This window comes from Agrobacterium sp. SORGH_AS_0440 (genome assembly GCF_031453135.1).
Taxonomy (GTDB): domain Bacteria; phylum Pseudomonadota; class Alphaproteobacteria; order Rhizobiales; family Rhizobiaceae; genus Agrobacterium; species Agrobacterium pusense.
The window spans coordinates 1,205,687-1,263,357 of sequence record NZ_JAVIYR010000001.1 but is presented as its reverse complement, the minus strand read 5'-3'; the positions used below and the strand labels follow the sequence as shown (position 1 = coordinate 1,263,357).

General features: G+C 59.6%; 47 protein-coding genes and 2 pseudogenes (2 of these 49 running past the window's edge). 32 read left to right on the top strand and 17 right to left on the bottom strand.

Annotated features, from left to right (window positions below):
* Both QE453_RS05795 and QE453_RS05790 read left to right on the top strand, forming a co-directional pair.
* Positions 1–321, top strand: partial view of a DUF3597 domain-containing protein gene (locus tag QE453_RS05795; RefSeq protein WP_004437809.1) — the 3' portion only. Its footprint begins 105 nt before the window's first position; only the last 321 of its 426 coding nucleotides appear in the window; its start codon lies off the left edge, out of view; its stop codon occupies positions 319–321.
* A gap of 20 nt (positions 322–341) precedes the next feature.
* Positions 342–530: a hypothetical protein gene (locus QE453_RS05790; RefSeq protein ID WP_004437805.1), complete on the top strand. Its 189-nt coding sequence runs from the start codon at positions 342–344 to the stop codon at positions 528–530.
* A gap of 85 nt (positions 531–615) precedes the next feature.
* On the opposite strand, the gene cydX is transcribed toward QE453_RS05790, so the two are convergent.
* From cydX to QE453_RS05755, 7 genes and pseudogenes are all read right to left on the bottom strand, one after another.
* Positions 616–738 carry a cytochrome bd-I oxidase subunit CydX gene (gene cydX / locus QE453_RS05785; protein WP_006698088.1) on the bottom strand — a complete coding sequence of 41 codons (123 nt, stop codon included), beginning with the start codon at positions 736–738 and terminating at the stop codon, positions 616–618.
* 22 nt (positions 739–760) lie between these two features.
* Complete coding sequence (gene cydB / locus QE453_RS05780) at positions 761–1,918, bottom strand: cytochrome d ubiquinol oxidase subunit II (protein ID WP_035207590.1); 1,158 nt, start codon at positions 1,916–1,918, stop codon at positions 761–763.
* A gap of 6 nt (positions 1,919–1,924) precedes the next feature.
* Complete coding sequence (locus QE453_RS05775; RefSeq protein ID WP_006698090.1) at positions 1,925–3,502, bottom strand: cytochrome ubiquinol oxidase subunit I; 1,578 nt, start codon at positions 3,500–3,502, stop codon at positions 1,925–1,927.
* A 68-nt stretch (positions 3,503–3,570) separates the two neighbouring features.
* Complete coding sequence (locus QE453_RS05770; protein WP_108081698.1) at positions 3,571–5,256, bottom strand: amino acid ABC transporter ATP-binding/permease protein; 1,686 nt, start codon at positions 5,254–5,256, stop codon at positions 3,571–3,573.
* Positions 5,253–7,040: a thiol reductant ABC exporter subunit CydD gene (gene cydD, locus QE453_RS05765; RefSeq protein WP_404977882.1), complete on the bottom strand. Its 1,788-nt coding sequence runs from the start codon at positions 7,038–7,040 to the stop codon at positions 5,253–5,255. Before cydD ends, QE453_RS05770 begins: the two co-directional genes overlap by 4 nt.
* A 13-nt stretch (positions 7,041–7,053) precedes the next feature.
* Positions 7,054–7,632: a GbsR/MarR family transcriptional regulator gene (locus QE453_RS05760; RefSeq protein WP_004437788.1), complete on the bottom strand. Its 579-nt coding sequence runs from the start codon at positions 7,630–7,632 to the stop codon at positions 7,054–7,056.
* A 459-nt stretch (positions 7,633–8,091) separates the two neighbouring features.
* Positions 8,092–9,124: pseudogene (locus tag QE453_RS05755) on the bottom strand (L-idonate 5-dehydrogenase).
* 214 nt (positions 9,125–9,338) lie between these two features.
* On the opposite strand from QE453_RS05755, the gene QE453_RS05750 reads away from it, so the two are divergent.
* The 3 genes and pseudogenes from QE453_RS05750 to QE453_RS05740 all read left to right on the top strand — a co-directional run bounded on the left by QE453_RS05750 (position 9,339) and on the right by QE453_RS05740 (position 12,206).
* Positions 9,339–10,094, top strand: a complete 756-nt coding sequence (locus QE453_RS05750; RefSeq protein WP_309776531.1) for an SDR family oxidoreductase — start codon at positions 9,339–9,341, stop codon at positions 10,092–10,094.
* Positions 10,095–10,179: 85 nt separating this feature from the next.
* Positions 10,180–11,074: pseudogene (locus tag QE453_RS05745) on the top strand (NAD(P)-dependent oxidoreductase).
* A gap of 148 nt (positions 11,075–11,222) precedes the next feature.
* On the top strand, positions 11,223–12,206 hold the full coding sequence (locus QE453_RS05740) for an aldose 1-epimerase (RefSeq protein ID WP_279873952.1): 984 nt from the start codon (positions 11,223–11,225) through the stop codon (positions 12,204–12,206).
* A gap of 17 nt (positions 12,207–12,223) precedes the next feature.
* On the opposite strand, the gene QE453_RS05735 is transcribed toward QE453_RS05740, so the two are convergent.
* On the bottom strand, positions 12,224–12,685 hold the full coding sequence (locus tag QE453_RS05735) for an Lrp/AsnC family transcriptional regulator (protein ID WP_279873951.1): 462 nt from the start codon (positions 12,683–12,685) through the stop codon (positions 12,224–12,226).
* A gap of 167 nt (positions 12,686–12,852) precedes the next feature.
* Here QE453_RS05735 and QE453_RS05730 point away from each other — a divergent pair, with 167 nt between their 5' ends.
* The 10 genes from QE453_RS05730 (at position 12,853) to QE453_RS05685 (ending at position 27,622) form a co-directional block, all read left to right on the top strand.
* On the top strand, positions 12,853–13,566 hold the full coding sequence (locus QE453_RS05730) for an aspartate/glutamate racemase family protein (protein WP_112416458.1): 714 nt from the start codon (positions 12,853–12,855) through the stop codon (positions 13,564–13,566).
* Positions 13,567–14,337, top strand: coding sequence for a class II glutamine amidotransferase (locus QE453_RS05725; RefSeq protein ID WP_004437768.1), 771 nt, complete (start codon positions 13,567–13,569; stop codon positions 14,335–14,337).
* Positions 14,338–14,826: 489 nt separating this feature from the next.
* A complete protein-coding gene (locus tag QE453_RS05720; RefSeq protein WP_022563443.1) occupies positions 14,827–17,289 on the top strand; it encodes a glycogen/starch/alpha-glucan phosphorylase in 2,463 nt (820 codons plus the stop codon).
* Positions 17,289–19,496, top strand: a complete 2,208-nt coding sequence (glgB, locus tag QE453_RS05715) for a 1,4-alpha-glucan branching protein GlgB (protein ID WP_004437762.1) — start codon at positions 17,289–17,291, stop codon at positions 19,494–19,496. Before QE453_RS05720 ends, glgB begins: the two co-directional genes overlap by 1 nt.
* Before the next feature lie 21 nt (positions 19,497–19,517).
* Complete coding sequence (gene glgC / locus QE453_RS05710) at positions 19,518–20,780, top strand: glucose-1-phosphate adenylyltransferase (protein ID WP_004437759.1); 1,263 nt, start codon at positions 19,518–19,520, stop codon at positions 20,778–20,780.
* Between the two features lie 5 nt (positions 20,781–20,785).
* Positions 20,786–22,228 carry a glycogen synthase GlgA gene (gene glgA / locus QE453_RS05705; RefSeq protein WP_044459461.1) on the top strand — a complete coding sequence of 481 codons (1,443 nt, stop codon included), beginning with the start codon at positions 20,786–20,788 and terminating at the stop codon, positions 22,226–22,228.
* A gap of 4 nt (positions 22,229–22,232) precedes the next feature.
* Positions 22,233–23,861, top strand: coding sequence for an alpha-D-glucose phosphate-specific phosphoglucomutase (locus tag QE453_RS05700; RefSeq protein ID WP_006698100.1), 1,629 nt, complete (start codon positions 22,233–22,235; stop codon positions 23,859–23,861).
* Between the two features lie 197 nt (positions 23,862–24,058).
* Positions 24,059–26,014: a glycogen debranching protein GlgX gene (glgX, locus tag QE453_RS05695; protein WP_279873949.1), complete on the top strand. Its 1,956-nt coding sequence runs from the start codon at positions 24,059–24,061 to the stop codon at positions 26,012–26,014.
* Between the two features lie 54 nt (positions 26,015–26,068).
* Positions 26,069–26,557, top strand: a complete 489-nt coding sequence (locus tag QE453_RS05690; protein ID WP_004437750.1) for a MaoC family dehydratase — start codon at positions 26,069–26,071, stop codon at positions 26,555–26,557.
* Positions 26,558–26,578: 21 nt separating this feature from the next.
* Positions 26,579–27,622 carry a DUF2332 domain-containing protein gene (locus QE453_RS05685; protein WP_279873948.1) on the top strand — a complete coding sequence of 348 codons (1,044 nt, stop codon included), beginning with the start codon at positions 26,579–26,581 and terminating at the stop codon, positions 27,620–27,622.
* Here the strand turns inward: QE453_RS05685 and QE453_RS05680 are convergent.
* Genes QE453_RS05680 through QE453_RS05660 form a run of 5 tightly spaced genes read right to left on the bottom strand, consistent with a single transcriptional unit; the run spans position 27,619 to position 33,112 of the window.
* On the bottom strand, positions 27,619–28,173 hold the full coding sequence (locus QE453_RS05680; protein ID WP_113730391.1) for a sarcosine oxidase subunit gamma: 555 nt from the start codon (positions 28,171–28,173) through the stop codon (positions 27,619–27,621). The genes QE453_RS05685 and QE453_RS05680 overlap by 4 nt on opposite strands.
* The gene (locus tag QE453_RS05675) at positions 28,166–31,126 is read right to left on the bottom strand and encodes a sarcosine oxidase subunit alpha (protein WP_279873947.1); all 2,961 of its coding nucleotides are present in this window, start codon (positions 31,124–31,126) and stop codon (positions 28,166–28,168) included. Before QE453_RS05675 ends, QE453_RS05680 begins: the two co-directional genes overlap by 8 nt.
* Positions 31,123–31,437, bottom strand: coding sequence for a sarcosine oxidase subunit delta (locus QE453_RS05670; RefSeq protein WP_004437737.1), 315 nt, complete (start codon positions 31,435–31,437; stop codon positions 31,123–31,125). Before QE453_RS05670 ends, QE453_RS05675 begins: the two co-directional genes overlap by 4 nt.
* 11 nt (positions 31,438–31,448) lie before the next feature.
* Positions 31,449–31,859, bottom strand: coding sequence for a hypothetical protein (locus tag QE453_RS05665; protein ID WP_279873946.1), 411 nt, complete (start codon positions 31,857–31,859; stop codon positions 31,449–31,451).
* Positions 31,859–33,112, bottom strand: a complete 1,254-nt coding sequence (locus tag QE453_RS05660) for a sarcosine oxidase subunit beta family protein (RefSeq protein ID WP_279873945.1) — start codon at positions 33,110–33,112, stop codon at positions 31,859–31,861. Before QE453_RS05660 ends, QE453_RS05665 begins: the two co-directional genes overlap by 1 nt.
* Before the next feature lie 316 nt (positions 33,113–33,428).
* On the opposite strand from QE453_RS05660, the gene rpsU reads away from it, so the two are divergent.
* On the top strand, positions 33,429–33,656 hold the full coding sequence (rpsU, locus tag QE453_RS05655; protein WP_003508541.1) for a 30S ribosomal protein S21: 228 nt from the start codon (positions 33,429–33,431) through the stop codon (positions 33,654–33,656).
* Between the two features lie 133 nt (positions 33,657–33,789).
* Complete coding sequence (locus tag QE453_RS05650) at positions 33,790–34,689, top strand: tetratricopeptide repeat protein (protein ID WP_279873944.1); 900 nt, start codon at positions 33,790–33,792, stop codon at positions 34,687–34,689.
* A gap of 71 nt (positions 34,690–34,760) precedes the next feature.
* Here the strand turns inward: QE453_RS05650 and QE453_RS05645 are convergent, their stop codons facing one another.
* Complete coding sequence (locus tag QE453_RS05645) at positions 34,761–35,027, bottom strand: DUF6074 family protein (RefSeq protein ID WP_184288912.1); 267 nt, start codon at positions 35,025–35,027, stop codon at positions 34,761–34,763.
* A 339-nt stretch (positions 35,028–35,366) separates the two neighbouring features.
* Here QE453_RS05645 and QE453_RS05640 point away from each other — a divergent pair, with 339 nt between their 5' ends.
* Together QE453_RS05640 and QE453_RS05635 are read left to right on the top strand one after the other, a co-directional pair.
* Entirely contained in the window at positions 35,367–35,645 is a 279-nt protein-coding gene (locus QE453_RS05640; RefSeq protein ID WP_004437712.1) for an exopolysaccharide production repressor protein, read from the top strand.
* Positions 35,646–35,754: 109 nt separating this feature from the next.
* Positions 35,755–36,744 (top strand): glycosyltransferase family 2 protein, encoded by a 990-nt coding sequence (locus QE453_RS05635; protein WP_279873943.1) that lies wholly within the window; start codon positions 35,755–35,757, stop codon positions 36,742–36,744.
* 182 nt (positions 36,745–36,926) lie between these two features.
* On the opposite strand, the gene QE453_RS05630 is transcribed toward QE453_RS05635, so the two are convergent.
* Both QE453_RS05630 and QE453_RS05625 read right to left on the bottom strand, forming a co-directional pair.
* Entirely contained in the window at positions 36,927–37,892 is a 966-nt protein-coding gene (locus QE453_RS05630; protein ID WP_004437706.1) for a polysaccharide pyruvyl transferase family protein, read from the bottom strand.
* A gap of 51 nt (positions 37,893–37,943) precedes the next feature.
* Positions 37,944–38,909, bottom strand: coding sequence for a glycosyltransferase family A protein (locus QE453_RS05625; RefSeq protein ID WP_004437703.1), 966 nt, complete (start codon positions 38,907–38,909; stop codon positions 37,944–37,946).
* Between the two features lie 117 nt (positions 38,910–39,026).
* Between QE453_RS05625 and QE453_RS05620 the strand changes: the two genes are divergently transcribed.
* From QE453_RS05620 to QE453_RS05575, 10 genes are all read left to right on the top strand, one after another.
* Complete coding sequence (locus QE453_RS05620) at positions 39,027–40,505, top strand: lipopolysaccharide biosynthesis protein (protein ID WP_309776530.1); 1,479 nt, start codon at positions 39,027–39,029, stop codon at positions 40,503–40,505.
* Between the two features lie 371 nt (positions 40,506–40,876).
* A complete protein-coding gene (locus tag QE453_RS05615) occupies positions 40,877–42,025 on the top strand; it encodes an acyltransferase (RefSeq protein ID WP_022563429.1) in 1,149 nt (382 codons plus the stop codon).
* A 4-nt stretch (positions 42,026–42,029) separates the two neighbouring features.
* The gene (locus QE453_RS05610; RefSeq protein WP_004437693.1) at positions 42,030–42,821 is read left to right on the top strand and encodes a glycoside hydrolase family 16 protein; all 792 of its coding nucleotides are present in this window, start codon (positions 42,030–42,032) and stop codon (positions 42,819–42,821) included.
* Positions 42,822–42,886: 65 nt separating this feature from the next.
* On the top strand, positions 42,887–44,068 hold the full coding sequence (locus tag QE453_RS05605) for a glycosyl transferase family 1 (protein ID WP_279873942.1): 1,182 nt from the start codon (positions 42,887–42,889) through the stop codon (positions 44,066–44,068).
* Between the two features lie 17 nt (positions 44,069–44,085).
* Entirely contained in the window at positions 44,086–45,084 is a 999-nt protein-coding gene (locus QE453_RS05600; protein WP_100911351.1) for a glycosyltransferase family 2 protein, read from the top strand.
* Positions 45,081–46,025: a glycosyltransferase family 2 protein gene (locus tag QE453_RS05595; RefSeq protein WP_279873941.1), complete on the top strand. Its 945-nt coding sequence runs from the start codon at positions 45,081–45,083 to the stop codon at positions 46,023–46,025. The genes QE453_RS05600 and QE453_RS05595 overlap by 4 nt, the downstream gene beginning before the upstream one ends.
* Positions 46,025–47,020, top strand: coding sequence for a glycosyltransferase family 2 protein (locus tag QE453_RS05590; protein ID WP_279873940.1), 996 nt, complete (start codon positions 46,025–46,027; stop codon positions 47,018–47,020). Before QE453_RS05595 ends, QE453_RS05590 begins: the two co-directional genes overlap by 1 nt.
* A 67-nt stretch (positions 47,021–47,087) precedes the next feature.
* On the top strand, positions 47,088–47,993 hold the full coding sequence (locus QE453_RS05585) for a UTP--glucose-1-phosphate uridylyltransferase (protein ID WP_112637327.1): 906 nt from the start codon (positions 47,088–47,090) through the stop codon (positions 47,991–47,993).
* Between the two features lie 108 nt (positions 47,994–48,101).
* On the top strand, positions 48,102–50,450 hold the full coding sequence (locus tag QE453_RS05580) for a polysaccharide biosynthesis tyrosine autokinase (RefSeq protein ID WP_279873939.1): 2,349 nt from the start codon (positions 48,102–48,104) through the stop codon (positions 50,448–50,450).
* Positions 50,451–50,695: 245 nt separating this feature from the next.
* Entirely contained in the window at positions 50,696–51,640 is a 945-nt protein-coding gene (locus QE453_RS05575; RefSeq protein ID WP_279873938.1) for a glyoxylate/hydroxypyruvate reductase A, read from the top strand.
* Positions 51,641–51,657: 17 nt separating this feature from the next.
* On the opposite strand, the gene QE453_RS05570 is transcribed toward QE453_RS05575, so the two are convergent.
* Positions 51,658–54,621, bottom strand: coding sequence for a PAS domain-containing protein (locus QE453_RS05570; RefSeq protein ID WP_006698117.1), 2,964 nt, complete (start codon positions 54,619–54,621; stop codon positions 51,658–51,660).
* A 364-nt stretch (positions 54,622–54,985) separates the two neighbouring features.
* Here QE453_RS05570 and QE453_RS05565 point away from each other — a divergent pair, with 364 nt between their 5' ends.
* The 3 genes from QE453_RS05565 to QE453_RS05555 form a co-directional block, all read left to right on the top strand.
* On the top strand, positions 54,986–55,984 hold the full coding sequence (locus tag QE453_RS05565) for an ABC transporter substrate-binding protein (RefSeq protein WP_022563423.1): 999 nt from the start codon (positions 54,986–54,988) through the stop codon (positions 55,982–55,984).
* A 212-nt stretch (positions 55,985–56,196) separates the two neighbouring features.
* Positions 56,197–57,084 carry a proline/glycine betaine ABC transporter permease gene (locus QE453_RS05560; RefSeq protein ID WP_004437662.1) on the top strand — a complete coding sequence of 296 codons (888 nt, stop codon included), beginning with the start codon at positions 56,197–56,199 and terminating at the stop codon, positions 57,082–57,084.
* On the top strand, positions 57,077–57,671 hold the 5' portion of the coding sequence (locus QE453_RS05555; RefSeq protein WP_004437660.1) for a glycine betaine/L-proline ABC transporter ATP-binding protein. The gene runs 467 nt beyond the window's last position; the window shows 595 of its 1,062 coding nt (coding positions 1–595); the start codon lies at positions 57,077–57,079; its stop codon lies beyond the right edge, outside the window. The genes QE453_RS05560 and QE453_RS05555 overlap by 8 nt, the downstream gene beginning before the upstream one ends.

Sequence of the window (57,671 nt, the reverse complement as noted above, 5' to 3'; positions counted from 1 at the left end):
GCAGCAGCCCCTGCCGCACCGGCGTCACCTGCACCGACAACGGCGGCACCGGCTTCTACCGGCAACGTCGATGTAGCGTCCATCCTTGATGCGGCGGTTAAGAAAAACGGCCAGAAGCTGGACTGGAAGCACTCCATCGTCGACCTTCTCAAGGCCCTCGACCTCGACAGCAGCCTGACCGCCCGAAAGGAACTCGCCAGCGAACTCGGTTACACCGGCGATACCTCGGATTCGGCCACCATGAACATCTGGCTGCACAAGGCCGTCATCAAGAAACTTTCCGAAAACGGCGGCAAGGTTCCGGCCGAACTTCTGGACTGAACCGATAAACGGAGGCCGCCATGGACGACTATTCCAGCTTGAGGGAGCAGATCGGTCGCGATCTCGACACCCTGCAGGGAACGGAGAACCCGAAGTCAATCTTCGAAATCGCCGACGATTACCTTTTGGGAGATCCGGGTCTGAAGCGAACCATCGTCGAAGACATTATCAAGGAAGAAGCGGACAAGCGCGGTATTGCTATCCACTGAAGCAGCGCCTAGCGGGCACCGGCATTAAAAAAGGGGCGGCATCCGGTTTGGATGCCGCCCCTTTCGTGTCGCGCACATCAAGCCGCTATCTATCCAGCTTGGCTTCGGCCTTTTTCGCGTTTTCTTCCATCAACTCATACCACATCGCATTCATGACGGCGAAGATGGCGGCGAGAGGCAGGCCGAGCAGCCAGGCGAAGTACCACATGTTCGATCTCCTTCTTTCTTGATCAATAAGCATGACCGCTCTCATCGCGGATCGCCTTTTCATCCACCTTGCCCCACAGCACCCGATAGACCCACGAGGTGTAAGCGACGATGATCGGGATGAAGATGAGGGCGACGACCAGCATGATGAACAGCGTCATATGGCTGGAGGACGCGTCCCATACCGTCAGGCTCGATTTCGGATCGACCGAAGACGGAAGGATGAAAGGAAACATCGTGAGCCCCACCGTCGAGATGATGCCGAAGATTGCGAGCGAACTGGCAAGCAGCGCCATCACCTCCCGGCGCAGCGTCAACAACAGCAATGCGACGAGCGGAAAAACAAGGCCGAGGGCCGGCGCCAGCATCATCCATGGATGCGCTGCATAATTGGAGAACCAGACCCCGGTTGCAATCTCCACCGTCTTTGACAAGGGATTGGACGGTCCATCGGTCACGACTTCCGAGGTGAAGCGATAACCATCGATACCAAGCCACAGAAGAACGCCGCCAAGCGCGAAGAGAACGGTGGTGGCAAGTGCGGCGACGGAGCCGAAACTGCGGGCGCGGGCCGCCACCGGACCATCCGTTTTCAGTACCAGCCATGCGGCGCCATGCATGACCAGCATGGCGACGGATACAAGCCCGCAGAGAATGGCGTAGGGGTTCAGAAGTTCAAACAGCGTCGTCCCGTCATAGAAAATCCTGAGATCGTCATTGAGGTGGAAGGGAACACCCTGCAGTACGTTGCCGATCGCCACGCCGAAGATAAGCGAAGGAACGAAGCCGCCGATGAAGAGCGCCCAGTCCCAGCCGGTGCGCCATGCGGTGCTCTCGCGCTTGGACCGATATTTGAAACCGACCGGCCGCAGGATCAGTGCAAACAGGGTGGCGAACATGGCCAGATAGAACCCCGAGAATGACACCGCATATAGCGGCGGCCAGGCCGCGAAGATCGCTCCGCCACCAAGGATGAGCCAGACCTGATTACCCTCCCAGACCGGGCCGATGGAATTGATGACGACACGCCGCTCCACATCCGTTTTCGCCACGAAGGGCAACAGCGCGCCGGTGCCGAGATCGAAACCGCCGGTCACGGCAAAACCGATCAGCACCACGCCAAGCAGCAGCCACCAGATGATGCGGAGGATTTCGTAGTCGATGAGTTGGTGCAATATCATGATCGTTTACTCCGCAGCGACGAGTTTTTCAGGAACGAGCGGCGCTTCCGGCTGATGGTCCGGATCGGGGCCCTTGCGGATCGCTTTCAACATCAGGCCCATCTCGACGATGAACAGCACCGTGTAGATGGCGATGAAGCACAGGAGCGTGATGAGGACAGTGGACGCGCTGAGACTGGAGACGGCGGCTGCGGTCGGCAACACGCCCTCGATGATCCATGGCTGGCGGCCGAACTCGGCCACGACCCAGCCCATTTCCGCCGCGATCCATGGCAGCGGAATGGCGAATACCGCCACCTTCAGCAGCAACGGGTAATGATCCAGCCGGCGGCGGGCCGAAAGATAGAAGAAGGTCGCGGTCAGAAGGATGAAGAACATGCCGAGACCAACCATGATGCGGAACGACCAGAAGAGCGTCGGCACATGCGGGATGGTATCCGCCGCCGCCTTGGCGATCTGCTCTTCGCTCGCCTGACGAGGATCGTCCACGTAGCGTTTCAGCAGCAGGGCGTAACCGAGCTCATGGCCGAGTTCCGCGAAGGTGCCGCGCACCTCTTCCGGCAATTCGGCGCCCTTGCCGGTGGCGCGAATCTGCATCAGGGCATCATAGGCCTTGATGCCGTCGCGGATGCGGGTTTTGGCCTGCTCCACGAGATCGTTGATACCGGGAATTTCCGTATCGAGCGAGCGTGTGCCGATGAGGCCCATGACCCACGGGATCTTCACGGCAAAATGTGTCTCGCGCGATTCCTGATCCGGAAAGCCGATGGCGGTGAACGGGGCCGGCGCAGGCTCCGTCTCCCACATGGCTTCGATGGAGGCGAGCTTCATCTTCTGGTGTTCGGTCGAAAGATAACCACTTTCATCACCCAGCACGACGACGGACAGCGCGGACGCCAGGCCGAATGAGGCAGCAACCGTCATCGAGCGTTTGGCAAGATCGACATGGCGGCCTTTCAGCACATACCAGGCGGAAACGCCGAGCACGAAGATGGATGCCGTGACATAACCGGCGGAAACCGTGTGAACGAACTTCGCCTGCGCCACCGGGTTGAACAGGACTTCAAAGAAGTCAGTTACTTCCATGCGCATGGTCTGGGGATTGAAGGCGGAGCCCGTGGGGTTCTGCATCCAGCCATTGGCGATCAATATCCAAAGCGCTGAGAAATTGGAGCCGAGCGCCACACACCATGTCGCGACGAGATGGCCGAGCTTCGACAGTTTATCCCAGCCGAAAAAGAACAGACCGACGAAGGTGGCTTCCAGGAAGAAGGCCATCATGCCCTCGATCGCCAACGGCGCACCGAAGATATCGCCGACATAATGGCTGTAGTAACTCCAGTTCATACCGAACTGGAATTCCATGACGATGCCCGTGGAGACGCCCAGCACGAAATTGATACCGAACAGGGTGCCCCAGAATTTCGTCATCTGCCGCCAGATTGTGCGGCCGGTCATGACATAGACCGTTTCCATGATGGCGATCACCACCGATAGTCCGATCGTCAGGGGAACGAACAGAAAGTGATAGAGAGCCGTCACCGCAAATTGCAGGCGCGACAGCGCCACTATGTCGAGTTCCATGGTCTTATCCACCTTTTCCGGAAGGCCGGCCTTCCATTTGTAAGACGACGCCGGCTCTCAAAAAAATCTCAGTCCGGGCGCAATGTGTTCAGCACTACGCCGTATTCCGGAGTGCCGCTTTGACATTCATCAAATTGACGCCCCTCTTTCAGCACGACGATGCGGTCTGCGAATTCCGCCTCGCGGCGATTATGGGTGATGACCACGACGGTCCTGCCCTCCGCCGAGGCAAACAGGCGGGCAAGCACGTCGCGGGCGGTCTCGCCGTCCAGCCCTTCCGTCACCTCGTCGAGAAGCCAGAGGGGCTTGTCGGTGAGCAGGAAGCGGGCCAGCGCAAGCCGGCGCGACTGGCCGCCGGAAAGCCCCTGTCCCGCTTCGCCAAGCCTCGCCTCAAGCTGTCCCGGTATGGCCTTGACGTGTTCGGCAAGGCCCGCCGCCGTGAGGACCTCCCACAACTGGCTCTCGGTCGCGGCAGGATTTGCCAGCCTTAGATTGTCGGCGATGCTGTCGCGGAAGAGCTGGCTTCTCTGTGTCATAGGGCTGGACGGCAGCGCGCTGACCGTGCCTGCCGACGGCTGCAATTCGCCCGCCAGCAGCTGGATGAGGCTTGTCTTGCCCGCGCCGCTTGGACCGACGATCGCAAGCCTTTCTCCGGCGCAGATCTCAAGCTCGATACCCGTCAGCACTACGTTGCCTTCACGTTCGAGGCGCACGCCCTGAAGCTTGGCCGCAATGCCGCCAGCCGGCAGGGGCGGACAGTGCAACGCAGCTGCAGGCGCGAGCCGTGGTGCAATCCGGCGTGCGGAAAAAAGCGTTCGTCCCAGTTCCATCGCCCCACGGCGCAGCGCCGTGAACGGCTCCAGCGCCGCCAGACAGACCAGCAGGCCAAGCGCCGCGGCGGGCGCACCGAGCTTTTCCTGCTCCGCCAGCCAGGCCACGCCGAGAAGCGTCGCGCTCAAAAGTACCGCCGTTGCAACGCCGAAGGAAAACCCGGCATTCGTCTCAATGCGGTTCAAAGCTTCATCACAATCGAGCAGATAATCATCGGCCCGTTTCACCGCCTCGACCTGTGAGGCAAGCCGGCCGGCCACGAGCAGTTCCGCCTGCCCGCCGACAAGATCCGCCGCGCGAGCGCGTAGCGCCTCCAGACCGACCGCCCTGCGGCGCGAGAATTTCTCCGCCCGCAAAGCTGCACGCACCGCAATACCGAGGCCGGAAGCGACAAGAAACAATGCAGCCAGAAGACCGGCAAGCGGATCGATGAAAGCAAGCCCGATGCCGGTTGCGATCGCCGCAAGGACCGCGACGGCCGCGGGAAGCAGCACACGCAGGTAGAGTGAATCCAGCGCATCGATATCCGCTGTCAGCCGGTTCAAAAGGCGCGCCGGCCTTGCCTGGAGATTTTTCGCCGCCTGCGGCGCGGCAAAACCGCGAAACAGCTTTTCCCGAAGTGCCGCGAGGATGGAAAGCGTGGCCTCGTGGGTCGTCATGCGCTCACCATACCGCGCGGCGGTGCGGGCCAGCGCAAGAAGGCGAATGGCGGCTGAAGGTGCAAAAACGTCGAAAGCATAAGCTGTCGCCGGAAGCAGGCCGGCAATGGCGGTGGCCGTGATAAACCAGCCGGATATGCCAAGCAGACCGATGCCTGCCAGCACTGTGGTCGCCGCCAGAACCGCACCGGCCAGCAACATACCGCTCCGTGCCGACCAGAAGAGGGCGATAACGGGTTTCAATATGGCGAAGCGCGACATCATGAGGGATCTCCCGATCTCACCGCCGCCATATCCACGACCCTGTCCATGCGCGCGGCCAGCACCGGATCATGGGTCGCGACGATCAACGTCCTTCCCTTTGCCAGTTGCAGCAGGTTTTCCGTAACGAGTTCGGCCGTCTCGCGGTCGAGATGCGCCGTTGGCTCATCGGCCAGAATGAGCCGTGCGGCGGGGTCGGCGAAGGCACGGGCAATGGCGAGCCGCACCGCTTCACCGCCGGAAATGCCATGGCCGCCATCTCCCACCGGCAGATGCCCGCGGGAAGACGACAATTGATCGAGGCCGGTGCTTTCAAGCGCCTTGTCAACCATGCTCCGCGTGATGCCGGCCCGGCCGAAGCGAATGTTCGCCTCCAGCGAGCCGGCTGTGAAAAACGGCTTCTGGCCAATCCACCCGATGGATTTGCGCAGTATGTCCGCCGTCTCATCGCCGAGTACGGTGCCGCCGATTTTTATCGTGCCGCCCTGTGCCTTGGCGAGCCCGGCAATAAGGGAGAGCACCGTGGATTTGCCGCAACCGGAGGGTCCGAGAAGTGCCACTGTTTCACCCGCCCGGACATTGAAATCGAAATTTCGAAGCACGGGCGATGCACCGGGATAGGCGAAGGTCAGGTCATGCAAATGCACGGTTGCCGGCGTCGCAACTGTCACGTCCGGCGCGTCCTTGCCCGTGCCTGCAATAGCCGACCCACCCTTCGCCAGATTGTCGAGCGCGCCGAGCGCAGCCTCGCCGGCCGCCCGGTCGTGCCAGACGGCGGACAATTCCCGCAGAGGCTCGAAAAATGCCGGCGCGAGAAGCAAGATGAAAAGACCTTCGGCAAGCGTCAGTTTCTGACCCCACGCGCCGAAATCGAGAAAGCCGAGCAGATGGAAACCAATGTAAACGGCCGTCATGGCGACGCCGAGCGCCGCGAAAAGCTCAAGCACTGCCGATGAGAGAAAGGCGATCCTGAGCACCGCCATCGTTCTCTTCTTGAGATTCTGCGCATCGGCGCTCAGGCGTGTGGCCGTTAGATCGACCGCTTCCAGCGCCCGAATCGTTTCCAGCCCGCGCAGCCGGTCGAGCAGGAAGGCGTTCATATTACCGGCCTCAACAAGCTGCTTTTCACTGGCGGCCTTGGCCTGCCAGCCAATCAAAGCCATGAACAGCGGAATGGTCGGCATGGCAAGCAAAAGCACCAGCGCCGCGATCCAGCTAAACGGAAGGATGACGAGGGCATACGCCACGGGAACGACCGTTGCCTTCATCCTTGCCGGCTGAAAACGGGAAAGATAGGGCACCAGTGCCTCCGACGTTTCGGCGACGACAGCTGCCACCTCACCGGAAGCCGTTCGCGAGAGGTCGAGCGGGGAGACCCTGGCCACGGCGCGGAGCGCTTCCAGCCGCCGCTGCGAAAGAGCCGCCCGCGCCATACGGAACGACATGCGCGCTGCGGTTTTTTCCAGAAGGGCCTTGAGGATACCGAGAAGAAAAATGGCGGCAGCCGGCGGCATGAGCGCCATCATTGGCGCACCATCAGCAATTTTTCCGATGGAAAAGGCAAGCAGACCCGCCTGTGGCAACCAGAACAGCGAAACGAGAACATGCAGCAGGGAAGCCGATCTTGCCGCCGCCGGTGCGTGCATTTTTTGCGGGGTGGGCGCTTTATCGGCGCGGGGCTTGCGGCCAGGAATGGAAAAGACCCGCCGCGTACCGAGCGACAGTGCAACCGGCGCGGAACAGCCGTCATCGCGGCTGTCGGCCAAGGGAGGGGTCTGGGCTGACATGGTCATTATCGCCTTAGCCGTCCTTTTTCGCGACGCGGGGCCGACCAAGGGAAACGATCTTGTCCTTGGCCTCCAGAAGCTTGGTGACTTTGGAGCCGAGCGCCAGAAGAGAAGCCAGCCGTTCCGTCTCCAGCCTTTTCACATCGTCATACCAACCCGTCAGCTGCTCGATCAGCGTCTTCATCTCATCGATACGCCTCTGCGCATGACGCTCATCTTCGTTTTCCGGCGTTTCCATCAGGATTTCCCGAAGCACGCTGAGGGTCGGATCGATTTCGCGTTTCTTGCGCTCCTCAGCAAGCGTTCGCAGGATGTGCCAGACATCCTCAGGCGTCGTGAAAAAATCACGCCTGTCTCCGGGGAAGTGCTTGAGGATTGCCAGGTTCCAGGCTTGCAGTTCCTTGAGGCTCATCGACACGTTGGACCGCGAAATGCCGAGCGCCTCCACAATATCGTCCGCGCAGAGCGGCTGCGGCGATATGTAAAGCAGAGCATAGACTTGGCCGACAGTGCGGTTGATGCCCCAGCGGCTGCCCATCTCACCGAAATGCAGCACGAAGGACTGAACGAGCGGGGAGAGATTGGAAGACATTTCTCTTCTTTCTGAATTTTCAGTAATTTCTGAAATTTCGATAACGCAAAAAACGACTGGCGGCAAATCACCTTTTTGACCTGCGTCAAAATGTGCAAGTGGGCAGAGACGACGCTGGTATAGACGGTCCTGGGTGCAGTCCGGGCAAAATATGCGGCAGTCGTGTTGGGGGGATGACAGGCTGGAGCGTTTGCTGGCGTCCGTCACTTTCCATCCGTCATTCCGGCCTCGAGCCGGAATCCAGCCAGCCCAAGTCCTTGGGCCGCAAGGACTCTCTCGTCGCGCAGAGGCGTGTCGGCTGGATTCCGGTTCAAGGGCGGAATGACGTCCCCGAAGCAGTCGATGATATCGATAACATCTACGCGAGTCGCTACGACCAAGAATCAGCCCAAAAAAATTGGCGGCGGGATGACCCGCCGCCAATCGAAACGTCGGCGTATTCGCACGTAGAAACCTTGCTTACGAAAAAGCGATCTGAACCTTCATGGCGCGGCTGCGGTCGGAAGCGAATTCGAAGGCCGAGATGGCATCGGCGAGATCAACGGTCTGGGTGATGAAAGGTTTGACATCGATCAGGCCCTTTTGCATCAATTCAACGCCGGTTGCGAATTCCTCATGGAAGCGGAAGGAACCGCGCAGATCGAGTTCCTTGGCGGTGATCGCCATCATCGGCAAGCTCATATCGCCGCCAAGGCCAAGCTGGACGATGATGCCGCGCGGGCGAAGCGCCGCGATACCGCCGGCAAGCGCCACGGCGGCGCCTGAGCATTCATAGAGAATATCGAAGGTTCCCTTGTTCGCACCGTAGGCGGCAAGCGCGTCGGGCTCGTCCTTGCTATTGATGACGCGGTCCGCACCCGCCTCACGCGCCTTGCCAAGCGTGAAATCGGAAAGATCGGTGGCGACGATCTCAGCTGCACCGGCGCGGCGCGCGGCCAGAATGGAGAGGATACCGATCGGGCCGCAGCCCGTGACCAGCACACGTTTTCCCAGCATATCACCGGCGCGGCGGGTGGCGTGCAGCGTTACCGCCAGCGGTTCCGCCATGGCGGCCTCACCGGCGCTCAGGCCATCGGCCGGCACGCATTGCAGGGCATCGGCCACCAGGACCTCGCGGAAGGCGCCCTGAATATGCGGGAAAGGCATGGCGCTGCCATAAAACCGCATGTCCAGGCACTGGTTGTGCAGGCCTTCCTGGCAGAAGGCGGCAGGTTCGGCACGGGCGGGATGGCGAAACCGCAACCAGACCACCGATCTTCAGCCCATCGACGCCTTCGCCCAGTTCCTCAATGACGGCGGAGACCTCATGGCCCAGCACCATCGGTTCACGCAACCGCACGGCGCCGAAACCGCCATGATTGTAATAGTGCAGATCACTGCCGCAGATTCCGCCCCTGGCCAGACGGAGCCGCACCTCACCCGGTCCCGGCTTTTCCTCCGGCCGGTCTTCGATGCGCACATCCTTTGCCCCGTGGGCGACAATCGCTTTCATGACAACTCCCGTTCAAGCGCGCGCCATTATGGCGCATAAAATTCTTCATCCCATTGCTGCCGCAAGATGCGCCTCGACGCACCTTGTCAGTTCGCCACCCGCCCGATACGTACCGAAAGCGGGCGCATCAGCCTTGACATCCGCCCTCAAAGGGAGGAATGTTATCGGTAACATATACTTTCAAGAACGCAATGTCGAGAGACTGGAGGAAACAGTGGGCCTTAATTTGTTCGATCTTTCCGGCCGCCGCGCCCTGATCACGGGTTCGTCCCAGGGCATCGGGTTGGCGCTGGCTCAAGGGCTGGCGGAAGCAGGGGCGGAAGTGGTACTGAACGGGCGCGATGAGGTGAAGCTGAAGGCGGCGGCAGCGGGCATCAAGGGTGCCAGAACGCTTGCCTTCGATGCTACCGATCACGGCGCGGTGCGCGAGGCGATCGACCGTTTCGAAGCGGAGGTCGCCCCCATCGATATCCTCGTCAACAATGCCGGTATGCAACACCGAACGCCGCTGGAGGATTTTCCGGCGGATGCCTTCGAGCGCCTGCTGCAAACCAACGTCGCCTCGGTGTTTCACGCCGGGCAGGCTGCCGCGCGTCACATGATCGGCCGCGGCCGTGGCAAGATCATCAACATTGCCAGCGTGCAGACCGCCCTTGCCCGCCCCGGCATCGCCCCCTACACCGCCACCAAGGGTGCCGTTGGCAACCTGACAAAAGGCATGGCGACGGACTGGGCCAAATATGGACTGCAGTGTAACGCCATTGCGCCCGGTTATTTCGACACCCCGCTCAACGCCGCCCTTGTTGCGGACGAGACCTTTTCGGCATGGCTTGAAAAGCGTACGCCGGCCGGTCGCTGGGGCAAGGTCGAAGAACTCGTCGGCGCCTGCATTTTCCTGTCGTCCGATGCCTCATCCTTCGTGAACGGCCACATTCTCTACGTCGACGGCGGCATTACCGCCTCGCTTTGACACCCCAGGCCCGGATGGCCGGCTGCACCGCCATCCGGGCTTGAACGACGACACCACGACGCTTTGGGAGGAGGCCGTGACCACCATGACCGAGAAGAACAAAGTTGCACTCATCGGCGCAGGCGCCATGGGCGGGGCGATCGGGACACGGCTCATAGAGACCGGCAATCAGCTGACGGTTTTCGATCTGGATGCGGAAAAGGTGGCGGCACTGACGAGCCTCGGCGCGCAGAGCGCGAGCACAGCGGCGGAAGCAGCGTCGATTTCCGATGTGGTCATTCTCAGCCTCAATTCGCCCAAAATCGTTCGCATCGCCGTCTTCGGCAAGGATGGCGTCGCGGCGGGGGCGAAGCCCGGCACGCTCATCATCGACATGTCTTCCATCGATCCGGAAGCCACAAAGGAACTGGCAGCCGATGCCGCCGAAAAGGACCTGCGCTGGGTGGACAGCCCGCTTTCGGGCGGCGCGCCCAAGGCGCTTGTCGGCCAACTGACGCTTATGGCCGGGGGCAGCGAAAAGGATGTGGCCGATGCGCATCGCGTGCTGCGACATGTGGCCAGCAATTACACCCATATGGGACCCTGCGGCGCAGGGCAGACCACGAAACTCATCAACCAGGTTCTGTGCGGTCTGAACTTCCTTGCTGTAGCGGAAGCGACGCAACTGGCGCTGGACGCCGGCGTCGATGCCGCAAAAATTCCGCAGGCACTGAGGGGTGGCCGCGCCGACAGCGTCATCCTGCGAGGAGTACATGCCGCGTTACGTGGCCAGGGATTACCGCCGCACCGGCCGGATCGACAATATGGTGAAGGACCTGAACGGCGCGCAGGATCTCGCCCGACGCACCAACACGGCCATGCCGCTGACGGCTGTTTGCGCCGAGGTGCACCGGATGCTCACGGCAGCAGGGCTCGGTGGAGAGGACCAGGCAGCGCTTATGGAGTTTTTCAGCGGCGCAAAGCGAAGCTTTCCGGACTGATTGACCGGCAGACAGGGGATGGCCGGAGCTTGTTGATACAGTCCCTGCGAGCCATTGCGAAATTGTCTTTCAGCGAAGATGATCAGGCGAATCGGCACGGCAGTGGGCCCGATGACAGCAGACGCATGTATGCAAAGGACATTTCCCGATGACCACCTCCGCGACAGGCACGGGAATTGCCAGTCTGACCGTTTCCGGAACCGGTTTCATTGCCGAAATCGCTTATCAAGGGGCGACGCTTCTGAGCTGGCGGCCGGTCTCTGCCGATGGCAGCGGAGGCGAAAATCTTGTCGACGGATATTCGACGCCCGCCGAAATGCAGTCCCAAAATGGCGTGAGGAACGGCATTCTCGCGCCCTTCTCCAACCGCATCCCGGATGGTCGGTTTAGTTTTGCCGGGCAGACGCACCGCATTGAGCCGGTGCTTGCCCATGAAGCCCTCGTCTTCCACGGATTTGCCAGAGCCCTGCTCTTCGTCCTCGCCCAGTCATCGGAGGAAAACGGCGCTCATACTCTCATCTTCCGTGCCGAAATATCGCCTGCGGATTTCAGCGGTTACCCTTACCGTCTCGCCATCGAAGTGGAATATCGCTTCGTCGGCCATGACGTTAACATCGACATACGCGGCATCAACCGCGACGACCGGCCCCTGCCCTTCGCGGCCGGCTGGCATCCCTATTTCCGCCTGCCTGGCACCACGTCCATCGACGACCTTCTCCTCACTCTGCCTTCGCGAACAGCAATTGAAACAAACGAGTATCTCATCCCCCTGCGAAACCCACAGGGCGGGTTACTCAAACGGAACGACACCCTTTTTCTCCATACCCCGCTGGCCGGGCATGTGGTCGATACCTGTTTCACCGATCTGATTGCTTCCGCAAACGGGCTTTACGAGACGAGGCTCGAAAACCCGCGTGACGGTTCAAGCCTGACGGTCTGGCAGGAGCGTGGGCACATGCATGTCTTTACCGGGGATACGCTCGCACGCGACAGGCGGCGCTCCATCGCGCTCGAACCCGTGGAAACGCCGACCAACGCCTTCAACCAGGCGGAACTCGCGGATGCAATTACGCTGCAACCGGGCGAGACGCGAAGCTTCCGCTTTGGCGTCCGTTTCAAGGCAGCACGCTGATCACGGTTCGATAGCCCTCAGATATGCGTCGTCGGCAGCGAAGACGACAGTTTCACCGTCTCCATGGAGATATAGGCGGACATGTCGTAAAGTTGCACGCGGCGTAGAATCTGTTTGTAGACCGTGTCGTAATATTCGACATTCGGCAGGACGAGCTTCAGAATATAATCAAAATTGCCGGTGAGCCGGTGAACCTCGACGATTTCAGGGATGGTGCTGACTGCGGCATGGAACCGGTCCAGCCAGTCCTCCGCATGAAGGCCCGTTCTTACCAGCAGGAAAACCGTGGTCGGAAGATTGACCTTCCGCCGGTCGAGCAGCGCCATGGTGCCTGTCACATAACCTTCCGTTCGTAGCCGCGTGATGCGGCGCGAACAGGCCGATAGCGACAGGGAAACTTCCTCTGCGATATCGGCGAGCGGGGCTTCGGCATTTTCCTGGAGAATCGCAAGGATTCGGCGGTCGCGGTCATCAATCATCAGCGAACAATGCACAGGTTAATGCAAGTACGCAAGAAATTTGCGAGATCAGGACAGAAAGCGCGCAAAGTTTGCATCTAGGCCCCGAAAACTGCGCAAAAACGCATGCCGTTTTCGTTGCGACGATGGCATTCTTACTTTCAATCAAAGTTGAAAAGGGAACTCTTATGAAACGGATCGGCCTGATCGGCGGCATGAGCTGGGAATCCACCGCAACCTATTACCGCATGATCAACGAGGCGGTTCGCGACAGCCGGGGCGGTCTGGTCTCGGCCGATATCGTCATGCATTCGCTCGATTTTTCCGAGGTCGTCGCCCTTCAGAAGGCAGACCGCTGGGATGAGGCCGGCGCGCTTCTGGGTGCAGCAGGCGCGCGCCTTGCCAATGCCGGCGCCGATTGTGTACTGATCTGCACCAATACCATGCATCTCGTTGCGGACACCGTTGCGAAAATGTCCGGCGTGGCGCTGATTGACATCATCGACGAGACCGCAGCCGCCCTGAAAACGGATGGACGCAGCAAGCCGCTGCTGCTCGCCACCCGCTACACGATGGAACACGGTTTCTACACCGACCGGATGCGCCGCCACGGCGTCGACGTGGTCGTGCCGGATGCGGAAGACAGGGCCGCCATCCACGACATCATCTTCGGTGAATTGTGCCAGGGCGAGATCAAGTCCTGCTCGCGTGACCGCTATCTTGCGGTCATCGAGAAGGCCCGCGCACTCGGCGTTGATTCCGTCATTCTCGGTTGCACCGAAATTTCCCTGCTGATCGATCCCGACGCCCTGCCGCTGCCGGGTTACGATTCGACCGCCATTCACGCGAAGGCCGCCGTCGGTTTTGCGCTCGGAGACAAGGCTTTCGACAGAGCCGCATGAATGTGCCGCCTCTTTGCCTATTCCGGTAAACCGGTCTGGCTCGACAGCCTGCTGATCGAGCCGGAAGCCTCGCTGGTCAGCCAGTCCATGGCAGCAAGGGAAGCCAAGACCGTCGTTAATGGTGATGGTTGCGGCCTTGGCTGGTATGGCGAACGCGGAACGCCCGGCGTCTTTCGCGACACGCGGCCGGCCTGGTCAGACGCCAATCTCGCGGCGCTTTGCCACCAGCTTCGGTCGGGCATGTTCATGGCGCATGTGCGATCCGCCACGTCGGGCGAAGTCTCGCGCGCCAATTGCCACCCCTTTGCGCATGGGAAATACCTTTTCATGCATAACGGCCAGATCGGTGGCTATGAGCAGATCAGGCGCGATATCGATTCCCTTATCCCCGATGACATCTATGCATCCCGACGCGGCACGGGCGACAGCGAAGCGATCTTCTTGATTGCCGCCGGCCATGGCCTTGAGGTGGACCCGGTCAATGCCATCTCTACCGCGCTGCGGCTTTGCCAGGAAAAGATGATGGCGGCGGGTGTCTCTTCCGCATTGAGATTCAGCGCCGTTCTGATGGATGGTGACTGCGTTCACGCCTTCCGCTGGTCAAGCGATGACAAGCCGCCGACACTTTACTGGCGCGGTCTGGACGAAGGCATTGCGTTGAGTTCGGAACCCTTTTCCTTCGATTGTGCTCCCTGGTGCGCCGTTCCACCAAATACCAGCGTGACGATCCGCGCCGGAAAAATGACGACACAGGCTTTTTTCCTTCCGTAATCCCGGCTTTGCTGGCCGCATTTTCCCGGTTTCGCCGCGTCGCTTCCGTCGACCGGTGCGGCTGCCGCGATGCCTCGTTTATTTTCATTGAATTTTTGCGGCCGCGAAGGCTAGTGTGGTCCATGGCGTCGGATCGGAATAAGCACGATTTTCGGCTCGACGCGCAAAACGGAATATTAGAGCGAAACAGATTTCAGGACCGGTGAACCATTTAGAAGTGTTGCAGCCTCTCCCTTTCTTGCACGTTGCCCGCCATCGCGAAGACCATGCAAACCCGTTCAGGAACGACCCATAATGGGCCGGCAATCCCTTCGGCGATCCTCGGAACGCAGAGTAAAAAGTCTTATTTTTCATCACCCTAGGCCGTTCAACTTTCCGAAAAAATTGCTGTTGCCACACCTCCATATCGATGCATAAACTGGCATCAGCAAAGGCAACACGGATCGACCTCATCAGACCCTCTCCTCCCACCAAGGTGCTGACCGACCAATGATCAATAATCTCAACGCCGCCGATCTCCCCCGTCCCGCGCCGCGCAGTTCCAACCCGGAAATCATGGCGTCGGAAATCATCGAACGCCTCACCTACCGTATCGGCAAGGACGTCAAGGTTGCCAAGCCGCATGACTGGCTGACCGCAACCATTCTCGTCGTACGCGACCGCATCATCGACAAGTGGATGGAATCCACCCGCAAGGCCTATGCCAACAATTCCAAGCGCGTTTATTACCTGTCGCTCGAATTCCTGATCGGCCGCCTGATGCGCGACGCCATCTCCAATATCGGCCTGATGCATGAAATCCGCGACGCGCTGTCATCGCTCGGCGTCGATCTTGACGTCATCGCCGGGCTGGAGCCGGATGCCGCGCTCGGCAATGGCGGCCTTGGTCGTCTCGCCGCCTGTTTCATGGAATCCATGGCGACCGTTGATATCCCCGCCTATGGCTATGGCATCCGTTACGTGCACGGCCTCTTCCGCCAGCAGATGGCTGACGGATGGCAGGTGGAACTGCCGGAAACATGGCTTGCCCACGGTAACCCCTGGGAATTCGAACGCCGCGAAAGCTCCTATGAAATCGGCTTCGGCGGATCTGTAGAGACGATCGGCGGTTATGAAGATCCGCAGCGTTTCGTCTGGAAACCGGCCGAACGCGTCATCGCCATGGCCTATGACACGCCGGTGGTCGGCTGGCGCGGCACTCGCGTCAACACGCTCCGCCTTTGGTCGGCACAGCCGATCGATCCCATTCTGCTGGCTGCCTTCAACGCTGGCGACCACATCGGCGCGCTGCGTGAAAGCAACAAGGCGGAGAGCCTGACGCGGGTTCTTTATCCTGCTGACGCGACGCCTGCCGGTCAGGAACTGCGCCTGCGGCAGGAATTCTTCTTCTCCTCCGCCTCCTTGCAGGACATTCTGCGCCGCCATCTGCAGCAATATCCGGATTTTACTTCGCTGCCGGAAAAGGTCTCGATCCAGCTAAACGATACACATCCGGCCATATCCATTGCGGAGATGATGCGCCTTCTATGCGATGTGCACGGGCTGGAATTTGATGAGGCTTGGAAGATCACCCAGGGTACCTTCTCCTACACCAATCACACGCTGCTGCCGGAAGCGCTGGAAAGCTGGCCCGTGCCGCTGCTCGAACGTCTTCTGCCCCGGCACATGCAGATCGTCTACGCCATCAACGCAAATACGCTGCTCTTTGCCCGCAAGGAAAAGAAGATGGCGGATCAGCAGATCCGCTCCATCTCGCTCATCGATGAAGGCGGCGAGCGCCGCGTGCGCATGGGCAATCTCGCTTTCATCGGCTCTCATTCGATCAACGGCGTTTCCGCCCTCCATACCGAGCTGATGAAGGAGACGGTCTTTGCCGATCTCCACGGCCTCTATCCTGACCGTATCAACAACAAGACCAACGGCATCACACCGCGCCGCTGGCTGATGCAGTGCAATCCCGGCCTCACCAGCCTGCTTCGCGAAACGATCGGCGACGATTTCCTCGATGATGCGGAAAAGCTGACAGCGCTCGACCGTTTCGCCGACGATGCCGCGTTCCGCGAGAAATTCGCCGAGGTGAAGCGTCTGAACAAGGTGCGCCTTGCCAATACGGTGGCGCAGCGCATGGGCATTCGCGTCGATCCGTCGGCCATGTTCGACATCCAGATCAAACGTATCCATGAATATAAGCGCCAGCTTCTGAACCTCGTGGAAACCGTCGCGCTTTACGACCAGATTCGTTCTCACCCGGAACTGGATTGGGTTCCGCGCGTTAAGTTCTTTGCAGGCAAAGCGGCGCCGAGTTACCACAACGCGAAGCTGATCATTAAGCTTGCCAACGATATTGCCCGGGTCATCAACAACGATCCGGCCGTGCGCGGGCTTCTGAAAGTGGTATTTGTTCCGAACTATAACGTCTCGCTCGCGGAAATCATGGTACCCGCCGCCGATCTCTCCGAACAGATCTCGACGGCCGGCATGGAAGCCTCCGGCACCGGCAACATGAAATTCGCCCTCAACGGCGCACTGACCATCGGCACGCTCGATGGCGCCAACGTTGAAATGCGCGATCATGTCGGTGAAGACAACATCGTTATTTTTGGCATGACGGCCGATGAGGTGGCCAGAGCCCGTGCAGAGGGTCACAATCCCCGCGCGATCATCGAAGGATCGTCGGAACTGTCGCAGGCCCTTTCGTCCATCGCATCAGGCGTCTTCTCGCCGGATGACCGCTCACGATTCGCCGGCCTGATCGACGGTATTTACAACAGCGACTGGTTCATGGTTGCCGCCGATTTCGACGCCTATGCCGGTGCGCAGCGAGAAGTAGATGCGATCTGGAGTAATCCGGATAGCTGGTACGCCAAAACAGTGCGCAATACGGCGCGCATGGGCTGGTTCTCGTCCGACAGGACGATCCGCCAATATGCCACCGAGATCTGGAGAGCCTGATGAAAAAACCGCTCAATTCGGCCGACGAGAAAAAGACTGGCGACATCACGAAGGCTGAAATCGAGGCGATCAAGAGCGGTTTGCATTCCAATCCCTTTGCCCTTCTCGGCGTTCACGAAACGCCGGAAGGGTTTTCTGCCCGCTGTTTCATTCCGGGTGCCGAGGAGGTTTCCGTCCTGACGCTGGACGGAAATTTCGTGGGCGAATTGAAGCAGCTGGACCCGGACGGCTTTTTTGAAGGCCCGATCGATATTTCCAAACGCCAGCCGGTGCGTTACCGCGCCTGCCGCGATGATGCCGAGTGGGCTGTGACAGACCCCTACAGCTTCGGCCCGGTTCTCGGCCCCATGGATGATTATTTCGTCCGGGAAGGATCGCATCTGCGGCTGTTCGACAAGATGGGCGCGCACCCGCTGAAGCTCGAAGGCGTTGAAGGTTTTCACTTCGCCGTCTGGGCGCCGAATGCGCGGCGCGTTTCCGTCGTTGGCGATTTCAACAATTGGGACGGCCGCCGGCATGTGATGCGTTTCCGAAAGGATACGGGCATCTGGGAAATCTTCGCGCCCGACGTCTATGCCGGCTGCGCCTACAAATTCGAGATTCTCGGTGCAAACGGCGAGCTGCTGCCGCTGAAAGCCGACCCCTATGCCCGCCGCGCCGAGTTGCGGCCGAAGAACGCTTCCGTCACTACGTCCGAACTGACGCAAAAATGGGAAGATCAGGCCCATAGGGAGCATTGGGCGCAGGTGGACCAGCGCCGCCAGCCGATCAGCATCTATGAGGTTCATGCCGGCTCCTGGCAGCGTCGTGAGGACGGCACCTTCCTAAGTTGGGACGAGCTCGCCGCCCAGCTCATTCCCTATTGTACGGATATGGGCTTCACCCATATCGAGTTCCTGCCGATTACGGAACATCCCTATGACCCTTCCTGGGGTTACCAGACGACGGGTCTATACGCCCCAAGCGCACGTTTTGGCGATCCCGAAGGGTTTGCCCGCTTCGTCAATGGCGCTCACAAGGTTGGCATCGGCGTTTTGCTGGACTGGGTTCCCGCGCATTTTCCGACCGACGAACATGGACTTCGCTGGTTCGATGGCACGGCGCTCTATGAGCACGCCGATCCGCGTCAGGGTTTCCATCCCGACTGGAACACGGCGATCTATAATTTCGGCCGCGTCGAGGTCATGTCCTACCTCATCAACAACGCGCTTTACTGGGCTGAAAAATTCCATCTCGACGGCCTGCGCGTCGATGCAGTCGCCTCGATGCTCTATCTCGATTATTCCCGCAAGGAAGGTGAGTGGATCCCGAACGAATATGGCGGGCGCGAAAATCTCGAATCCGTGCGCTTCCTGCAGAAGATGAATTCCCTCGTTTATGGCACCCATCCGGGCGTCATGACGATTGCCGAGGAATCCACCTCCTGGCCGAAAGTGTCGCAGCCCGTTCATGAGGGCGGTCTCGGTTTCGGTTTCAAGTGGAATATGGGCTTCATGCACGACACGCTGAGTTATTTCTCGCGGGAGCCTGTGCATCGCAAGTTCCATCATCAGGAACTGACCTTCGGCCTGCTTTACGCCTTCACTGAAAATTTCGTGCTGCCGCTGTCCCACGACGAGGTTGTGCACGGCAAGGGGTCGCTGATCGCCAAAATGTCCGGCGATGACTGGCAGAAATTCGCCAATCTCCGCTCCTATTACGGCTTCATGTGGGGTTATCCCGGCAAGAAGCTGCTGTTCATGGGTCAGGAGTTTGCGCAGTGGAGCGAATGGAGCGAAAAGGGCGCGCTCGACTGGAACCTTCGCCAATATCCGATGCATGAAGGCATGCGCCGGCTGGTGCGCGACCTCAACCTCACCTATCGGTCCAAAGCCGCCCTGCACGCCCGCGATTGCGAACCCGACGGCTTCCGCTGGCTTGTGGTCGATGATCACGAGAATTCCGTCTTCGCCTGGCTGCGCACGGCGCCCGGCGAAAAGCCGGTCGCGGTCATCTGCAACCTCACCCCGGTCTATCGGGAAAACTATTATGTGCCGCTGCCCCAGGCGGGGCGGTGGAGGGAGATTCTCAACACCGATGCCGAAATTTATGGCGGCAGCGGCAAGGGAAATGGCGGACGCGTTCAGGCGGTCGATGCCGGCGGCGATATCGGGGCGATGCTCGTCCTGCCGCCGCTCGCCACGATCATGCTCGAGCCGGAAAACTGACAGACAGAGAGGGAGGACACCATGTCGGAAAAAAGAGTTCAGCCTTTGGCGCGTGATGCAATGGCCTATGTCCTCGCGGGCGGCAGAGGCAGCCGCCTGAAGGAACTGACGGACCGCCGGGCAAAACCCGCCGTTTATTTCGGCGGCAAGGCGCGCATCATCGATTTTGCGCTCTCCAACGCGCTTAATTCCGGCATTCGCCGCATCGGCGTCGCCACGCAATACAAGGCGCACTCCCTCATTCGGCACCTGCAGCGCGGCTGGGACTTCTTCCGCCCCGAACGTAACGAAAGCTTTGACATCCTGCCCGCCTCCCAGCGCGTTTCCGAAACGCAATGGTATGAGGGTACGGCAGACGCGGTTTACCAGAACATCGACATTATCGAGCCCTATGGGCCGGAATACATGGTCATCCTCGCCGGCGACCATATTTATAAAATGGACTATGAATACATGCTGCAGCAGCATGTCGATTCCGGTGCGGATGTGACGATCGGCTGCCTTGAAGTGCCGCGTATGGAAGCAACCGGCTTCGGCGTCATGCATGTGAATGAAAAAGACGAGATCATCGATTTCATTGAAAAGCCCGCCGATCCGCCCGGCATTCCCGGCAATGAGGGTTTTGCGCTCGCCTCCATGGGCATCTACGTCTTCCACACGAAATTCCTGATGGAAGCGCTGCGCCGCGACGCCGCAGACCCCACCTCCAGCCGCGATTTCGGCAAGGACATCATTCCCTATATCGTGAAACACGGCAAAGCCGTTGCCCACCGCTTCGCAGACTCCTGCGTGCGTTCGGATTTCGAGCATGGCCCCTACTGGCGGGACGTCGGCACAATCGACGCCTACTGGCAGGCCAATATCGACCTGACGGATGTGGTGCCTGACCTCGATATCTACGACAAATCCTGGCCGATCTGGACCTATGCGGAAATCACCCCGCCGGCAAAATTCGTCCATGACGACGAGAACCGCCGTGGTTCGGCCGTGTCTTCGGTCGTTTCCGGTGACTGCATCATTTCGGGTGCGTCGCTCAACCGCAGCCTTCTGTTCACAGGCGTGCGCGCCAATTCATACTCCCGCCTTGAGAATGCCGTAGTACTGCCGAGTGTGAAGATCGGGCGTCATGCCCAGCTCAGCAATGTCGTCATCGACCATGGCGTGGTCATTCCGGAAGGACTGATTGTAGGAGAAGACCCAGAACTGGATGCCAAACGTTTCCGCCGCACCGAAAACGGCATCTGCCTTATCACCCAATCGATGATCGACAAGCTGGACCTGTAGCGCCGATGAATGTCCTTTCGGTTTCATCCGAAATCTACCCCCTGATCAAGACCGGAGGGCTCGCCGATGTTGCCGGCGCGCTCCCCATCGCGCTCGAAGCCTATGGCGTCAAGACGCGCACGCTGATACCCGGGTATCCGGCGGTGAAAGCTGCCGTGACGAACGCGGTGAAATGTTACGAATTCACCGACCTGCTGGGCGAAAAGGCCGATCTGCTCGAAGGCCGGCACGAGGGACTGGATCTCCTCATCCTCGATTCGCCCGCTTATTACGAGCGCTCCGGCGGGCCCTATCTCGACCAGACGGGCAAGGATTATCCCGACAACTGGAAGCGCTTTGCGGCGCTTTCGCTGGCGGCGGCCCGCATTGCAGCCGGCGAATTTCCCGACTGGCGGCCGGATCTCCTGCACGCTCATGACTGGCAGGCTGCCATGGCGCCAGTCTACATGCGTTATGCCGAAACGCCTGAAATTCCGAGCCTGCTCACCATTCACAACATTGCCTTCCAGGGGCAGTTCGGCGCCAACATCTTCAGCAAGCTTGGGCTACCAGCCCATGCTTTCGGCATGGAGGGCGTGGAATATTATAACGATGTGAGTTTCCTCAAGGGCGGGCTGCAGACGGCGACGGCGCTCAGCACCGTCAGTCCCTCCTATGCCGAGGAAATCCTCACCCCGCAATTCGGCATGGGCCTGCACGGCGTTATCGGCAGCCGAGCCCATGTGCTGCACGGCATCGTCAACGGCATCGACGCGGACGTCTGGAACCCGGCAACGGATCATCTGATTCATGACAATTATTCCGCCGCCAATCTCAGAAACCGGGCCCTGAACAAGAAGTCTGTCGCCGAACATTTTCGCATCGATGACGATGACAGCCCGCTGTTTTGCGTCATCTCACGCCTCACCTGGCAGAAGGGCATCGACCTCATGGCCGAAGCCGTGGACGAGATCGTTTCCCTCGGCGGCCGTCTGGTGGTGCTGGGCGCGGGCGATGTGGCGCTGGAAGGTGCGCTCCTGGCGGCGGCGTCCCGCCACCATGGCCGCGTCGGCGTTGCCATCGGTTACAACGAACCCCTGTCACATCTCATGCAGGCGGGCTGCGACGCGATCATCATCCCCTCGCGCTTTGAACCCTGCGGCCTCACCCAGCTTTATGCGTTGCGTTACGGCTGCATTCCGGTCGTCGCCCGCACCGGCGGCCTTGCAGACACGGTGATCGACGCCAACCATGCCGCTATCGCCAACAAGTCGGCGACCGGTGTGCAATTTTCCCCCGTCACGCTTGATGGTCTCAAACAGGCGATCCGCCGGACCATCCGTTATTATCACGACCCGAAACTATGGACACAAATGCAGAAACTCGGGATGAAATCCGATGTTTCCTGGGAAAAGAGCGCCGGCCTTTACGCCGCGCTTTACAGCCAGCTTATTTCGAAAGGCCATTGAACCAATGATCAAGACTGTTCAGACGAAGCCCTATCAGGACCAGAAGCCGGGCACTTCAGGCCTGCGCAAGAAGGTGCCCGTCTTCGCCCAGGAAAATTACGCCGAGAACTTCATCCAGTCGATCTTCGACGCGCTTGAGGGCTTTGAAGGCCAGACGCTGGTGATCGGCGGCGATGGCCGTTACTACAACCGCGAAGTCATCCAGAAGGCGATCAAGATGGCCGCCGCCGCCGGCTTCGGCAAGGTTCTGGTCGGTCAGGGCGGCATTCTCTCCACGCCGGCCGCATCCAACATCATCCGCAAATACAAGGCCTTCGGCGGTATCGTGCTCTCCGCTAGCCACAATCCCGGCGGCCCCACCGAAGATTTCGGCATCAAATACAATATCGGCAATGGCGGTCCCGCCCCGGAAAAGATCACCGACGCGATCTACGCCCGTTCCAAGGTCATAGACAGCTACAAAATTTCAGACGCCGCCGATATCGACCTCGACAAGGTGGGCAGCTTCAAGGTGGACGATCTGACGGTCGAGGTGATCGACCCGGTCGCCGATTATGCCGCCCTGATGGAAGAGCTGTTCGATTTCGATGCCATCCGTGCCCTCATCGCCGGCGGCTTCAAGGTCGTGGTCGATTCCATGAGCGCCGTCACAGGCCCTTATGCCGTTGAGATCATCGAAAAGCGGCTTGGCGCTCCGAAGGGCTCGGTCCGCAATGCTACACCGCTGCCGGACTTCGGCGGCCATCACCCCGACCCTAACCTTGTCCACGCCAAGGAGCTTTATGACGATGTCATGAGCCCGGAAGGCCCCGATTTCGGCGCTGCTTCCGATGGCGACGGCGACCGCAACATGGTCGTCGGCAAGGGCATGTTCGTCACGCCATCAGACAGTCTGGCGATCATCGCCGCCAATGCCAGACTGGCGCCCGGTTACGCGGCAGGCATTTCCGGCATCGCCCGTTCCATGCCGACAAGTGCGGCAGCTGACCGTGTCGCGGAAAAGCTCGGCCTTGGCATGTACGAGACTCCAACCGGCTGGAAGTTCTTCGGCAACCTCATGGATGCCGGCAGGGTGACGATCTGCGGCGAAGAAAGCTTCGGCACAGGCTCCAATCATGTACGCGAGAAGGATGGTCTCTGGGCCGTGCTCTACTGGCTGAACATCGTCGCCGCCCGCAAGGAAAGCGTGAAGGACATCGTCACAAAGCACTGGGCCGAATATGGCCGCAATTATTACTCCCGCCACGACTATGAGGAAGTGGATTCGGACGCCGCCAACACGCTGGTGGCGACCCTGCGCGAAAAGCTCGCGACACTTCCCGGCACCAGCTACGGCAATCTGAAGGTCGCCGCAGCAGATGATTTTGCCTATCACGATCCGGTCGATCAGTCCGTCAGCAAGAACCAGGGTATCCGCATCCTGTTCGAAGGCGGTTCGCGCATCGTGCTGCGCCTTTCCGGCACCGGTACGGCGGGCGCCACACTTCGTCTCTATGTCGAGCGTTACGAGCCGGACGCGGCGCGTCACGGCATCGAAACGCAGGAAGCGCTCGCCGACCTGATTGCCGTTGCCGATACGATCGCCGGCATCAAGGCTCATACGGGACGAAGCGCGCCGAGCGTTATCACATAAGCTGGCTGCGGCGCTGCTTTCTCCTGAGAGAGCCGGGCACAATACGATGAGTTCACAAAGCAACTCGTTGGAGTGACACGTCCGCCACCCTGCTCGGCGTCATCCTCGGGCTTGCTCGAGGATGACGGAGGAGGATTTCCAACCCTCCTATTCTGCCGATACCTTTCAGAAGAGATATTATCTAGCGGAGACAGATAATGCAGACACCTTCCGTTTTCCCCAAAGGCGCGCTGCAGACGGAAAACGGAACGGAATTCACGGTCTATTCCCGGCACGCCTCCCAGATCGATCTTTGTCTCTTCGATACGGCCGGGGAAAAAGAGATGGCGCGCCTGCCAATGGTGCGCGGTGAAGGCGACATTCACGGATTGATCGTCTCCGACGCTGGCCCGGGTACGCGTTACGGCTTTCGCGCTCACGGTATTTATTCGCCCGAACATGGCCTGTGGTTCGATCCCGCAAAGTTGCTGCTCGACCCCTATGCCACCGAGATAGACCGTCCCTTCCGGCATGATCCAGCCCTTTTTGCCTTTGGTCAGGAAACGGGCCACATCGTGCCCAAGGCAATTCTTGCCAGCCATGAGCCGCTCAAGCGCCAACCCCCGCTTTTCGCCGAAAGTGGGCTGATTTACGAACTTTCCGTGAAGTCCTTTTCGCAGCTGCATCCCGAGGTGCCGGAAGACATCCGGGGCACCGTCGCCGCGCTCGCCCATCCCGCCATCCTCGCCCACCTGAAAAAAATCGGCGTCGACGCGGTGGAGCTGATGCCGATTACCGCGTGGATCGACGAGCGTCACCTGCCGCCTCTCGGCCTTTCCAATGCCTGGGGTTATAATCCCGTCGGCTTCATGGCGCTTGATCCGCGACTCTGTCCCGGTGGTGTGCGGGAACTGCGCGAGACGGTTGCAGCGCTGCATGCGCAGGGAATCGGCGTCATTCTCGATCTGGTCTTCAACCACACGGGTGAAAGCGATATCGAAGGATCGGTTCTGTCGCTGCGCGGGCTCGACAATCTCACCGCCTTTCGTCACCCGCCGGGCAAACCGGGGGTTCTGGTCAACGATACCGGCACCGGCAACACGGTCGCCTGCGACCATCCCTATATCCGGCAGCTTATTATCGATTCTCTCAGGCATTTCGTTCTGAGTGCCGGCGTGGACGGTTTCCGCTTTGATCTGGCCCCAGTGCTCGGACGAACGGCCAATGGCTTCGAAATGGCAAGCGAAACGCTCTCGGCCATGCATTCGGACCCGGCGCTTTATGACCGCCTGCTAATCGCCGAACCGTGGGATATCGGCCCCGGCGGTTACCAGCTCGGCAATTTTCCGGAAAGCTTCCTCGAATGGAACGATCGCGCCCGCGACGACATGCGCCGGTTCTGGCGCGGGGACGCCGGCACGACCGGGGCGCTGGCCGATGCGCTTTCCGGTTCCTCGCCGATCTTTTCCCGCCATGGCCGCCAGAACACCCGCAGCGTCAATTTTCTCGCTGCCCATGACGGTTTCACCCTCTACGATCTCGTCAGCCACGAACATAAGCACAATGAGAAAAACGGCGAGAGCAATCGCGACGGCCATAATGACAACCATTCCTGGAACAATGGTTTTGAGGGGCTGACAGACGATCCCGTCATTAGAGCCGCGCGTACTGCAGATGTGAAGGCGCTGCTTTCCACGCTTTTCGTCTCTCGCGGCGCCCTGATGCTCACGGCGGGCGACGAGGGCGGCCGCAGCCAGCAAGGCAACAACAACGCCTATTGCCAGGACAATGAGATAAGCTGGGTCGACTGGTCATCGCTTTCCCGCGAATTGATCGACCATACGGCCTTTCTCGCGTCATTGCGCAAACGTTTCGATGTGTTTTCGAGGACAGGCTTCTTCTCAGGCCATGGCGATGTGACATGGCTCGCCCCCGCCGGCGAGCCGATGACGACGGCAGACTGGGAAAGGCCAATTGCGCAGGCTTTTGCCATGGTGCTTTCCACCCTCGACCGGGAAACTGGTGCCGACGCTGAACTTGCCGTGCTGATAAACCGCAGCCGTGAGATCGTGCCTTTCACCCTGCCGGGCGGTGGCTGGTCCGCCATCGGCACGGATTTCGGTAACCCCGCCTTCCTTCCAGCCCGTTCGGTGGTGTTTTATCTGCGCGGTTGATCCCGTCGCGTCACGAGCCGTATAAGTCGCGGGAGACAATGCGGACGAGGTAACATGACAAAAGAAATTGCGCTGGCCGAGATGAAAAACCACGTTGGCACAGAAATGGGCGTTTCCGACTGGATCACGGTCGACCAGACAATGATCGACAGCTTCGCAAAAGCAACACTGGATGACCAGTTCATCCACACAGATCCGGAACGCGCCAAAGCGGAAAGTCCCTTTGGCGGCACCATTGCACATGGGTTCCTGACGCTGTCTCTGCTTTCGGCCCTGAATTACGACGCCCTGCCGCGCATCCGCGAGCAGACCATGGGCATCAATTACGGCTTTGACGCCATTCGTTTCGTCGCTCCGGTCAAAAGCGGTGCTCGCGTGCGCGGCCGTTTCACCCTGGCGGAGACGCGCTTTCGCGGAGCCTCCATGCTGATGACCACCTACGATGTGACGGTGGAAATCGAAAACGAGAAAAAGCCGGCGCTAACCGCGCGCTGGACCACCATCAGCCAGTTCAATCCGGAGGACAGGCCGGAGGACGCCTGAAACCCACGAGGGAGAGACCGCATGCATGACGAAGCCGTAAGGAATGCGTTTCTCGTTCAGGCAAGAGCCTGCGACAGCCTCGGCTCTCCCTTCACGGCACGGCTTTGCCGCGCCATGGCAACAAGGCTCGACCGCCAGACAGAGGTCGGCGAGCGAATTTTGTCCTGGTTCGGCGATGTCGGCCCATCCGGAGATTCCGTACCGCTACGGCTGGCCGGCGCCCTGCATGCGCTTGCCATAGAGGAAAAGATCGCGCCGCTCGCCGATATTCCGCCGGAAAACGAAGAAGCGCTCTGGCAGGCATGTCTAAACGCCCTGCGTTTTCATTCCGCCTTCATCCTCGAAAGGTTGCAATCACCGCCGCAGACCAACGAGGTTCGCCGTTCTGCCGTTCTGCTGCCTGGCTTTCTTTCGATTGCGAAAATGACGGGCAAGCCGCTGGTGCTTTCCGAAGTCGGAGCCAGCGCTGGCCTCAACCTGCAATTTGACCGTTACCGATATCGCCTCGGCGATCTCGTCTGGGGTGAACAATCCGATGTTTTCCTGTCACCGGAGTGGCGCGGCGACACCCCCGCCCATGAGCGGATCGACGTTATCGAGCGCGCCGGCTGCGATATCAACCCACTTGATCCGTCATCCGCGGAAGATCGTCTGCGGCTGATGTCCTATGTCTGGGCCGACCAGACCGACAGGCTGGAACGAACGGCCGCCGCCCTGCGCATAGCGATGGAACACGCTCTGCATGTCGAGAAGGCCGACGCTGTCGACTGGCTGCAACGCCGCCTTGCCACGCAATATCCGGGCGCTGCCCATGTCATCTATCATTCCGTCGCCTGGCAATATCTGCCCGATGACCTGAAACAGGCCGGCGAGACTGTGATTGCCGAGGCCGGCGCCCGCGCCACGCCGGACGCCCCGCTTGCCCGGCTGCAAATGGAAGCGGATGCGACGCCCGGCGGTGCTGCAATTATGCTTCAAATCTGGCCGGGCGGCGAAAAGCAGGAAATCGGCCGCGCCGATTTCCATGGGCGATGGGTGGAATGGCGGGGTTGGACAGAGAGTTAAACCGCCACGTCCTCAGCCGCCTCCTGCAGCAGCCCACCGACATAGGTCGCGAAGGAGCGCCAGCACTCCACCCGGAATGTGTCATCCGCCGTGCGCAGCAGGACCACTTCCGCCTTGCCGAAAATAGTGCGTGAGCAGCCACCTACCGGGAACCTCGCAAGAGAAAGGTCCTGCGGGCAGCCGGCATTGAGAGCTGCTTCCGCGCCAGCGCCGGAAACGATGATGGCGGTGTTGCGGTGGGAAATATCAGTTGCCGAAAACAGGCCGGAAACGCCGGCAAGCGCCACCATGAGATCGCTTTCGCCCTGATCGATCACCAGCCATTCATCCGGGCCGAGCCACAGAGCGGATCGCAGACCAGAGGTGACCGAGCTTTTCGGGCTGGTCGGCAAGGCAAGACCGAGCGCTTCGGACAGCGCCGGCACGGCGCTCTCGCGTGCCCGCAGCGACAACCGCGAGGCAGAAGCCGCAGGCTTCAGCGATACAAAGGGCGAACCGCCGTGAAAATCCTCGAGCACGGATTTGCGTTTTGCGTGCAGCATATCAGCCATTGAGACGGGCTCCTTCCTTGTCGAGGAAGACCATGTCGGTCACTTCGACGGCAATGGTTTTATCAGCAAGCGGAATATAGAGCGTTTCGCCCATGCGCGCCCTGCCATCCGCCACCAAGGCGAAAGCAATGGAATGGCCGAGATTTTCCGACCAATAGGCCGAGGTCACATGGCCGAGCATGGTCATTGGCTTTAGCTGGTTCGGATCGGCAACGATCTGACCGCCCTCGTCCGGAACGGTCAGCCGGTCCTTCGTCTTCAGGCCAACAAGCTGTTTGCGGCCGGAGCGCGTTAGATCGGGGCGTTTCAGACCGCGAATGCCGACGAAATCCGTTTTCTTTTTGGAGACAGCCCAGCCAAGCCCGGCATCATCGGGCGTTACGGTGCCATCCGTATCCTGCCCGACAATGATATAGCCCTTTTCGGCACGCAGGATATGCATTGTCTCGGTACCATAGAGGCAGCCGCCGACGGCTTCCGCCCTCTCCCGGATTGCAGACCAGACTGCTGCGCCGTAATCGGCAGGCACATTGATTTCGAAACCGAGTTCGCCGGTGAAGGAGACGCGGAAAAGCCGCGTCGGCACGCCGCAGAACTTGCCTTCCGCCACCGCCATATGCGGAAAGGCCTCCGGCGAAAGGTCGATACCCTCGACGAAAGGCGCGATAACCTCGCGCGCCTTCGGCCCCTGCACGGCAATCACGGCCCATTGTTCGGTTGCCGATGTCAGCCAGACATTGAGATCGGGGAATTCGGTCTGGAGATAGTCCTCTATGTGCTGGAGAACGCGCGGCGCGCCGCCCGTCGTCGTCGTCACGTGGAAACGGTCTTCGGCCAGGCGCCCAACAACGCCGTCATCGTAAACGAAGCCGTCTTCGCGGGTCATGATGCCATAACGGCAGCGGCCGGGTTTCAACGTATCCCAGGCATTGGTGTAGATGAGGTTCAGGAACTTCGCCGCATCCGGGCCAACCACCTCGATTTTGCCGAGGGTGGAGGCATCAAACACGCCAACGCTCTCACGAACCGTCTTGCATTCACGGTTGATCGCTTCATGCATGTCCTCGCCCGCCCGCGGGAAGAACCAGGCACGCTTCCAGTTGCCGACATCCTCGAATACCGCGCCTGCCGCCAGCTCTTCGTCGTGCATCGGCGTCTTGCGCGCGGGATCAAACAGCGCGCCGCGCGAATGATTGATAAGCGTGCCGAAGGTAACCGGCGTATAGGGCTGGCGGAAGGTGGTGAGACCGACTTTGGGCAAATCCCGGCCGAGCGCTTCCGATGCAATGGCAAGGCCATGCATGTTCGACATCTTGCCCTGGTCGGACGCCATGCCATTGGTGGTGAAGCGCTTGATATGCTCGACCGAATGCATGCCCTCGCGCACGGCAAGGCGAATATCCTTGGCGCAGACATCGTGCTGGAAATCGATGAAAGCCTTGACGCCGGTGCCCTCACCTGCACCCTCCGCCGCACCAATCATGCCGCCTGTCCAGGCCCGGGCGTTTTCGCCGGAAAACGCCACCGCGCCGCCACCCGCAGCCGCGGCCTCGGCGATCAGCGCCGAAAGATCATCCGTGCCATTGCAGGCGCCGATGGAGACGCAGTTCTGCACATGAATGTCAGGCAGGAAACGCTGGTTAGCCGCGTCAAACTTCAGCTTGCCGCGCGATTGCGAGAACAGATGCACTGAAGGCGTCCAGCCAGCGGAGACAACAAGCGCGTCGATGGCGATCTTGCGTTTGTTCGACCCGCCATTGCGGCCGACCGTCATGGAAGATACGCGCAGGCGGCCGGCGGTATTGTAAACGCTGTGACCCGCCAGCACCTCGATGCCGAGTGCCCGGGCCTCGTCCAGCAGACGCTGGTCCGGATTTTCGCGGCAATCAACGATGGTGGCGATCTTCACCCCGGCCTTCTTCAGATCAAAGGCAGTCTCATAGGCGGAATCGTGAGCGGTGTAGACACCGACGCTGTTGCCCACGGCGACGCCGTAGTGGTTCAGATAGGTGCGGGCGGCCGAAGCCAGCATGATGCCAGGCCGGTCATTGTTGGCGAAGACCATGTGGCGCTCGATCGCACCGGCCGCCAGCACGACCTTTTTGGCGCGGACCTGCCAAAGGCGCTCGCGCGGCTGATGTTTGGCCGGCGTCGCGAGATGATCGGTGACGCGTTCGGCGAGCGCGACGAAATTGTGGTTGTAATAACCAAAGGCGGTCGTACGCGTCAGAACCCGCACATTGGGCAGGGACTTCAGCTCTGCAAAAACCTTCTGCGCCCATTCATAACCGGGCAGGCCGTCGATTACAGCGCCAGTGTCGAAGCGCAACGCACCACCGACGTCCGCATTCTCATCCACCAGAATGACGCTGGCGCCAGTTTTCGCGGCAGAAAGCGCAGCTGTGAGACCGGCGACACCAGCGCCGGCCACCAGCACGTCGCAATGGGCATAACGTCCGGAATAATGATCCGCATCCGGCTCGCTCGGCGCCTTGCCGAGGCCGGCGGCGCGGCGGATCAGCGGTTCGTAAATCTTGTGCCAGGCGGCCTTCGGCCACATGAACGTCTTGTAGTAGAAACCGGCCGCGAACATCGGCGACAGAAGATCGTTGATGGCGCTCAGATCGAAGGACAGTGACGGGAAACGGTTCTGCGAGGCGATAATCGCGCCGTCGAAGACTTCCTGCACCGTGGCGCGCACGTTGGGCTGCTTGCGCAGGCTGTCGCGGGACACGTCTATCAGCGCATTCGGCTCCTCCGGCCCGGCCGACAGGAAACCACGCGGACGGTGGTATTTGAACGAGCGGCCGATCAGATGCACGCCATTGGCCAGAAGGGCTGACGCAACCGTATCGCCCTCCAGCGCCGGATAGATCTTGCCGTCAAAGGTAAAGCGCGCGGTTCTCGCCGGCGTGAGACGGCCTGCGCCCTTGATACGATAATCGCCGCTCATTGCCCGGCTCCCTTTTCTGCCGAAAGGACCGTTTCAATATCGGGTTTCGGTTCACCCGCCTTGTAGGTCATCAGGAATCTGTCGCTCACCGAATCGCGGGCGGCGTTGAAAAAGCGGCCACAGCCGTGAATGTGACGCCAGCGCTCGAAAACAAGGCCCTTGTCGTTGTCGCGGATGAAGAAATATTCCGCGAAGGCCTCGTCGGAGATATCGGCGATGTTTTCCGGCCGGGCGATATGGGCTTCGCCCGCCCAGCGGAATTCCAGTTCGGAACGGTCTTCCCCGCAATAGGGGCAATGGATCAGAAGCATCGTCGCTCCACCTAGAGAGAATTTTCCGGAAGGATCGTTCCGGCGGGTTGGTCACACAGCCGCTTCCCCATGGCTACAAAAGGGGAAAGCCGCTTTAAAAGCTGCTCAAAATTATCGAAGGGGCGCAACGCCGAGGCCCGTCCCATATTGACGATGGCGACCGCCATCATGTCGGTGTCGATCGCGAAGGGATAATCCTGCTCGCCATCCTCATTCTCTCCGACAAAATAAACCATCTTGTTTGCGAGGCTGGGAGCACACAAAAGCAGGCCTTTTTCCGCCGTGAAGGGCCAGTCTTTCTCACCCTGCATCTTCGCAATCTTCTGGCTGCGAAAATCCTCGGCCCCGGGAATGACGCTACCGGCGGGCACGGCCTCGGCCGCGCCTGATATATTGATCGCAAGCATGGCCGCCGCCAGCATCAATGCGCCACCGCGGCAGCGGCAGCCTCATCAATCAGGCGGCCGGTACGGAACCGGTCTAGCGTCAGCCCGGCCGCCAGACGATGCGGTTCACCGCGGGCGATGAGATGCGCGAAGAGATTGGCCGAACCCGGCGTCGCCTTGAAGCCGCCCGTGCCCCAGCCGCAATTGACGAAGAGGTTTGGCACGGGCGTCACGCTCTGGATGGCGGAACGATCAGGCGTGTTATCGGTGATGCCACCCCACTGACGCATCATCTTCACACGGCGGAAGATCGGAAACAGCTCGCAGATGGCGTCCAGCGTGTGGGTGATGATCTGGAGACCACCGGTCTGCGAATAGGAATTATACTGGTCCGTACCCGCACCGATGACCAGCTCACCCTTGTCGGATTGCGAAATATAGGCGTGCACCGTGTTGGACATGACGACGCAGGGGAAGATCGGCTTCAGCGGCTCCGAAACCAGCGCCTGCAGCGGGTTGGAATGCAAGGGAACGCGCACGTCTGCCATCTTCATGATGACGGAGGAATGACCGGCGGCCGATACGCCGATCTTCTTTGCGCCGATGAAGCCGCGATTTGTCTCGACACCCGTCACCGCGCCATCAGGCCCGCGGCGAATGCCGGTCACCTCGCAGTTCTGGATGATATGCACGCCGCGGTCGGAGGCCGCGCGCGCATAACCCCAGGCGACAGCGTCATGGCGTGCCGTGCCGCCGCGACGTTGAAGGGCTGCGCCATTGATCGGGTAACGCGCATTGCCGGATATGTCGAGCGGCGGACAGTACGCCTTTGCCTGCTCCGGCGTCAGCCACTCATTGTCGATGCCATAAAGACGGTTGGCATTGATATGACGGCTGAAGGACTGCCGGTCATGGATATTGTGCGACAGCATCATCACGCCGCGCGCAGAATACATGACGTTATAATTGAGATCCTGGCTCAAGCCTTCCCACAGTTTCAGGGAATGCTCGTAAATATCCATGCTCTCTTCATAGAGATAATTGGAGCGGATGATGGTGGTGTTGCGGCCGGTATTGCCACCGCCGAGCCAGCCTTTTTCCAGAACCGCGACATTGGTCATGCCATGTTCCTTGGCAAGATAATATGCCGCTCCGAGACCGTGGCCGCCCCCGCCAATGATGATGACATCATAGTCCTTGCGCGGCTCGGGTGAGGCCCATTGCGCATCCCAGCCCTTATGACCCCTGAGCGCCTCACGCGCCACGGCAAAAACGGAATATTTGCGCATTCGCAATCTGCTCCTCGAGAACCGGCCAGAGGCCTGGAACATAGCCCCGGCCCGTATCATACACATGGCAAATCGGGATGGGAGGCAATATCCATTTTGCGACGCGGCAATGGTTTTGTTTCGACATGACCGAAAGATTGCGGGACGGCGCGCATTTTGTGGCTGAATATGCGCTACCGGCTGGACTTGCTGCAAATGATCTGTTATTGCACGTCACCAATCGCCCGGCTCAACAGCCGGATGAACCACTTTTTGTTTGCGTGCGAATGCCTTTATTCACACAGCAAGATAACCAAACTAAAGGAACGGGTTTAACGTGCAGGTACTAGTCCGCGACAATAACGTTGATCAGGCGCTCCGCGCCCTGAAGAAAAAGATGCAGCGCGAAGGCATTTTCCGTGAAATGAAGATGCGTGATTATTACGAAAAGCCCTCCCAGAAGCGCGCTCGCGAAAAGGCTGAAGCCGTTCGCCGCGTTCGCAAGCTGGCACGCAAGCGTGCACAGCGCGAAGGTCTGGTTGCTGGCCCCCGCGCAGGCCGTTAATAGGCCGTCTTTTGGACGTTTTTGAATGCTTGTTGGGCGGGGGCGATCAATTCGCCGCCGCTCTTTGTGTTTGTGGCCGGAGAACGCTCTTGAAAACGACCGTGAGACCGGCCTGCGAGGGAACCCACACCGAATGATCGCTGTCGACACCTGTGTTGTGAAAAACGCCGATGCCTCCACGGGCCGGTTGCCATTAAAAAACAACAGAGGGTTCCGCGCTTCTCTGGTCGTCTGCGCCGTGCTTGCCGGTCTTTCCGGCTGCGCGACATCCAACCAGACGGAAGATGTGTTCCGGATCGACCGCGCACAGGGCTCGCAGGAAAACATCGCCTCTCTCACCTCGGTCATCAACGCCAATCCGCAGGATCCTGAAGGTTACAACGTCCGCGGCTCGGCCTACGGCCGCGCCGGCGATTCGCGCCGCGCCATCGAAGATTTCAACAAGGCGCTGCAGCTCAACCCGCGCTTTTACCAGGCCTATGCCAACCGCGCGCTGGTTTACCGCAATAGCGGCCAGCAGCAGCAGGCCCTTCAGGACTACAACGCCGCCCTGCAGATCAATCCGAGCTACGATGTGGCGCTGATCGGTCGCGGCAATCTTTACCGGCAGTCCGGACGCGTCAACGAAGCCTTCAACGATTTCTCCCGCGCCATCGAGCTGGAAACCACCGACGGTCGCGCCTGGCACAATCGCGGCCTGATCTACCAGCTGCGTAACCAGCATGCCCAGGCCATCGAGGACTTCTCCAAGGCAATCTCGTTGTCATCGACGTCACCGGAGCCCTATAACGGTCGCGGCCTTTCCTACGTCGCGCTCAATGACGACGAAAACGCCTTCGCGGATTTCAACCACGCCATTTCGCTTGACGGGAATGTGGCGGAATCCTGGGCCAATCAGGCGCTGGTCTATGAGCGACGCGGCGAAATGGCCAAGGCGGCCAAGTCCTATGCGCATGCGGCGCGACTCGATCCCAAATACAAGCCCGCACTGGATGGCGTTGCCCGCACGCGCGGCGCCGCTAGCGCCTCCTAAGGCGTCCGGAACCAATAAGAAAGCCGGCTGGTTTATAACCCGCCGGCTTTTTTAATGAAGAAAAAGAACCATCAATGGCTGTCGCGGCGTGCCTCGGGCGCGGCATCCACCGCCCACAATTCAGCCTGCACGGCGTTTTGAAATTCCATGACCTCGCGGCGCATGGCGGCGTCCTCATAGCCAAGCGCCGTCAGACGGGCGGCCAGTTCACGGCACTCCCTGCGCCAGAAATCATTCGCCTCCACACCATGCAGCCGGTCGAGAATGGTTGCACATCGTTTTACGTCGGCAATGCGGTTCTTTGCCGGAAAGGCGATTACTTCTGAACTCGTCGTCACGCGGGCACCCTGCTCTTCGAGGAATCAATACCGACTTTTTAAAGGCGAGATGGTTAACGAAGTCTGCAGAGCGGGCCAGACACTCCGCAAGGCCTGCACCGGAGGCGGTTTTAGACTTAACAGAAGCAGGCATCACTGTTGGCTGGCCGACGTCATCGATGCGAATCGGCAGTTACTGAGGAATTTACCAATCAAGATTACCGAAATTTCATGCCGCGGGAGGTAGAAGAAGTATATGTGTGTTGAAACAGCACCGGTCTCATCGTATATTTCCTGCAAAGAAGAAAAATGCCGCAGCGCAGTCAAAAATGGAGAAATCGTTCTCGGGAGGAGAGCAACATGTATGCACCTCGTGTTTTTTTCAGCATGATCGGTGCTTTGCTTGCTTTTGCGGTTGCGACATATTTCATCCACGGCTCCTTCTATACGGCGTTCATTCAGACCCTCATTTGCGCAGTCATTCTGCAAGTCGGTTACTTCGTGGCGATTTTGGTTCTGGTCGCCCGTGAAAAACGCCGGATGCGGGAGACCTTTTCCCGGGACCTCAGCGCTGAAACAATTGCAGCAGACACCGCGAAAAGCGCACCGCCGCATGGGGCAAAGCTGACGGATATGTAAGTTTTTTCGCATCCGCTTTTATTGCATCGCAAAAAATCGCTTGCATCCATATCGCTGACACTTTCTGCTGGCCAAATCCTGAAGGTTCGTCAAAGCAGAAGGACACCCCATGGTGAGCGGTTCACAGCCCATTTGCGTCATCATCGCTGCAAAGAATGCATCTGATACCATCGATATCGCCATTCGTTCCGCCCTTGCGGAGCCAGAGGTCGGCGAAGTCGTGGTGATCGACGATGGTTCCACCGATACAACGAGCGACGTGGCGCATGCGGCGGATGACGGCACGGGCCGCCTGCGGGTGGTGCGATTCGACGTCAACCGCGGGCCATCGGCTGCGCGCAATCATGCCATCTCGATTTCCTCCGCTCCCCTCATCAGCATTCTCGACGCGGACGATTTTTTCTTCCACGGCCGTTTCGCCGCCATGCTGGCCGATGACGACTGGGACCTCGTGGCCGATAATATCGCCTTCATTCAGCAATCCGTTCCAGGCGCGTCCTCCATGCAGCCTGCCCGCTTCGAGCCCCAGGCGCGGTTTTTGTCGCTGACGGAATTCGTGGAAGGCAATATTTCCAGGCCTGGTGCGGAGCGCGGGGAAACCGGCTTCCTAAAACCGGTGATACGCCGCGCCTTTCTCGACAAACATGCGCTGCGTTATGACGAGGCTCTGCGACTTGGCGAGGATTACGAACTTTACGTGCGCGCGCTGGCGGCCGGCGCGCGCTACAAGGTCATCCGTCATTGCGGTTACGGTGCGATCGTTCGCGGCAACTCGCTGAGTGGCCGCCACCGAACCGAAGATCTCCGTCTTCTCTACGAAGCAGACAGGGCGATTCTCGCCGGTTGCCGGCTCTCGGCAGAGGAAACGGCGATCCTGCGCGAGCACGAGAAACACATCCGCGCCAAATTCGAGCTTCGCCATTTTCTCGATACAAAAAAACAGAAGGGTGTGAGCGGAGCGCTGAGCCACGCCCTTGCGCGTCTGCCCGCCCTGCCCGCCATTACACGCGGTATCTGGAGCGACAAGACCGCCCGCTTCCGCAAAGCGGCGCCGGTGCGGGACGTGCGTTATCTGCTGGACGGCACGCCGGTTTCCTAAGGGAAAAGACAACTCACGACAAATCTCTGCCGTCCGCCCCGGGGCTTGTCCCGGGGATTTGCTCACGTATCCTCTAAGCGCCCAGTCGCAGATGCTCGGGACAGGCCAAAGCATGGCGATGCGGCAACGGTGTCCTCAAGCAAAAGCCGCAGAAAATTCTCTGCGGCATCCGCTTCTCACCTCTAGAGATAATCCCGCTTTACCGTTTCCAGAACGGCGGCGAAACGCTCCTTGCGTTCCTCCAGTCTGCCATCCGGGCTAAGACGCGGTTCCGCTCGGCTTGCCTGCCAGAGCGCCAGTGTGGAAGGTGCGGCCAGCACCTGCTTGGCGAGCTTCCGCAACGAGCGGGATTGCGTTTCCTGCGGACGCACCATTACATCGCCCTCATGCGCCCGGCCCTCAAGCGCAGAGACGGAATCGGCGGTGACAACGGGGGCGGGCGGTGGGGGGAAGCTCATGCCCCAGAAGCGTGAGCCCTTTTTCGCCGCTTCCGCGCGGGTTGAAACCGGCACATAGCGCGGCTGATATTCGACTCCGACGCTGCCGGCCCAATCGCTCCATTTGAAGCTGTTGATCGATGGTGAAGTGCTGACGGCGACCCACGGCACGCGGAAGGCATCGGCAAGGATTGCACCATGCATGGATTCAGCCACGATGAATTCCGATTGGGCAATGGCGCGGATGACCGCTTTTGCCTCGCCGCGCGGGTCGAGATAGGTGAGTCCTGCCGGTTCACAGACGGTTTCCCACATGCCGAATTCCGCCGATTCCCAATGGGGGACGAAAGTCTTCTTGTGGAGCTTCGGCAGCCCTTTGAAATCAGGCATCTCGGTGACCATCACGGCGGGATCGACAATGCCTTTTTCGGGAGCAAGCCCCAACTTGGCGGCGGTTTTTTCGCCGCGCACACAGCGGATATCCCAGAACTCGGTGCTGGTATCCGGCACCGCGCCATAACCATAGCCGCTGCCGATCACCAGCTTGCGCTGCTTGGCGGGCAAAAGAACGTCGTTGAGCACCGTTCCGACGCCCACGAGCATGACATCGTCATGCACATCGCGCAGGCCCGGAAGCAGAAAGTCCCACAGCCACAGGTTGAGATCGTCACCGAAATTTCCGTGATGAGATTCCCAGTGGTAAGGTTTCATGAGGTCACTCCTGGGTGAAAAACATATAAATTGTTGCGGGCGAAAATTCGCTCATCTGGATCGGACGATTTTTCCGGCGCCGAGTTCGAAAGCGGCGCGCAGCAGTGCCGGATCGCGCATTGCCCATTTTAGGAGCAAACCGAATTCGGGAGCCTTGCGCCGTTTCAGGTTGCCAGCCTGGCTCCAGAGAGCCTGTTTGCGCGCCGTGTTTTTATAGGAAGCGATGGACGCCACATCGGCCGGCCGGCGAGAAAAACGTCCCTCCAGCGTATCGAGCGCCACCCAGGTATTGAACTGCTGGCGCAGGAATTCCGGCGAGGTATTGTCGATGCTGTGGAAGATATTGACGCCCATGCCGCGCATCGCGCCGGCGTCGTCACAGAGCAGTGTCCGCTTCGATGCAAGGATGGAATCGCAGAAAAACAGCACGTCTTCCGCCGCCAGTCTGAGCGCCGGATCGAAACGGATCTTCTCGAAAAGAGGACGACCGATCACCATGCAGGAGAGATGCAGGAAGCTCCAGTTCCGCAGCATGACGCTTGCGAGATCCGGCAGTTCGATCACCAGCGGCTTCTCCGAAAGCCGTGCCGCACCCTCATTCTTTTCCAGCTCGGAAATGGCGAAATGATAATAAAATTCGTCACTTGCCTGCATGGACGCCCAGTAGCACTCGCCGCCATAGGTCGTGAGCGCAAAGGCCGCATTCCGCAGATGATCGGGCGTCCAGATATCGTCGGAATCAAGAAAGGCAACGTAGTCGGTGCCGTCAGGCACATTGTCCAGACCGGTGTTGCGGGCGCCGCCCGGGCCGGCATTGGCCTGCTTAATGACAAGAATCCGGTCTTTCTGTTCCTGCGAAAGTTCCGCAAGTTCCTGATCGATCGGGTATGGCGATTCGTCATCGACGATGACAAGATCGAAGTCTTGGTAGGTCTGCGCAAAAACCGATGCGAGTGCACGTCCCAGGACACCGTGCTGCTTTTGATAGTAGGGAATGACGACAGTAAATCTTGCCATTGTTTCGCCCCTTGCGTTGATCAAGAAGTGTCGGGCCCGATCCTAAAAGCGGCCCCGATGGTATCGGCAACTCCCAACCGGCTTCCTCCCGCCGGCCTCCAGAAACAGGATGCTTGTATGCCCCCAGCGCCAAATGTAAAGACCATCACCACGAATGTCGGCTGGAGCGTTTTATCAAAAACAGGGACATTCGGGCTTAAATTTGTCACGGTCCCTATTCTTGCAAGGCTGCTTTCCCCGGAGGAATTCGGGGTGGTAGCGGTAGGACTAACGGTTGTACAGTTCCTGACCATGATTGCCGGCGCGGGGCTCACCTCCGCTCTCATCGTTGAGAAGGAAGAGGATATGGAAACGATCCATACCGTCTTCTGGGCTAATCTGGCGATCTCCTGCACCATGGCAGCCGTCCTCTACATCTGGGCGGAATTTTTCGGCGGACTGCTGGGGGCGGTGGAAAGCGCATACCTGCTGCGCATCATGGCCTTCCTCATTCCATTGCAGCTTGCCGGCGATGTCGCCTATTCGCTGCTGGCGCGACGGATGAACTTCAGCAAGGATGCGCTATGGAGCATGGCCTCGGAGAGCATCGCAGCGATTGTCGCGGTCGCGCTCGCCTTCATGGGGTTCGGCGTTTGGGCACTTATCATCCAGCTTTTTGCCGCAGCTCTCATCCGTCTTGTCGGGCTTTATGCGGTTTCCCGCTATTGCCCGCGTTTCGTCATGAAGCCACGCCGGCTGGTGCCGCTTCTCGGCTTCAGTTCGGGGCTGATGGGCTCAGAAATCGCCAATTTTGTCACATTCCAGTCGCCGATGGTGGTCATTGCCCGTCACCTGGGTCTGGCGGATGCCGGCGCCTATTCCGCCTCCAACCGTTTCGCCAGCATTCCCAACCAGGTGGTTTTATCCGCCGTCATGGGGGTTCTGTTTCCTGCCTTCAGCCGCATGATGGACGACCCGCAGCGCCGTCGTGATGCGTTGATGTTCAGCACGCAGGTGCTGACCGTACTGCTCGCGCCCATGATGTTCGGTCTCTGTGCCGTGGCCGAGCCGGCCATGCTTGTCATCTTCGGCCAGAACTGGGCCTATGCCTGGCCTGTCCTCGGGCTGCTCGCCCTGTCCAAGGCCATTCTCACACCGTGCAGCACCTTCATCCCGTATCTGAAGGGTGCTGGTTACGGCCGCGTATTGTTCTGGTCGGCGACGATCCGCGCCATCGTCACCACGGTGGCAGTGTGGCTCGCCGCACTTTATGGCACGCTGATCGACGCCATGGTCTGGCTTTGCATCGTGAACGCGGTCACACTGGTCGCTTACTCCTGGGCCGTGTTCAAGGCCAGCGACACGCCTTTCTTCCGGGGCCTTTATGTCAGCAGTCGACCGATGATAGCCGCTTTCGTGATGGCCGTTGCGGTGCGCTATCTGCTTCACCTTCTCGCCGATCGCATTCCCAATGCCACCCTTCAGGTTCTTATCGGTGCTGCCGTGGGCGGCGCCATCTATGCAATACTGATCCTGCTGACTGAACGTGCCCTGCTGGGAAAAATCCTGGGCATGGTCAAATCACGGCGTATGCCGAATACCGCAACCCAAGGTTAGAAATATCACAGAAAAATGCGCCTCATTTCTGCCGTTAAGGGGCCTTGCCACGGTGATTTTTCTCGCCGTGGCAAGGTGGGTTCGGCGCTCTTTTTGCAGCGCAACATCACGGCAAATGACAAATTCGCACGCTTCAGAGATTTTTAATGAAGCGTGAGTTTAGATAAAATTCATTTATTTCAATCGTTTAATTTTTTCACGCGATAGAAACTGCGCTGACGCCAGACATTCACCCGCAAAATCTAATCTTGTGTTTTTCCCGCGTCGCCACATTTTATCCCAAAGTCGAAACCAGACTTCCCAGTGCGGGCTTAAGTTCGCTCTGGTTGCAACGCGGCGTGGGGAGACGCCGCCCAATAGGGGTGACTGATGTGACTGTCGATCAGAACCTATCCTCCCGTATCAACTTGATGCGCATATTGCTGATTTCAGGAATCGTGTTCGTGCATGTGCCGCACAATGCCGAAACCAGCCCCTTTCTTGGCCTTTACGGCTTTTTCGACTGGCTGCGGGTTTTCCTTGGCGACGCGCTGTTTCGCATCGGCGTGCCCTGTCTCAGCGCCATTTCCGGTTATCTGCTGTTTCGCCGCGGCATGAGCGCTTTCGATTATCCGGCGACGATCCGCTCCAAGACGAAAACCGTGCTGCTGCCATTCCTCTTGTGGAATGGCGCACTGTTTGCCGCCGTGCTGCTGATCCAGCTGTTCGAGGTTGGCGTCGGATATTTTCCCGACCTATGGAACGCCAGCCCGCGCGAAATACTCAGCCATGGTACGGCGCTGGAAGAGCTGCCGGTGAATGTGCCGCTTTATTTCCTGCGCGACCTTTTTGTCTGCATTCTGCTGTCGCCGGTGCTCGCATTTCTGATGCGCCGCTTTGCGCTGCCGACGCTCGTAATCCTGCTGATCGTCACGGCCATGCCGGACCTGAAGATCTTCATTGTCCAGAAAAAATCCATCCTCTTCAGCTTTTCGCTCGGCATCGCGCTTGCGCTGCACCGGGTCGACGTCAAGGCACTTGATCCTTATGCCCTGCCGATCATGTTGTTGACATTTGCCGCGTCGGCCATTCTCGCCACAGGTCTCTATTTTACTGGCCCTGAATTCACATTCTGGCTGAATATGTCGCGCAATCTGCTCGCGGTCTTCGGCGCGCTCGGCTTCTGGGTGTCTTCATCGATCTTGATCCGCAGCCGGCTTGGTCAGAGGCTTGCCGAGACCGGCAGTCTCAGCTTCTGGATATTCTGCGCCCATTACCCGCTGCTGGTCATCATGTGGATGGTCTGGAACAAGGGCGGGCCGGATTTCTATCCCGCTTTCTACATCAGCGCGACGCTTTGCGCCTTCGTCATTTTGGTGATCAGCAATGCCCAGACCCGCAAATACCTGCCGGCCGTCTATGCCGTATTGACCGGAAGCCGCAGCGGCAAAGGCAAGGCAAAGGCCGAATTCGCGGCCAAACGGGCTTCCACGATAGGCCCACCCACATCCGAAACACTTTATTCGCAACGACAGAGGTGAACCAATGACAACATTTGTCACCCGCGTTCAGACACGCATTCTTCTTGCCGCCGCCCTCACTGCAACGGCATTCACGGCCCCCGTCAACGCCCAAGAGGGCAATGGCACGTCCTTCATGGAGAATTTCGACCAGATGGACAGAAGCTTCTGGTACGTTTCTGACGGCTGGAACAATGGCGCGCACCAGAACTGCACCTGGTCGAAGAAGCTGGCAACGGTGGAGAACGGCCAGCTGACGCTGGGCTTCGAGGAAGCCAAGGCTGGCGACCGCAACTTCGCCTGCGGTGAAATCCAGACCAAGGGCCGTTATCGTTACGGCACCTATGAAGCGCGCATGAAGGCCGCCACCGGCCCTGGCCTGAACTCCGCCTTCTTCACCTATATCGGCCCGACCGACAAAAAACCGCACGACGAAATCGACTTTGAGGTTCTTGGCAAAAATACCGGTCAGGTGCAGCTCAACCAATATGTGTCCGCCAAGGGCGGCAATGAGAAGCTGGTGCCGGTGGAAGGCGGGGCCGATGCCGGCTTCAACGACTATGCCTTCGTCTGGGAACCGCAGCGCCTGCGTTATTACGTCAACGGCAAGCTCGTTCATGAGGTGACGGACGCGACGAAAATTCCGCAGAACGCCCAGAAGATTTTCTTCAGCCTGTGGGGCACCGATACGCTGAAGGACTGGATGGGCAAGTTTGCCTATGCCGGGCCATCGCAGATGGTCGTTGACCGCTTCGCCTTCACCGCGCTCGGCGATAAATGCCAGTTCCCGGAAAGCATCGCCTGCGCTCTGAATTGACCGATTTTTTTGAACCAAATCCTGTGCTGCGGCGTCTTTGACCCGCGAACCGACCGGAACCCTGCATGATCCATATTCTCTACCTCGCGCATGATCTGTCAGACCCCGCCATTCGTCGGCGGGTGCTGACGCTGCTTGCAGGTGGGGCGCGGGTCACGCTGGCCGGTTTCCGGCGCGGACAGAACCGGCTGGCGGAGATCGAAGGCGTCGTACCCGTCGTGCTCGGGGAAACCGCCGACGGGCAATTTCTGCAGCGCATGGCGGCAGTGGCGAAAGCCAGCCTTTCGCTCGGCAAAGTCTTGAACGGAATTCCGACACCCGACGTCGTTCTCGCCAGGAACCTCGAAATGCTGGCTCTGGCAAAGCGCGCCATGTCGATCTATTCCAGCCGCCCGGCGCTGGTTTACGAATGTCTCGATATTCACCGTCTGCTGCTCAACAAAGGCAAGCCCGGACAGATGCTGAATGCCGCGCAGCGTTATTTCGCACGCGACGCAAAGCTTCTGGTGACAAGTTCCCCGGCATTCGTGGAGCATTATTTCAAGCCCGTGTCGGGCCTCGACCTTCCTGTCCTGTTGCAGGAAAACAAGGTGCTGGCGCTCGACGACACCGTTGCCGCCACGCCAAGACCACGGGCGCCCGCGCCCGGCGAGCCATGGAAAATCGGCTGGTTCGGCGCGCTTCGCTGCCGCAAATCGCTTGAAATTCTCGCTGAGTTCGCTCGCCGCATGGAAGGCAGGGTCGAAATCATCCTGCGTGGCCGGCCGGCCTATTCGGAGTTTGCTGATTTCGATGGCTTCGTGGCGGCTGCTCCACATGTGCATTTCAACGGACCTTACAAAAACCCCGAGGACCTAGCCGCCATCTATAACGAGGTGCAATTTACCTGGGCGATCGACTTTTTCGAGGAAGGCCAGAATTCCAGCTGGCTGCTGCCCAACCGGCTGTACGAGGGCTGCCTTTACGGCACTCTGCCGATTGCACTTGCTGGCACGGAAACGGCTCGCTTCATTGAAAAACGCAATATCGGCTTTGTCCTGCAACAGGCGGGCGCTGACGATCTTGCCGCCCTCTTCAACCAGATGACCCCGCAAACCTATGCGGATGCCTTCCACGCCCTGTCGGCAACAGACAGGAAACAATGGCTGACCGACCGCGACGATTGCCGTCTGCTGGTGCAGCAATTGTCCTCACTCGCCAAATCCGCTTCCGGCCACGCCCGTGAAGCGCAGTTTTCACCCGTGTAGTGCGTAGGGGGCAAATTATGGAAGGTCCAGGTCATTCCGGCATCAGAACGCTGATCGTCATACCCTGCCTCAATGAGGCGAAGACGATCGAGGGGTTGCTTGTCAAATTCACCGGCGCAATGCAGGGGCGCCTGTTCCGCATCGTCGTCGCCGATGGCGGCAGCACGGATGGAACGCGCGATATCGTTGCCGCCTTTGCGGCAAAGGACGAACGCGTCACGCTTCTTGCCAATCCGAAGCGTATCCAGAGCGCCGGCATCAACCTTGCCGTCGCCACCTTCGGCGAGGATTTCGATTATCTCATCCGCATCGACGCCCATGGCGATTATCCCGATGATTATTGCCAGCGGCTGATCGAGGACGCTGAACGGACGGGTGCGGACTCCGTTGTCGTCGCGATGGATACGGTCGGCTACGGCCTGTTCCAGAAGGCGACTGCCATTGCCCAGAATTCCAAGCTCGGCAATGGCGGTTCCAAGCACCGCGAAGGCGCAAAAGGCCACTGGATCGATCACGGGCACCACGCGCTGATGCGGATTGCCGCTTTCGATGCGGTCGGCGGTTATGATGAGAGCTTCAGCCACAATGAGGATGCGGAGCTGGATTTCCGGCTGCGCAAATCTGGGTTCCGCATCTGGATGACCGACAAGACCCGCATGACCTATTATCCGCGCGCCAGCGTCATGCCGCTCTTCAAGCAATATCTCGCCTATGGCCGCGGCCGGGCGAAGAACCTGTTGAAACATCGCTCCATCCCGAAAATCCGCCAGATGATTCCGCTCGCCGTGCTGCCGGTCTTCATCTTCGCGCTGCTGTCGCTGGTGCATTGGGCAGCCCTTATTCCGCTCGGCCTCTGGATTGCCGCATGTGTGGGTTATGGCTTGTGGATGGCAATAGGTCAGAAAAATCCATACGGCCCGCTCGCCGCTTTTTCGGCAATGGTGATGCATCTGGCCTGGTCCACCGGCTTCTGGCTGGAACTCCTGAAATTCCGGGGAAGAAAGGCTGTCTCATGACCGACAACACCGTCACCGGCACACAATATCTCAAGACCGTCGATATCGGCATCTGCACCTACAGACGCCCGGCGCTTGTCGCCACACTTCTGTCACTCTTCGAGCTGGATGTGCCTGAAGGCGTGAAAGTTAGGCTGATTGTCGCCGATAATGACGAGGAGCCCAGCGCAAAGGCAAGCGTCGATCGCCTGCGCGAAACCGCCCCCTTCGAGATCACCTATGTGCATTGCCCGAAATCTAATATTTCGATTGCCCGCAATGCCTGCCTGTCGGAATGCAAGGCGGATTATCTCGCCTTTATCGACGACGACGAAACGGCGCCGCCACACTGGCTGGCCGCGCTTCTGGAAAAGGCCGACGAGACCGGTGCAGAAACCGTTCTTGGCCCCGTCACTGCGGTTTACCGGGACAACGCGCCGGGCTGGATGAAACGCGGAGATTTCCACTCGACCGTTCCGGTCTGGGTCAATGGCGAGATCATCACCGGTTATACCTGCAACACGCTGCTCAGGATGGAAGCGCCATCGGTAAAGGGCCGGCGCTTCGCGCTGGCGCTTGGCCAGAGCGGCGGCGAAGACACACATTTCTTCTCCCATCTCCACGCCGCCGGCGGCCGTATCGTCTTTGCGGAAGACGCTGTCTTGTCGGAGCCGGTTCCGGAAAATCGGGCAAGCTTTCTATGGCTTGCCAAGCGCCGGTTCCGTTCCGGCCAGACCCATGGACGGGTGCTGGCTGAAAAGAAACCCGGTGCGCGCCGCGTCGTTCAGGTGGTGAAAGCTGGTTCGAAAGTGCTTTATTGCGCTCTTTTTGCCGCCTTGAGCGGTTTCAATGTCGTACGCCGCAACCGTTATGCGTTGCGAGGCGCGCTGCATATGGGTTCGATGAGCGGCGCCTTCGGTGTGCGCGAAATCCGCCAATATGGTGCCGTGGAGGCGACCTGATGGAAAACCTCACCTCTCCGCCAGACATCAGCTTCGTCATCGCCGCCTATAATGCCGCCGATACGATTGAGGCCGCGGTTCAAAGCGCGCTCGATCAGCAGGGCGTGACGCTGGAAGTGATCGTCGTCGACGACCGGTCCGCCGACGATACCATTCCCTTCGTTGAAGCGATCGCCGCAATCGATCCGCGCGTGCGGCTGCTTGCGCTCGAAGAAAACCGCGGTCCGGGCGGCGCGCGCAACGCCGGCATCGAGGCCGCGACCGGCCGCTGGATCGCCGTGCTCGATTCCGACGATGTTATCCGCCCGGGACGCTCCGCCTGCATGATGTGTCGGGCAGAGGCCGCGGGTGCGGCAATCGCTGTCGATAATCTCGATGTCGTCTACACCGATGGGCGGCCGATGGAGACGATGTTTCCCGAAGAGTTTTTGGAGGAACGGCCTGTTCTCACGCTGGAGGACTTCATTTCCTCCAACATCCTGTTCCGCTCCACGTTTAACTTCGGCTACATGAAACCGATGTTCCGGCGCGATTTCCTTAATAACGAAGCACTGCGCTTCCGTGAGGATATCCGCATCGGCGAAGACTATATTCTTCTCGCCTCGGCGCTTGCCGCTGGCGGCCTCTGCGTCATCGAACCGAAGCCGGGTTACATCTACAATATCCGCGAAGGTTCGATCTCCCGCGTCCTCGAACTTCGTCACGTCGAAGCGATGATGCGAGCGGACGAAGAATTCCTGAGCCACTACACCTTGCTGCCGGCCGCCATGGACGCGCAGCAGGCGAGAGCCCGCAGCCTGCGGCTGGCGCATAATTTTTTGACATTGGTGGAGAACATCAAGCGCCGCTCGGTACTCGGCGCCTTGAAGACCACAATCCGAGATCCTGCCGTGCTGGGGCACCTGAGAATGCCGATTGCAGTGCGGCTGAGGAGGCTGCGGGACGCCGTGTTTGCGCCCGCAGCGAATACAGGGGTGAAAAGGCAGATTTTATAAAATTTGCGCGCGGACCATGTCTGCGCGGGGACCGGGGACAGATCAAACCTTGATGAAGGAGAACGCGATGGACCTGAAGAGAACTGTCAGAAAAGCCGTCATTCCGGTAGCCGGCAACGGCACGCGGTTTTTGCCCGCCACCAAGGCGATGCCAAAGGAAATGCTGACGATCGTTGACCGGCCGGTCGTTCAATATGCCGTGGATGAAGCCATGCAGGCCGGCATTGAGCACATTATTTTCGTCACGAGCCGCAACAAGACCGCCATCGAAGACTATTTCGACAGCGCACCTGAACTCATCAACACGCTGACCCGCTCCGGCAAGACCGTGCAGGTGCTGCAGCTGGAAAAGATGCTGCCGGTTGCCGGCACCGTCAGCTATACCCGCCAGCAGGTGCCGCTTGGCCTCGGCCATGCCGTCTGGTGTGCGCGTGAGCTGGTCGGCAAGGAGCCTTTTGCGCTGCTGCTGCCTGACATGGTCTCCTATGGCGCGCGCGGCTGCATTGCCGGACTGATGGAGCTTTACGATGAAGTCGGCGGCAATATTCTCGGTGTCGAGGAATGCCTGCCGGAAGAAGTTTCGTCCTATGGCGTCGTCGGCGTCGGCCAGAAGGTCAATCACGGCTTCGCCGTGACCGAAATGGTCGAAAAGCCGGAACCATCCAAGGCGCCTTCGAATTATTACCTGAATGGCCGTTATATTCTGCAGCCGGAAATCTTCGATATTCTCGCCAAGCAGGAGCGCGGCGCGGGCAACGAAATCCAGCTGACCGACGGCATGAAGCGGCTCGCCGAAAAGCAGGCCTTCCATGCGCAGAAATATAGCGGCCGCACCTTTGACTGTGGCAGCAAGCAGGGCTTCATCGCCGCCAACGTCGCCTTCTCGCTGCTGCGCGCCGACATGGAAGCGCAGGTTCTCGCTTCGGTGAAGGAACTGGTGGCAAACCACGAAAGCCGCGTGCAGGCGGCCTGACTTTCATCGCGCCGCCGGGGGAGGCGGCCGGCGCACCAATAACGGGAGGCGGGAAGGCGAGAGTTGCTCGGCTTCCCGCGTACCATTTTTAATTCACAAGGTAGGTCCATGCACCACAAGACCTTTAAATCCAATATCGGTTTTCCGGAATCCGGCAAGGATTCCGACACGTTCATCGACCTCGACCGCCTGTGGGCCGCCGTGGTGCGCCGTGCCAACGTCATTGCCGCCTCCGTCGTTGCCGCCGTAGTTTTGGCCGGACTTTACCTGGTGCTTGCGACCCCCGTTTATACGGCGATGACGCAGGTGCTGCTCGATGAAAGCCTCTCCCGTTATGCGGAAGAGGAATCGCCTGTGCCCGCTGCCCAGATCGTCGACAACCGCATTGCCAGCGCCGTGGAAATCCTCAAATCCAAGGAAATGGCGCTGACCGTGGTGGACAAGGCCAAGCTTGACGAGAACGACACCATCGTCAATCCGCCGATGTCGCCGGTCGAGCTCGTCAAATCCTCCGTGCGCGGTATCCTCGATCTCGTCCTGCCGGGCGATCCGCCGGTCTCCGAAGCCGCAATCCGCGCCGGACGCCGCGAAAAGGCCGCCGCCGTGCTGCAGCAGTCGCTGACTGTGGAGCGGGTCGGTCGCAGTTCCGTCATCGCAATCTCCACCCGTTCGACTGACCGCCAGCTGGCCGCACACATCGCCAAGACCTACGCGCAGGCCTATCTCACCGAGCAGCTGAACGCCAATTTCGACGCCAGCGAGCGGGCCTCTGTCTGGTTGCAGGAACGCCTGACCGACCTTAACCAGCGCGCCCAGGCGGCAGAGCTTGCGGTGCAGAAATTCAGGTCCGACAACAATATCGTGTCCTCGCGCGGCGAACTGATGTCGGAAGGCCAGCTTGCCGATCTCAATGGCCAGCTGATTGCGGCACAGGCGGATGCCGCGACGGCCTCCGCCCGTTACAATCAGTATAAATCCATCATCGACCGCGGTCCGGAAACGGCCGTCGACAACGCCGTCGTCTCGGCCCGTGACACCGACAATTCCGTTATTCAGGATCTGCGCAAGCGCTACATCACCATTTCCGACCGGCAGCGGGGCATTGTGCAGCAGTTCGGAGCAGACCATCCGCAGGCAGCCGCGCTTGACGCCGAGAAGAAAGAAGTGGCGCAGCAGATCTTCCAGGAACTGCAGCAGCTGACCGGCAGCTTCAAGAACGAATACGACGTCGCAAATTCGCGCGTACAGTCGTTGCGCGACAGTATCGACAAGGTGGCTGGCCGTAATTCGGAAGCCAACATCACCATGGTGCAGCTGCGCGAGCTCGAGCAGCGGGCGACGGCCCTGCGCACCCTCTACCAGTCCTATCTCGGACGCTTCGAAGAGGCTTCGCAGAAGCAGTCGCTGCCGATCGCCAAAGCCCGCATCATCTCCGAGGCCGGTCTTCCCACATCGCCTTCCAGCCCGAAAAAGACCATGACAATGGCGCTTTCGGTCGTACTGGGCCTGATGCTGGGTGGGGGCATTGCGGCACTTCTCGAATTCCGCGACCGCTTCTTCCACACCGGCAACGATGTGCGTGATAACCTGCGCATGCGCTTTCTCGGCTACCTTCCCTTCATCGGCGAAAGGGGTGTGGAAAACGCCAAGACCGGAAACAGCGCCGCAACCCCCGGCGGCGAGAATGCAACGCTTGAGGACAGCGGACAGGTTTCGTTCCAGAAAATGCTGCGCCTTGCCGTTGACAGTCCGCGCTCCAGTTTTGCGGAAACGCTGCGCAACGTGAAACTGACGGCGGATGTCGTTATTCAGGAGCGCCAGTGCCGGGTCATCGGCGTCATTTCCTGCCTGCCGAATGAGGGCAAATCGGTCGTTGCGCTCAACCTCGCGGGCCTGATCGCCTCCACCGGCAAGCGCACGCTTGTGGTGGATGCCGACATCCGCAATCCGGGTCTCAGCCGCATGCTGACCACGCGCCAATCCGCCGGTCTGGTGGAGGTCGTGCTTGACGAGGTGCCATGGACGCAGGCGGTGAAAGTGGACACGCGCACCAAGATGGGCATTCTGCCGGTTTCGACCAGCAACCAGTTCGCCCATTCAAGCGAATTGCTCTCCTCTTCCGGCATGCGCAAGTTTATCGACTCGGCTCGCGAGGCCTGCGACTACATCATCGTTGACCTTGCACCCGTTGTGCCCGTCATCGACGCCAAGGCCTTTGCGCCGCAGGTGGACGGCTTCGTCTTCGTCACCGAATGGGGCAAGACACCGATCCAGATGGTGCAGAACCTGATGGCCAACGAACCGCAGATCGCCAACAAGACGCTCGGCATCGTGCTCAACAAGACCGACATGACGGAACTGCAGCGTTATGCCGGACCTGGCGGTTCGGAGCATTACCACGAGTCGTTCTCGGCCTATTACGGCGATGCAAAGTCGCCGGTAAAAGAAGATGCGTAATGGTTGAGATTTAACAGGCCGGTTGCATCCACACTCCGTCACTCCGGCCCCCGAGCCGGGGTCCAGCCAGCCCAAGTCCTTGGGCTGAAAGAAGTCTTGGCGCCGCGCAGACGCGCGGCGGCTGGATACCGGATCTAGTCCGGCATGACGGAAGAATCGCAAATTCCCCCATTCCACCCATGGCATTACCCGCCGAAATTGCGCATTGATGCCGTCACGCAAAAATCGCAAGCAGGACCAATGCCATGTCTTCACCAATCGCCTTTGTTTCACGGATGAATGCAGAGACGGAGGCCGTTTGGAAACAGGCGTTGCGCGCCGCCATGCCGGAGGAGGAGATCCTCTCCTTTTCCGAATTGACGGACGAGCAGCGGCGGGCAGTGGAATTTGCCATTGTCGCCAATCCCGATCCGGCCGATATCGCCGCTCTTCCGGGCCTCTCATGGATCCACAGCCTGTGGGCGGGCGTGGAGCGGCTGGTGCTGGAACTGGGCAGCAAGGCTCCCCCCATCGTTCGGCTGAGGGACCCGGAACTTTCCCGCGTCATGGCCGAAGCGGTGCTGGCATGGACCTATTATCTGCAGCGTGACATGCCCGCCTATCGCGAAAATCAGCGAAAGGCGCTCTGGCAGGAACTGGATTACCGCCACCCCGGCGAGATGACCATCGGTCTCCTGGGGCTCGGAGCACTCGGCGCGGCCGCGGCGGAGCGTCTTATCCATGCCGGCTTCAACGTCGCAGGATGGAGCCGTTCGGCCAAGATAATCGAAGGCGTGGAAACGTTGACCGGCGATGCAGGGCTGCAGGCATTGCTGGAAAAAAGCGACATTCTCATCTGCCTTGTGCCGCTTACCGATGCGACGCGCGGTCTTCTCGATGCCCGCCGTCTCGCCGCAATGAAACAGGGCGCGGCAGTCATCAATTTCGCCCGCGGCGCCGTCATCGTCGCCGATGCGTTGATCGCGGCGCTCGATTCCGGCAAGCTCTCGCATGCCGTACTCGATGTCTTCGAACACGAGCCACTCCCTGCGGCTTCGCCATTTTGGCAGCACCCCAAAGTTACCGTCCTGCCGCATATTTCCGCGCCGACAAGCCGGGAGAGTTCGGCGCGGATCGTGGCCGGCAACGTCCGCACATGGCGGGAAACAGGCAAGCTGCCGGAAACCGTCGACATGGACCGCGGTTACTGAACCAGCATCAAGGCGGCCTATTCGGCCGCCACCGGCCTGGCCGTATGGGCCTTTTCAACGGCGGCAATGATCTGCTGTTCATCGTAGGGCTTGGTGAGCAGGACTGCGCTTTCCGGCGCCCCCTCCGGCAGATGGCTGTCGCCCGTCGCAAAGACGATGGCAAGACCCGGCCTGCGGCGCAGGGCCTCCACCGCCAGTTCACCGCCCTTCATGTCCGGCAGGCCGATATCTGTAACGAGAACGTCGATCTGCTCCGATTCGATAACCTTCAGCGCCTGCGCCGCGTTGCCAGCCTCAACAACGGCAAAGCCGCTCTCCGAAAGCATCTCCATGGAATTCATCCGGATCAGCTCGTCATCCTCGACCAGAAGAACCTGGATTGACCGCTCCCGGTTGTCGACCGCCATGGCGGGTTCGGGGATTTTTGAAGAACCAGGCCGCGCCCTCGACAGCGAAACCTGCTTGCGGTTGGCTATGACGTGGCGGATGCGCCGCGCCAGCGCTTCACGCGTATAGGGTTTGGATAGCAGTTCCACACCTGCATCCAGCTTGCCGCCATGCACGATGGAGTTTTCGGTGTAACCCGAGGTGAAAAGAACGGCGAGATTGGGCAACCGCTCCTGTGCGCGACGCGCCATTTCCCGGCTTTTCAAGGGGCCTGGCATCACCACGTCGGTGAAGATGACATCGATCGGAATGCCGCTTTCCACCACCGTCAAACCCGCCTGTGCGTCGCGTGCGGTCAGCACCCTGTAACCGAGATCGCTCAGAGTTTCGACGACCGTACCGCGCACTTCTTCATCGTCCTCAACCACGAGGATCGTCTCCGTCCCACCTTCGACAGGGCCGTTATGCACCACGACCTCCCTGTCCTCATCGGCTGCGGAACGCGGCAGATACATTTTCACCGTGGTGCCCTGCCCCACCTCGCTATAGATGTTCACATGCCCGCTGGACTGTTTGGCGAAACCATAGACCATGGAAAGGCCAAGGCCCGTGCCCTTGCCCTCGGGCTTGGTCGAGAAAAACGGTTCGAAGACCTTTTCGAGTATCTCCGGCGACATGCCCGAACCCGTATCGGTGACCGCGAGCATCACATATTGCCCGGCCGTGACCTCGGAATGTTTGCGGGCGTAATCGCGGTCGAGAACCGCATTGGCTACCTCGATGGTGAGCTTTCCGTGCCCTTCCATGGCATCGCGCGCGTTGATCGCGAGATTGAGAAGCGCGTTTTCCACCTGATTGGGGTCGGCATAGGTGTTCCAGAGGCCGCCTGACGTGATGACCTCCACCTCGATCGCCTCACCAAGCGAGCGGCGAAGCAGGTCATCCATGCCGGTTACGAAACGGGCAATATTGATGACCCGCGGCTCCAGCGCCTGACGGCGGCCGAAGGCCAGAAGCTGGCTCGCGAGCTTCGCGCCACGTTGGACGCCCGCGAGCGCATTCTCCAGCCGGCGCTCCGCACGTTCATTGCCGATCACATCTTTCGACAGCAATTGCAGATTGCCGGCGATCACCTGCAGTAGATTGTTGAAATCATGCGCCACGCCACCGGTCAGCTGACCGATGGATTCCATTTTCTGCGCCTGCTGAAGGGCCTTTTCGGTCTGACGGCGCTCCGCCATTTCAGCTTCGACCCGGGCTTCCAACCCCTCATTCAGTTGCCGGAGCTGCTCTTCCGCCCGAATGCGATGGCGAATTTCACGCTCAAGGTTGCTCGCATGTTCCTTGAGGGTGTCTTCGGCACACCGCTGCTCGGTGATATCGGTGTGAACGCCGACCCATTCGGCAATAGCACCTGACTTGTCGAAAATCGGCACGCCGCGGATCGCGAAAGTACGATAGACACCGTCATGTCTGCGCACGCGATGTTCCCAGATATAGGTCGATTTTTCCGCGACCGCCTTGTTCCAGCTATCGACTGAACCCTGCCTGTCTTCCGGATGAACGGCGTCCGCCCAGCCAAAGCCCTGATATTCTTCGGGCGTCTGGCCCGTCAACGCCGCCCATGCCGGCTGCTCACCCAGCATCCTGCCTTCGGCACTGTTGGTCCACAGCACACCGTGCACGGCCTCCACCGCCGCGCGGAAACGGTTGTTGCTGATGAGGATTTCCTGCTCCGAGCGCTTCCGCTCTTCGATATCGATGATCAGGACATAGATGCCGTCGACGGAGCCATCGGCAATGTAGCGCGGAACATACCGGATTTCAGCGGCGCGCTTGGTGCCATCCGGTCTGCTGATGACGGTATCCGAAACGATCTTCTCACCGGCCAGCGCCCGGTCGAGATAGGCCTTGCGCGCATCGAAAAATGCCTCGCCGACAATCTCGGGAACGCTGCGGCCGATGACGTCTTCACCACTTCGGCCGAACCATTCGAGATAACCGTCATTGGCAAATTTATAGATGTAATCGCGATCGACATATCCGACCAGAATGGGCAAGGCGTTGGTGAGCCGGCTCAATTCCTTGCGGCTCTGCTCCATAGCCTCAACGGCTTTCACCTTGTCGGTATTTTCGAGCACGGTGCACAATACGCCATCAACCGTGCCACCTTCATTATAGATCGGCGTGTAAAACAGGTCGAAGATCACCTCTTCCGGTATGCCATGTCGCATCAGCGTCATTGGCTGGTCGCGATATGCCAACACTTCACCGCGAAAACCGGCTTCGAGAATGCGGCTGTTCCAGTCCCAGATTTCCGGCCAGATGCCGGGCACCGTGCCGCCCAGCGCCTGCGGATGGTAATTACCGGCGATCTCCGCATAACCGTCATTGTATATCATCACATGATCGCGGCCCCACATCAGCACCTGCGGAATAGGTGAATTGACGACGGAATTGGCTTTTTGCCTCAGATTTTGCGGCCAGTCGCAAATCGAACCAAGCGATGTCTTCGACCAGTCGAAGCGGCGCACAAGCTCACCCGTTTCACCGCCGCCGATGGGCCATACCGGGGCAGCACGAAGATTGGTCATTCAAAATCACCACAAAAATCGAGAAGAAATCTCCCGTAATACAGAACGGGATAAAAGTCCAAGAGAACAGAAACTTCGCCTGATTGTTCCCAGACTTTTCAAAAAAATGAAAAAGTTCCCTCGCTTGTGAAATATCATTGATGTGCCGCTAAACAACTATATGTTTCAATATCTTAATTCCGAAATTTTCGCTAATATGGCCCTGCGATCGCGACTTCGTCCGGCGAATGGCATCCTCAATACGCCAGAAATTGCCGCAAACGGGATGGCGACAAAAGATTTATTAAGCCTCAATAAGGGTGCTGGCGGTCGCGGTGCCGTCAGCGCCCGGGTCATCGCCACACCGCGACCAGAGGGAACAACAATGAAAATACTTTTGGGTGCCACAATTCTTTCCGCCGGCTTCGCCTTTTCAGGCAGCGCAGCCTATGCCGCCGACTGTGGAAACGTAACAATCGCCAGCATGAACTGGCAATCCGCTGAAGTTGCCGCCAACCTGGACAAATTCATTCTCGAAAAAGGCTATGGCTGCTCCGCCGAAATCGTTACCGGCGATACGGTGCCGACACTGACCTCCATGGCCGAAAAAGGCCAGCCGGATATCGCACCTGAGGCCTGGGTCAGCCTGCAGCCGGAAATCGTCAAGCAGGGTCTGGAAGGCGGCAAAGTGGTCGCGGCCGCAAAAATCCTTTCCGATGGCGCTGTTCAGGGCTGGTGGATTCCGAAATACGTCGCTGACGCCAACCCCGATCTCAAAACAATTCCTGATCTTTTCAAGCATCCCGAGCTCTTCCCATCGCCTGAAGACAAGTCCAAGGGTGCTGTGTTCAACGGCCCGCAGGGCTGGGGCGGCACAGTCGTCACCGCGCAGCTGTTCAAGGCGTTTGGCGGCGAGAAGGCCGGCTTCACCCTCGTGGACACCGGCTCTGCCGCAGGTCTCGACGGCTCCATCGCCAAGGCCTATGAAGCCAAGCAGCCCTGGGTCGGCTATTACTGGGCGCCCACCTCCCTGCTCGGCAAATACGAAATGGTGAAACTTGGATTCGGCACTGAGTACGACGCGGCCGAATGGAAACGCTGCACATCCGTTGCCGATTGCGCCGATCCGAAGCCGAACGCCTGGCCGATCGATGACGTACAGACGCTGGTCAGCAAATCCTTTGCCGATCGTGCCGGTCCGGCAATGGATTATCTCAACAAGCGCGCCTGGACCAACGCCACCGTCAACAAGCTGATCGCCTGGATGACGGATAATCAGGCCACCGGTGAAGACGGCGCCAAGCAGTTCCTGAAGGAAAACGAAGCCCTGTGGAAGGGCTGGGTCTCGCCCGAGGTCGCGGAAAAGGTCAAGGCCGCCCTTTAAAAAGCGCGTCCTGACATATCTGCCCGGCAACCGGCGTCTCCCGCGGCGACGCCGAACCGCATCGGCTACCCGGCTTTGGCTGATAACGATGCGCCGGTTCAACAGAGCGTTCCGCCCATGCGTCCAGTTGGCCGCGCGGCGCTCTGGCGATTTTACTCCCGGAGTGCGGAGGACATCGATCCCCGCCTCCGGTTCGTCATGGAGAACAGGATATGGAATGGCTTTTCAAATTTCCGACCATGAATGACGATGCTCTGCGCGCGCTGAAAAAAGTCATCGACGAGGGGTTCCGGGCCTTTACCCGAACCTATGGCGGCGCAATCGAGGGGTTGTTCACCCCACTCCAGAGCTTCCTCATCGGGGCGGAAAGGCTTTTGATCGGCGCGCCCTGGCCGGTCGTTATTCTTATTGTCGGCGCTCTTGCCTGGTTCGGCAGCCGCAGCGCCACCATTGTTTCGCTCTGTTGCGGCATTCTCTTCGCCATCGGCTGGTTCGGCATGTGGGAAGACACGATGAAGACCGTTTCGATGATCTTCGTCTGCGCCGTGCTGTCCATCATCGTCGGCCTGCCCATCGGCATCGCCATGGCGCGCTCAAACCGCCTTCAGAACGTAATAAACCCCGTTCTCGATGTGATGCAGACGATGCCGAGTTTCGTCTATCTTATTCCGGTCGTCATGCTGCTCGGCATCGGCCGTGTGCCAGGTGTCATCGCCGTCGTCATCTATGCCATTCCGCCGATGATCCGGCTCACCAATCTCGGCATCCGCATGGTCGACCGTGACGTTCTGGAGGCGGCCGATGCCTTCGGCTCCTCCAAACGCCAGAAACTTTTTAAAGTTCAGCTGCCGCTCGCGCTGCCCACCATCATGGCTGGCATAAACCAGACCATCATGATGGCGCTCGCCATGGTCGTCATCGCCTCCATGATCGGCGTCCAGGGTCTTGGTCAGCCAGTGCTGAAAGCCATCGCCAACCAATATTTCACCCTCGGCGTCTTCAACGGGCTTGCCATCGTCGGCATCGCCATCATTTTCGACCGCATCAGCCAGGCCTATGGCCTTCGCCTGCAAAAACACCGGGAAGTGGCGCATGGCTAGTCAATCGATCGAAATTCGCAGTCTTTACAAGATTTTCGGCTCCAAAGCGGGGGATCATGTCGAAGCCGTCAAAGCCGGCATGTCCAAATCGGAACTCAACGCCAAGCACGGTCATGTGCTCGGCCTGCGTGACATCAACATCACCATGCCGGGCGGGCAGATCACCGTTATCATGGGCCTTTCCGGCTCCGGCAAATCCACGCTGATCCGCCATGTCAACCGGCTGATCGACCCGACCGCCGGCGAAATCCTCTATGGCGGCACAGACGTCTGCAGCCTCAACGAAGCGGATCTTCTGGAATTCCGCCGCCACAAGACGGCGATGGTGTTCCAGAAATTCGGTCTCCTGCCCCACCGCAACGTGCTGCAAAATGTCGTCTACGGCCTTGAGGTGCAGGGCGTCGACAAGCGCGAGCGCGAAGAAAGGGCAGAGGTCTGGATCAGGCGGGTCGGCCTGGAGGGCTTCTCCAACCATTACCCCAACCAGCTCTCCGGCGGCATGCAGCAACGTGTGGGTCTCGCCCGGGCGCTCACCAACAATGCCGAAATCCTGCTCATGGACGAGGCCTATTCGGCCCTCGATCCGC

Bases quoted from the DNA above. Each gene is read 5' to 3' on its own strand.
- QE453_RS05790 (WP_004437805.1), top strand. From the start codon at position 342: ATGGACGACTATTCCAGCTTGAGGGAGCAGATCGGTCGCGATCTCGAC.
- cydX (WP_006698088.1), bottom strand. From the start codon at position 738: ATGTGGTACTTCGCCTGGCTGCTCGGCCTGCCTCTCGCCGCCATCTTC.
- cydB (WP_035207590.1), bottom strand. From the start codon at position 1,918: ATGATATTGCACCAACTCATCGACTACGAAATCCTCCGCATCATCTGG.
- QE453_RS05775 (WP_006698090.1), bottom strand. From the start codon at position 3,502: ATGGAACTCGACATAGTGGCGCTGTCGCGCCTGCAATTTGCGGTGACG.
- QE453_RS05770 (WP_108081698.1), bottom strand. From the start codon at position 5,256: ATGATGTCGCGCTTCGCCATATTGAAACCCGTTATCGCCCTCTTCTGG.
- cydD (WP_404977882.1), bottom strand. From the start codon at position 7,040: ATGTCAGCCCAGACCCCTCCCTTGGCCGACAGCCGCGATGACGGCTGT.
- QE453_RS05760 (WP_004437788.1), bottom strand. From the start codon at position 7,632: ATGTCTTCCAATCTCTCCCCGCTCGTTCAGTCCTTCGTGCTGCATTTC.
- QE453_RS05740 (WP_279873952.1), top strand. From the start codon at position 11,223: ATGACCACCTCCGCGACAGGCACGGGAATTGCCAGTCTGACCGTTTCC.
- QE453_RS05735 (WP_279873951.1), bottom strand. From the start codon at position 12,685: ATGATTGATGACCGCGACCGCCGAATCCTTGCGATTCTCCAGGAAAAT.
- QE453_RS05730 (WP_112416458.1), top strand. From the start codon at position 12,853: ATGAAACGGATCGGCCTGATCGGCGGCATGAGCTGGGAATCCACCGCA.
- QE453_RS05725 (WP_004437768.1), top strand. From the start codon at position 13,567: ATGTGCCGCCTCTTTGCCTATTCCGGTAAACCGGTCTGGCTCGACAGC.
- QE453_RS05720 (WP_022563443.1), top strand. From the start codon at position 14,827: ATGATCAATAATCTCAACGCCGCCGATCTCCCCCGTCCCGCGCCGCGC.
- glgB (WP_004437762.1), top strand. From the start codon at position 17,289: ATGAAAAAACCGCTCAATTCGGCCGACGAGAAAAAGACTGGCGACATC.
- glgC (WP_004437759.1), top strand. From the start codon at position 19,518: ATGTCGGAAAAAAGAGTTCAGCCTTTGGCGCGTGATGCAATGGCCTAT.
- glgA (WP_044459461.1), top strand. From the start codon at position 20,786: ATGAATGTCCTTTCGGTTTCATCCGAAATCTACCCCCTGATCAAGACC.
- QE453_RS05700 (WP_006698100.1), top strand. From the start codon at position 22,233: ATGATCAAGACTGTTCAGACGAAGCCCTATCAGGACCAGAAGCCGGGC.
- glgX (WP_279873949.1), top strand. From the start codon at position 24,059: ATGCAGACACCTTCCGTTTTCCCCAAAGGCGCGCTGCAGACGGAAAAC.
- QE453_RS05690 (WP_004437750.1), top strand. From the start codon at position 26,069: ATGACAAAAGAAATTGCGCTGGCCGAGATGAAAAACCACGTTGGCACA.
- QE453_RS05685 (WP_279873948.1), top strand. From the start codon at position 26,579: ATGCATGACGAAGCCGTAAGGAATGCGTTTCTCGTTCAGGCAAGAGCC.
- QE453_RS05680 (WP_113730391.1), bottom strand. From the start codon at position 28,173: ATGGCTGATATGCTGCACGCAAAACGCAAATCCGTGCTCGAGGATTTT.
- QE453_RS05675 (WP_279873947.1), bottom strand. From the start codon at position 31,126: ATGAGCGGCGATTATCGTATCAAGGGCGCAGGCCGTCTCACGCCGGCG.
- QE453_RS05670 (WP_004437737.1), bottom strand. From the start codon at position 31,437: ATGCTTCTGATCCATTGCCCCTATTGCGGGGAAGACCGTTCCGAACTG.
- QE453_RS05665 (WP_279873946.1), bottom strand. From the start codon at position 31,859: ATGCTGGCGGCGGCCATGCTTGCGATCAATATATCAGGCGCGGCCGAG.
- QE453_RS05660 (WP_279873945.1), bottom strand. From the start codon at position 33,112: ATGCGCAAATATTCCGTTTTTGCCGTGGCGCGTGAGGCGCTCAGGGGT.
- QE453_RS05650 (WP_279873944.1), top strand. From the start codon at position 33,790: ATGATCGCTGTCGACACCTGTGTTGTGAAAAACGCCGATGCCTCCACG.
- QE453_RS05640 (WP_004437712.1), top strand. From the start codon at position 35,367: ATGTATGCACCTCGTGTTTTTTTCAGCATGATCGGTGCTTTGCTTGCT.
- QE453_RS05635 (WP_279873943.1), top strand. From the start codon at position 35,755: ATGGTGAGCGGTTCACAGCCCATTTGCGTCATCATCGCTGCAAAGAAT.
- QE453_RS05630 (WP_004437706.1), bottom strand. From the start codon at position 37,892: ATGAAACCTTACCACTGGGAATCTCATCACGGAAATTTCGGTGACGAT.
- QE453_RS05625 (WP_004437703.1), bottom strand. From the start codon at position 38,909: ATGGCAAGATTTACTGTCGTCATTCCCTACTATCAAAAGCAGCACGGT.
- QE453_RS05620 (WP_309776530.1), top strand. From the start codon at position 39,027: ATGCCCCCAGCGCCAAATGTAAAGACCATCACCACGAATGTCGGCTGG.
- QE453_RS05610 (WP_004437693.1), top strand. From the start codon at position 42,030: ATGACAACATTTGTCACCCGCGTTCAGACACGCATTCTTCTTGCCGCC.
- QE453_RS05605 (WP_279873942.1), top strand. From the start codon at position 42,887: ATGATCCATATTCTCTACCTCGCGCATGATCTGTCAGACCCCGCCATT.
- QE453_RS05600 (WP_100911351.1), top strand. From the start codon at position 44,086: ATGGAAGGTCCAGGTCATTCCGGCATCAGAACGCTGATCGTCATACCC.
- QE453_RS05595 (WP_279873941.1), top strand. From the start codon at position 45,081: ATGACCGACAACACCGTCACCGGCACACAATATCTCAAGACCGTCGAT.
- QE453_RS05590 (WP_279873940.1), top strand. From the start codon at position 46,025: ATGGAAAACCTCACCTCTCCGCCAGACATCAGCTTCGTCATCGCCGCC.
- QE453_RS05585 (WP_112637327.1), top strand. From the start codon at position 47,088: ATGGACCTGAAGAGAACTGTCAGAAAAGCCGTCATTCCGGTAGCCGGC.
- QE453_RS05580 (WP_279873939.1), top strand. From the start codon at position 48,102: ATGCACCACAAGACCTTTAAATCCAATATCGGTTTTCCGGAATCCGGC.
- QE453_RS05575 (WP_279873938.1), top strand. From the start codon at position 50,696: ATGTCTTCACCAATCGCCTTTGTTTCACGGATGAATGCAGAGACGGAG.
- QE453_RS05570 (WP_006698117.1), bottom strand. From the start codon at position 54,621: ATGACCAATCTTCGTGCTGCCCCGGTATGGCCCATCGGCGGCGGTGAA.
- QE453_RS05565 (WP_022563423.1), top strand. From the start codon at position 54,986: ATGAAAATACTTTTGGGTGCCACAATTCTTTCCGCCGGCTTCGCCTTT.
- QE453_RS05560 (WP_004437662.1), top strand. From the start codon at position 56,197: ATGGAATGGCTTTTCAAATTTCCGACCATGAATGACGATGCTCTGCGC.